Origin of the sequence: Sneathiella sp. (assembly GCF_047631475.1) — a bacterium.
Classification (GTDB): domain Bacteria; phylum Pseudomonadota; class Alphaproteobacteria; order Sneathiellales; family Sneathiellaceae; genus Sneathiella.
This window is the reverse complement of record NZ_JBLHZT010000006.1, coordinates 57,672-114,845: the sequence shown is the minus strand read 5'-3', so window position 1 is coordinate 114,845 and position 57,174 is coordinate 57,672. Positions and strand designations below refer to the sequence as shown.

Below are 57,174 nucleotides of genomic sequence, written 5' to 3'. Positions count from 1 at the left end.
GAACCACTGCGTAAGATCTACCCAATAGCACAGATCCAATCTTTTTTGGTCCTGTAAAAAAAATCAAAAAAAATTTGAACGATTAACGGCGCGCCGACGACCTACTGGTATCACATTCAATTAAGGGATACTAAATTATGAAAAATATGCTTCTTGCTTCAGTCTTCGCCGTTGCCACACTTGCTACTTTTGCCACAACGGCAACAGCCGCCAATCCAAACGGTCCAAAACCAAAATGTCCGTTTGGTCAAATTCCAGTTTTGGAAATGGGATCTTATACCTGCAAGGACCTGACAATCAAAGCACCGGGCCGGGAAACAGAAAACCAGGCTGGTTCCGCCAAATTCGCGGCTGTTAAAAAACCCGCCCGTGCCAAAGCAGACTTCGTTATTCTGTCAGCCACACGGGTTGGTGGTTCCGATACGAAATTTGGTGTTCAGATCAAAAATCAGGGAACTCAGGCGACATCAGGCGGCTTGCTGCAAGGCCTGAATATGGGACAGGGCGGCGGCGGTGCCACAGCCTATATGCCGAAATTCAAAGCCGGTGAAACAAAATTTGTGTTTGTCGATTTCAAAACATCCAAATTTGAACGAAGTGACCGGATCCTGTTCGTGGCAGATTACAAAAATAATGTGCCGGAATCGAAAGAAAACAACAACAAATACGCCATGAATTACTAATTTTTGGGGCGCTTGTAAAAGCCAATAAAAAGGGTCTGGTCCTGCCAGGCTCTTTTTCTGTGTTCCCTAGAAGGGAAGCAAAAAGATACCCATAAAACCGCTTGCGACCAAAGCCACCCGCAGGATCATATTGAGCGGGGCAATCATCCCATAAGAGATCGCGCCAAGACTGATCCCCACTTTGATAAACTGGATGCCTGCTGAAACAGGATTATCAGCAATAGCGATCAAGTCGGGGTTCGCAATCAACGCCAAGGGAATAATATACAGGCCCAAACCAAGTGCCATGGCATAGATCGATACTTTCAACCAGTTCTCACCGACCATCCCCGCAGCTATGAAAACGGCACCGCAAACCGGCGGTGTAATGGTGGACAGCAAGGCAAACCAGAATACGAAAAGATGGGCTTGCAAGGGCGCGAGACCCAGTTGTTGCAACGCAGGTCCTGCAACGGAAATGCAGATCACATAGGCTGCCGTTGTTGGCACTTCCATTCCCAGAATAAGGCACGCACCGGCGGTCAGAAGCAAGGCTGGCCATAACATCTGCCCTGACCCTGACAGGATAAGGGAAGTGATCTTGATGCCAAGTCCGGTTGCCCCCAGAACACCAATGATCAACGAGGCGCAAAGAATGATCGATGCGATCATGGAAACCTGTTTCCCTGTGTTCAGGCAGGTATCTTCCAGTCGTTTCGCCGTTTTGCGAATATCAAATTTCAGCTTTCCATCAATAAGGAGCAAGAGGAAAGCGGCCAGAATGGCGACGGACGCAGCATATTGCGGTGTAAAACCACCAATGAACATCCGCTCCAGCAGGATTAAAAAGGGAACTGCAAAGAAAGCCGTGGTGATCAGTACTTCTTTGCGGGCAGGCTGCTGATCTTCAGGCAGACCTTTTAATTCAAACCGGCGGGCAAAGGCATTAATTCCAAACCAGACCGTCATAAAATACAAAATGGCCGGGAATATTGCCGCTGCCATAATGCCGGTATAGGGAATACCGGTCAGTTCGACCATAACAAACGCGCCAGCCCCCATTAAGGGGGGCATGATCTGACCGCCGGAGGAGGCGACGGCCTCGACAGCGCCGGCCAGTGCTTTGGGATAACCAAGTCGTGTCATGGCCGGTAATGTGATGGCCCCGGTTGAGGCCACATTTGCCGAGGCAGAGCCTGAAATGGATCCGAACAGGGCCGAGGATAAGGTTGAAACTTTGGCCGCTCCGCCCTTCAACCGGCCTGCGGCGGCAGTGGCAAGGTTCATAAAGCCCTGGCCGGCTTCTCCCGAGTTAAGGACGGCACCCATTATGACGAAAACCGCAACAATTGACACCGAAACGCCCGTCAATTTACCCCAAAGGCCGCCTTCAGCAATGGTTAGATTGCCCAGAAAACTTTGAAGCGGGATACCGGGGTGGCCAAATTCTCCGGGCAGGTGCTGACCAAACAAGCCGTATAAAAGGGCAAGGGCGGCAACCAGTGGGAGTGGCCAGCCAACGGCACGACGGGCCATTTCAAGGGTGACCAGCACCAGCGTGATGGCCACGCCGGTTTGCAGGGGGCTGTTCAGGAAACCGTATTGATCAGAAAGCGCGGCTTCGTTGACAGCCACATAAAGGATTGCGGCCGACCCTGCAAACGTGATGACCAGACCCCAAAGTCGATCCAGAGTGCCGCTAGTGGTAAACAGAAAAATCCACGGGAGCGCCAACAGCATGTGCAGCGGACGGGAAAGCAGATTAGGAACAAGGCCCGAAAAAATCAGGCCAAGGTGAAAGAGAATTGAGGCAGCACCGAGCGCCACCCAGAAATAACGGCCCGGTGCTGACATATTCTAAACTCCAAACAGGGATAGTTTACTGGGTAGATGCCGGAACGTCGATACCAGCTTCTTTGTAGTATTTCAGGGCACCCGGATGAATTTTGCCGGTGATATTGGTCAGCATCTTGCCAGAAACACCGTTCCACCAGGCATTATTCTCGCCGAGTTTGGCTTTTTGTTCCCAATAGGTTTTTGTAAGGGCATAGGCGGTTGCATCATCCATATTGGTCGTCGTGTAGGCGACAACCGGCAGGGATGTTGTATTGATCTCGGTGCCAACGCCTGCATAGGTATCGGCTGGGATGGTCAGCTTCGTCCGTTTTGTCTTTTTGATCTGGTCGTCGGACAGGGACAGAACTTTTACGCCTGTGCCCGCTGCGGCTTCAATGACATTGGGCGCAGGATACGAACCGGCCGTCACGAAACCATCAATCTGCTTGTTTTTAAGGGCTGGTACTGCATTGGATAATTCCACATCGGCCAGCGTTACCTTGCCTTCAAGACCAAACAGTTTCAGATATTTAGCACCTTCGCGGGCACCGAAGGAGCCTTTGCCGATCAGAATGGTTTTTCCTTCCAGATCGGAAAATTTCTCAATGCCACTGTCGCTGCGCACAACAAAATGCATGGTCAGGGACGGGATCGGGAACAAGGCACGAATATCGGCAAATTTCGGGTTCTGTTTGTCCTTGAACATTGCTTTGCCCGCATTGGCCAGTTTGACCAGTACAGGAGGCGTGGTGAAAACATAATTTCCCGGGCGAACAGTGGCTTCCATGACGTTTTGGACAGATCCTTGGCTCTCTTCAACGGTCACGATGATGTCGCCGTTAGAGCCTGCTTTCATGCCTTCGGCAATTTGAACCGCCATCTGGTAGTAGGAAGACGAGCTCTTCGCTGATTTATAGGTGACCCGCGTTTCAGCCTGCGCCGCAGTTCCAAAGGCCATGGATCCTGCGATCACAGCGAGGGACAGAGTTTTGATCATTTGAGCACGCATTATGCTTCCTCCAACAGTACGTTTCTTAGGCTTTATCGCCTTTATAATGCGGCATCATTCCCGATTTTTAGGAAAAAGACAAGCAGTTGGTGGATATCAAACAAACATAAGAACCCCTAGTCAGCTGTCTGTTTCCTGAGCAAATCCTGATATCCAAGATCTTTCAGGCTTTGGGCCAGTGCCAAGGGCAGAGGTGTTTGCTTTTTGTTACCGATTATTTTTGAGAGGCGCGTGCCATCCAGACGATGAGGCGTAAACCAAAGATAAGACATTTTGGCAATTTCCGCCCACATTTTTATGACGATGCCGCCCAGCCTCAGAACGGGCCAGGGCACTGTTTTTTGTGTCAACGATCGCTGGGTTATTCTTTCCAATGCGCCGTGCAACTGATGGCCGGTTAGCGTATGCCCTTCAAATGTAAAACAATCGAACGCCCCCAACTTTGTATCCTGATGGACCAGGCTGACAAAGGCATCGGCCAGATCTGGAAGATAGGCCCAAGCGTGATTGATCTTAGGATCGCCCGGATATTGAAGGATGTTCTTGTGCAATTTGGCAACGACGATCAGATCAAACCAGGATCCGGTTTTTTCACCCCCAAAAAAGTCGCCGGCTCGAATGATCCGTGTTCGCACGGCCCCATTTTCCGCGTACCGCCGAAAAAGCGTTTCCATTTGTAGGCGGATGATCCCCTTTTCCGTCGTCGGATGCATCGGGGTTTGATCGTTTAATACGGCCGGCATGGCCGCGCCATATCCGTAGACATTACCTGGAAATAAATGCACTGCTTTTTCAATCGCAGCCGCTTTCATGATGTTTTCTGCCATCGGTAAGGCCTGGGTCCGCCAATCTGTGTAAAGAGGGTTGAGACCGTTAAAGATGAAATCAGCCCCTTTCGCGGCTCGGATCACATCTTGCTCATTTAATGCATCGGCCTGACGATGTTCGATCGAAGCCGCAAGCCCTTCGACATGGCCGGAACGGCTGACGGCTACAACGTTAAAGCCAGCGGATGCGAAATGTTTGGTTACTGTGAAGCCCAGTCTGCCTTGGGCACCGAATATAATGATGGTTTTCATTTGTTGTCTCCTAACAAGATGAAACCAATTTATATGTTTATTAATGAATGGTATTCAGGATGTATTGGATATTTAATATGCAAAAATGAATGATATGGACTGGAATCTCGTTCGCTCTTTTCTCTCTGTCGCCGAGACAGGAACCCTTACCCATTCTGCTGACGCGCTGAAGATCAGCCAGCCCACCCTTGGTCGGCATATCAATGAGCTGGAAAGCCAGCTGGGCGTGTCGTTATTTGTCAGAGGCAGAAGTGGCATGCGACTGACCGAGGCGGGCTACACTCTGGTTGAAGATGCCCGGCAAATGGCAGAGGGCGCGAACGCGTTTATGTTGAAAGCAGCGGGAAAGTCTGAAAGTTTGAAGGGAAGTGTTCGCATTACCGCCAGTGAGGTTGTGGCGACCTATATTCTGCCACCGATCTTGGCGGATCTGAAATGTCTGGAGCCAGAGATCGAATTGGAGATTGTGGCAAGTAACAAGGTGGACAATCTTTTATCCCGGGATGCGGATATCGCCTTGCGGATGGTTCAGCCCACCCAAAATGATGTGATCGTGCGAAAAATAACGGAGATTTCTATCGGGTGCTTTGCGGCCAGATCTTATCTGGATCATTGGGGCGTTCCAAAAAATGCGGAGGATCTACTGACCCATCAGCTTGTCGGCTATGATCGAAATGATCTTATTCTTCGGCAAATGTCCAGTATGGGATATTCAGCCGCGCGCAGCGATTTTGCAATTCGTACGGATGATCAGGTGGTGAACTGGGAATTAGTTAAGGCGGGGGCGGGGATTGGTTTCGGCGGTGTCTTTCTGGCAAGCCAGAGCCCTAACCTAGTGCGCCTGCTTCCTGATTTGGCATTGCCTGAACTTCCAATGTGGCTTGCCTCTCATCAAGAGCTTCGGACCAATATGCGGATCCGTCGGGTCTCTGACTTTTTGTATGAGGCGTTAAAGGCACTGCCGTTTTAACAGTCAACGGATTAGGGGTGCCGCCGGACATTTACCGGTAAGCCGGACACCTGTAAGGGATGTTTGGGTTTCCGATCAGCCAGAGGATATTACGGAAAAGGTGAGTTTTTCTGAGTATAATTTCAGTTTATCGGTGTAAACGAAATGCTCTGATGCGCCATGGGCAGACTCAGGATAGGATATGGAGCTGTTCTACGGCCGGGATCACAGGGGTCGCCAGTTTTTGGGAGGCTGGTCGGGATTTGCAAGAAGATAAACCAGCCAGATTATAGGCTGATGGGGACGAAGAAGAGGGGGGGGGTCGTATGACGATCGATAAAAAAGTACTGGTGACCGGAGGGGCTGGTTTTCTAGGGTCTCATCTGTGCCAGCGATTGGTTGAACAGGGCAATGATGTTCTTTGTGTCGATAATTTTTTCACCGGCCGCAAAGTCAATATCCTGTCCTTGCTCGATAAACCCAATTTTGAATTAATGCGGCATGATGTGACCTTGCCCCTGTTTGTAGAAGTAGACGAAATCTACAATCTCGCCTGTCCCGCGTCTCCGGTTCATTATCAGTTTGATCCGGTGCAAACCACGAAAACAAGTGTTCATGGCGCGATCAATATGCTTGGACTCGCAAAACGTCTGAAAGCTAGAATACTTCAGGCGTCGACCAGCGAGATTTATGGAGATCCAGAAATTCATCCGCAACCTGAAGAGTATCGCGGGCGGGTAAATACTTTTGGACCCCGGGCCTGTTATGACGAAGGAAAGCGGTGTGCGGAAACGCTGTTTTACGACTATCACACGCAACATGATCTACAGATAAAGGTCATGCGTATCTTCAATACATTTGGTCCGAACATGCATCCGGATGATGGCCGTGTTGTGTCTAACTTTATTGTAAAAGCCCTTAAAAACGAACCGATCAGCATCTATGGGGATGGCCAGCAAACCCGGTCATTTTGTTATGTGGATGATCTGATTGACGGCATGGTTCGCCTGATGGCAACGCCGGACACAGTTACCGGTCCGATCAATGTTGGCAATCCAGACGAGGTAACGATCCTTGATTTAGCCCGTCTCGTTATTGATCTGACGGGATCGAAATCCGAATTGATCTATAAGCCGTTACCACAGGATGATCCTCTGCAACGATGCCCGGATATTGGCCGTGCGAAAAAATACATGAACTGGACGCCCGAAATCGCCTTGGAAGACGGTTTGAGAAAAACAATTGCGTATTTCGACCGGCTATTAGCAGACTAATCAGTGGATGATTTCGTCGTTTTTTTGAGATGGGCCTTTTCTGCCTGATAATATTGCCACAGAATGTTTGTTCGGCGCATTTTGTAATAGACAGTTGCCCGGTGGGAAGCGCCATAGCTTTTCGTTGCGCTCAGCCCATCAAAAAATCGGCGGTCGGCTCCAGCGAGATTTTGTGCCCCTTCAATTTCCATAGACCATAAATGCAGTAAATCTGCGCAGGCCAGTTTATCAATCAAAAGGGTGTTGGGGTCGCAAAATCCGCCCTGAGTTCCCTGCATAACCCCTTTATTCGGGCCCACAGAATGCCATTTATCCAACGTAATCTTGCCGCCTGTTTCTTCATCAAGCAACCATCGGTACGAATAGGCCCATTGTTTGTCCTGGATGGCGTGCATAAGAAATTTCAGGTGGTTCTGATGCCAAAGATTATCGTCGTCCAGATAGGCTACATACTGGCTGTTTGCCAGAAAGGATAGAATTGTTCGAAGGGCCCCGCCATCTTGTGCCGTATGGACACCGCCGTGACGGGTTGCCGTGGAATATCCCGGATTAAACACCGTGAGTGTCATTCTTTCCGGGATATCTTTTTCCAGCATGTCAAGGATCGCCGGGTCACCGGTCAGGCTATCAATGCCGATCAGGATTTGAACGGTTCCGTCAAAGCTTTGCTGATAAATGGAGGCCACAGCCTCTAGCAGACTGGGTCTTATAATGGTCGGCATGACCACAGCCACATCAAACACGGCTTCAATTTCCTTACTGTTCCCTGATCGCATTGGCCCCTCGGTCATTTCAAACCCAATTGCCTTATAGTCATAATCTAGTTGGGGAATTTGGAACAGTGTAAATGGTGTTATCGGTCTTCTGGCAGTATTTTTTCGATCCGCTGAACATGGTCTGCAATTTCTTCCGCCGAGAACGAACAAGTCACCCGCTTTGTTGATGCCGGATGATGGCCCAGCCCAAGCGAATATACTGTGCGCCAGGCTTTCTTGGGCCGAATGGGGCGGGGGACAAAACCGCCACCACATTTCAAACAGACATTATGTAAAATACGGTCAACGCAGGATTTGCAATAGGTACATTCATAGCTGCAGATCATGGCCTCAAGTGAGGCAGGTGGAAGGTCTTTATTGCATAGTTCACAGTTGGGTCGAAGTTCAAGCATCATGATTTCCCTTTCTGTCTCTATTGTAGACCAACGACAAATGGCGTATAATAATACCTTACCACCTTTTACGCCAAATCATTCCCAAAGTCTGCCATGAAACCTCATCTTATCTATTTCTATGTGTTTGAAGATGCCCTGATGCTGGATATATCCGGGCCGTTACAGGTTTTGAAAAGTGCAATAAACCGCGCCGATAAAACGCCGTTTTATGATCTTCGGTTTTGTTCGGCCGCTGGCGGAACTATCAGAACGGATGTGGGCATAGGGATTGAAACCGTCCCCGTGCATGCCATACCGGATCAGCAGATTGATACGGTTTTTGTGACCGGTGGTATCAGCATTTTTAAAACCTATCAGGCCCCAGAGGAAGTTGCAGCCGTCCAGCGTCTGGCTTCATTGAGCAAACGGGTGTGCAGTGTCTGTACGGGAGCCTTTATGCTGGCGCAGGCGGGGTTACTGGAAGGCCGGAATGCAGTGACCCATTGGCGCCGCTGTTCCCGATTAAGGCGTGAGTTTCCCAATATTACGATCCGCGAGGATGCGATTTTTGTTCAGGATGGGCATGTCTGGACATCTGCAGGGGTTACAACCGGCATTGATTTGGCGCTTGCTTTGGTTGAAGCGGATTTGGGTCGTGAGGCTGCGTTGGCCATCGCTCAGGAATTGGTTGTTTTCATGAAAAGGCCGGGCGGTCAGCAACAATATAGTGCCTTATTGAAGGCGCAGATCGAAGACAGGAAAGGTGAATTTGACAGGTTGCATCAATGGGTCCTAGAAAATCTGTCGGCAAGTTTGAACGTTTTGGATCTTGCGAATATAACCGGTATGAGCAGCCGAACCTTTACGCGCCGATACAAGCAGGCGACAGGGATGGGGCCTGCGGAAGCGCTGGAAAGGTTCCGCTTGGAAGCTGCGGCGCAATTACTGATGGAAACCGACCTGCCCATGAAGCGGATCGCGGATCGGTCCGGGTTTGGCCAATATGAGCGAATGCGCCGGGCATTTTTGAAGATCTTTGGGGTTTCACCAAAGATCTATCGGGAACGATTTCAATCCTGAGGCGCTGGTAGGGCGGCCGTCTGATAGAGTTTAACCTGAATACCACCATGAGAGATACTGACAGGGTCGGGAAGGAACGGAAGGGCCGTTGCTTGTGCCAGACCTGCGTTATTTGTGACTAAACCGACCCGCCATCCCGGAAATTTTTGCGTCAGAACCTGGCCCAGAGACTGGTAGAGGGGGCGCAGTTTTTTCTGGTCTCCGATGCGGATGCCGTAGGGTGGATTAATCACCACAAGGCCAGCCGGTCCGTCAGGACAGGAAAGGGTACTGATGGGCTGTGCATCAAACGTTGTCAGCATATCTACTTTGGATCGTTTCGCATTTGCGGTGCTGAATTTAATCGCCCCTTCATCGCGATCGAAACCATAAAAATGAAGGTCAGGAAGATGCTCACGGTTTTCGGCGCGCATTTCCTGCCAAACAGCGTTCTCAAAAGTTGCCAGTTTCTCAAACGCAAAGGCGCGTGTGCGGCCCGGTTTTTTACGGGCTGCGATTTCGGCAGCCTCGATTACAAAGGTGCCCGATCCGCACATGGGATCCACGACGGGCTCTTTGCCGTTAAAGCCGCATTGCCGTAAAATGAGCGCGGCCATTGTTTCCCGTAAAGGTGCTTTATTAACGGCTTCTTTATGTCCGCGCTTGTGCAGGCCTTCGCCCGACGTATCGATACTGATGGTACAGATGTCATCAAAAATGCGGATTTTCAGGCAAATGTCAGCCTCCGCTGAAATTGTGATGCCCATTTCCTCAACCAACGCCCGTTCGATCCGTTCGGCGGCAGCTTTCTGATGATAAACGCGGGATTTTTTGGAAGTAACCTCAACTTTTACCGGATGATCTTTGAGCAAATAGTCGCCCCACGGAAACTGCCGCATGCGCTTATCCACCTGAGACAGATGAACCACCCGAAAAGATCCGATGCGGACCAGCACGCGACTGGCGCCGCGCAGTTCCAGATTGGCCCGCCAGACCTCTTTCCAATCGCCCAGCACCTGAACGCCCCCGGTGATGGAAACTGGTTTTTTGAAACCTTTTTCCATGGCTTCAAGACGCAAGGCTTCTTCCAGTCCCGGAGGGGTGACAAGAAGGATTTCCATTTTGTTTTCTGATTTCATCCTGTCTGTCTATCCTGTTGTCCGTCCAAGGTCGACAGGAAATAGTGTCTCCCGCCGTAATTGGTCAAATAGCAGGGGATTACTTTTTGATCATTCTGAAATGTTTAAACTTACTATTCTCTGCGTAACTCATTATGTTATGGCCCTTATTCAAATATTAATCAGGCAACAAGCCTGAACAGGGATAAGTGATACACCGAATGAAAGCCGCTGTTCTTTTCGAGACACAAAAACCACTTCGAATTCTGGAGGATGTAACCTTGCCACCGTTGGCCGCGGGTCAGGTCGAGGTTGAGATCGCCTTTAGTGGTGTTTGCCATAGTCAATTAATGGAAGTTCAGGGAAAACGCGGTGAAGATCGGTATCTGCCCCATTTATTAGGCCATGAAGCAACTGGTATTGTGCGGGCGATTGGATCCGGCGTCACGAAAGTTGCCCCGGGCGACGCGGTTATTCTGGGCTGGATTAAGGGGGACGGGCAGGATGTCGCCGGTGCCTTGTACGACTGGCATGGCACGACCTTGAATTCTGGCGGGATTACAACGTTTAGCGAACGGTCTGTTGTTTCAGAAAATCGGCTGACAAAGTTACCCGACGGATTGCCAATGGATCTTGGTGTGCTGTTCGGGTGCGCTGTTCCGACAGGGGCGGGTATGGCGCAAAATGAATTTGATATTCAGTCCCATCATTCTGTCGTTGTTTTTGGCATTGGTGGTATTGGGGCCATTTCGTTGATGTATGCAAACTGTCAGAAGCCGAAAACCCTGATTGCGGTGGATATCAATCCAGAGAAACGAGCAACGGCGCTGGACCTTGGGGCAACCCATGCATTGGACGGGGCGTCTGACACGCTGATTGATGATATAGTACAGCTGACAGACGGTCTGGGGGCTGATCTCTGTATTGATGCGGCGGGCCGCATTTCAACCATTGAAATCGCTTTTCAGGTTACCCGGCGCAATGGCGGGCAATGTGTTTTTGCGTCTCATCCCGAAGCCGGTCAGAAGATTTCCATTGACCCTTTCGAATTGATCAATGGTAAAAACCTGAAAGGCAGCTGGGGCGGAAAAACCCGGCCTGATCAGGATCTGCCGCGTTTCTTTGAACTGTTTAAAAAGAACGATCTGCCGCTGGAAAGTATGATCACCAAACGCTATTCGCTTGATGCGATAAATGACGCCCTCGATGATCTGGCTTCAGGCCGGGTTATGCGGCCCTTGATCGAGATAAATCCTGCGCTGGCTGAAAGATAAGACAATGACACCTAAGGAGCATACAGCCCATATTAAAGCGCTGCGGAGCGAAAATGGCCCTGATTTCAAGATCGGCATGGTCAGCGGTAATTTCAATGTGGTCCATCCCGGTCACTTGAGACTGCTTAAATTTGCAGCGGATTGCTGTGACTATCTGGTTGTTGTGGTGAACGATGATCGCCACCCCGGTGTCCTTGTCCCGGCCCAGTTAAGACTTGAAAATATTGTTGCGATCAGTTTCGTCGACTATGCGTTTCTTCTGGAAGAGGATCTGACGGCGACCATTGATGCGCTGCGTCCGGATCTGGTCATCAAGGGAAAAGAGCACCAGAACGTTCCCAATCCGGAATCTGATATATTGTCTCAATATGGCGGGAAACTGCTGTTTAGTTCCGGTGATGCGATTTTCTCCTCGATTGATTTGATCCAGGCAGAGAGTGACCCGAAGAAATCGCTCCACAATTTGAAAGCCTCGCCCAATTTTTTACAACGTCATCAGATCAGCACAGAAAATTTCTCGGCCATTTTGAATAAATTCTGTGACCTTAATGTGCTTGTTGTCGGGGACCTGATTGTTGATGAATATATCACCTGCGATGTTCTTGGACTGTCACGGGAAGATCCGACTGTTGTGGTCACGCCGGTTCTGGAACAGAAATTTATCGGGGGCGCCGGTATTGTCGCCAGTCATGCCCATGGCTTAGGGGCCAATACGACCTATATCACCGTTTGCGGGGATGACCGGGAAGCGAAAGACAGTCTTGAGAAGTTCAAGGAATATGGTGTTCAGGCCTTTATCGGTCGGGATGGCAGCCGTCCGACAACGCTCAAACAACGGTATCGCTCGTCCGGGAAGACCCTGCTGCGGGTGTCCAAACTCAAACAGCATGCGATAGATCAGACTTTGCAGGACGAGATTTTTGAAACTTTTCAGGAGCGCGTGAATTCCCTGGATCTGCTGGTTTTTTCAGATTTCAATTACGGTGTGCTGCCCCAGTCGCTGGTCGACAGAATGATTGCGCTTGGAAAAGAAAAAAATCTTCTGATGGTGGCGGATAGCCAGTCGTCCTCGCAAATCGGGGATATTTCCCGCTTTCACGATATGTTGTTGTTGAAACCCACTGAAATTGAAGCCCGGTTGGCTATTCAGGACCACGATGTCGGCTTGGTTGGTGCCGCTGAGAAGCTCGCTAACAAATGTAATCCATCGCATATTTTGCTGACCATGGGCGCTGAAGGCACCCTGATACAAACGTTGCATCCAGACAAAAGCGAATGGATGACAGATCGGTTGCCGGCTTTTTGCGATGCGCCGAAAGACCCTGCCGGGGCTGGGGATGCGATGCTCGTGACAGCGTCCATGGCGCTCGCCGCGGGTGCCAGCATCTGGGAAGCCGCCTATATCGGGTCCGTTGCATCCGGTTGTCAGGTGGCCACAGTTGGAAATCGACCCTTAAGTGTTGATACGATCCGGCACGAACTTGGTATCTGGTAGGAATTCGATGGACGCATTATTGCTTGCCGCCGGCCTTGGCACCCGTTTGAGACCCCTGACGGATGTCTTGCCAAAATGTTTGATGCCTGTGCAGGGACGGCCGTTGTTGGGGATTTGGCTGGAAATGTTGAAGCAGGGGGGCGTTGATCGGGTTTTTATTAATTTGCATTATCTGTCGCCCTTGGTGCGCGCTTATGTGGAAAACAGCCCCTATCGGCAACAGGTGACGTTTCTTGATGAGCCCGAACTTTTGGGGACAGCTGGCACATTAAACCGCTTCAGGAACGAATTTTCGGATACACTGTTACTAGCCCACGCCGATAACCTGACCCTGTTTGATGTGACCGCCTTTATCCGCGCCTTTGAACAGCGCACGCCAGATTGCGCAATGACCATGATGACGTTTGAGACAGACCAGCCTCAAAGTTGCGGAATTGTGTCGTTGGACGAGGCAGGAACAGTTGTCGCTTTTACGGAGAAGCCGCAAGCGTATATTGGGAACCTGGCAAACGGTGCCGTCTATGTGATGGATTTCTCGGTGATAAGAAAGGTGTTGGATGCTGATCCTCAGATTACGGATTTCAGCACACAGATCTTGCCGGAATTTGTCGGCCGAATGAATAGCTATCATAACGGGGTTTACCATCGGGATATTGGGACGGTAGCCGCCATTGGAAATGCCCAGTTGGAGATTGAAAGCGTGGCTATGGCCGGGCCACTTCTGGCGCAGGTTGACAGTTACTGGGCACCGACGCCCGAGCGCCGCCTGATGGCGGAGAAATTTCGCGAGACGCTTGCCCTGACTGACCTTTCCCAAGAGGTTGTCGGTCGTTTGATGCTGGGTTAAAAATGATTTGAGATGGACGCTTGAGCGCCAACATTGTATTGGTGGGCATATCCGCAAAAAAGGGGGCGTACCAGATCGTTCTGGTCGGAAGATGAATGTCTAAAAAGTTTTTTGTTCTTGGAAGTAATTCCTTTTCTGGGGCCAGCTTTTGCGCCCACCTGCTGCGCGCCGGATTTCAGGTTTATGGGGGAAGCCGATCGGCCGAACCGCATTCGGCTTTTCTGCCCTATCGATGGGAAGAAAATCAGGATAAATTTTCGTTTCATCAATTGGACCTGAATGAAAATCTGCCCGAGATTATTGATCTGATCAAACAGGAAGAAATTCCGTTTGTCGTGAATTTTGCGTCCCAAAGTATGGTAGGCGAGAGTTGGGACAATCCGGGTGACTGGTTCCGTACCAATGCCCTGTCGACTGTTTTATTGCATGAAGAATTGCGAAAACTTCCCTTTTTGGAACGTTATGTCCATATTTCGACACCGGAAGTATATGGCAATACATCCGGGTTTGTGGATGAGCAGCACCCCTTTAATCCCAGCACACCCTATGCGGTTTCCCGCGCCGCTGGCGACATGAGCCTGATGAGCTATTTTAAGGCGTATAACTTTCCTGTGGTCTTCACCCGTGCGGCCAATGTGTTTGGTCCCGGTCAGCAACTTTACCGGATTATTCCGCGAACAATTCTGTATGGTTTGACCGGACAGAAATTACAGTTGCACGGCGGGGGACATTCCGAACGCTCTTTCATTCACATTGAAGATGTGTCCGCTGCGACCGTTAAGATCGCGCTCGAAGGCAAAATCGGGGAGTGTTATCATATTTCCACACCAGAGCTGATCAGTATTCGCAATCTGGTGGAGAAAATCAGTGAACGGCTGGGGATCGAGGCCTCCGATCTGGTTGAGGTTGTCGGCGAGCGTCAGGGAAAAGATCAAACCTACAGTTTGAACGATAACAAACTGCGCGAGACCCTTGGATGGTCAGACAAAATTTCGCTTGATCAGGGAATTGACGAGACAATTGATTGGGTGAAAACCAATCTGGATACCCTGAAAGGGCAACCACAATCCTATATCCATAAACCGTAATTTATACTTATATTGATGCCGATTGAGAGTGACATGGGACAAGAAATCGACTTGCTTGCGAATTACCCGAAAACAAAACGGGATTTAACGCAACGCGGAAATGAGAAAACAGAAGCCGACCGCGCCATTGCGCGTCAATTTGGCAAAGACTTCTTTGATGGAGATCGCCGCCATGGATATGGCGGTTTTTCCTATTTTCCAAGATTCTGGCAACCGGTCATTCCGACCTTTCAGTCTCATTTCGGACTGACAAATGACTCAAGTCTTCTGGATGTCGGTTGCGCAAAGGGCTTCATGCTGCACGATCTGAAAGAGCTTATCCCCGGGATCACGGTTGCGGGTGTTGATGTGTCAGAGTATGCAATTGAAAACAGCATGGAAACAGTCCGGGATCAGGTTTCAGTTGCCGATGCGCGTGACCTTCCCTTTGGCGATAACAGTTTCGATGTGGTGATTTCGATTAATACGGTTCACAATCTTGAAAAATCGGAATGTGGGCAGGCGTTACAGGAAATCGAGCGGGTGTCGAAGGGTCAGTCCTTCATCACGGTTGATGCATACCGCACAGAGGAAGAATATGAGCGCATGCAGGCATGGAATTTGACAGCGAAGACAATCCTGCATGTGGATGAATGGAAGGCCTTCTTTAAAGAGATCGGTTATACAGGGGATTACTTTTGGTTTATTCCATAGGCGCCAAACTGGCACAGGATTTGTCGCGAGGAATGCGGCGTATCCGCAGTGTTGAAGAAACGATTGCGGCCCGTTATTCAGAGCAGGAAATGAGGTGCCCGACCCATCTTTCTTCTGGACAGGAAGGGGTGTCAGCGGCAATCGGGACGTTGCTACGGCATACGGATCTGGCTGTCAGCGGTCACCGGGCGCATGCGCATTATCTGGCCAAGGGCGGCAACCTAAATGCAATGATTGCGGAAATTTACGGACGCGTGACCGGCTGTGCCCGCGGTAAAGGCGGCTCAATGCACCTGATCGACGAGACGGTTGGGTTTATGGGATCAACAGCCATTGTCGGCGGAACGGTCCCGGTTGGTGTCGGACTGGGATATAGCCAGATGATGAAGGACGGCGATGATATCGCTTGTGTTTTTCTGGGGGATGCGGTTGTCGAAACGGGCGTGTTCTTTGAATCCCTGAGCTTTGCGGCTTTAAAGAAACTTCCGGTTCTGTTTATCTGTGAAAACAATTTCTATTCTGTTTATTCCCCCTTATCCGTTCGTCAGAACGATACCGTAGAAATCCACGAAAAAGTCGCGGGATTTGGGGTCTATACGGATAACGGTGATGGCCATAATGTGATTGAGGTTCATGAAAAAACGGCGAAAGCCATTGCCCATGTCAGGGCGGGCAATGGCCCTGCCTTTCTGGAATTTGAAACCTTCCGCTGGCGGGAACATTGCGGTCCAAATTACGATGACGATTTGGGTTATCGGCCTGAAGCAATGTTGAAAGAATGGGAATTCCGGGATGCCATTCATACGTTCGAAAAAGAAGCGATCAATAGCACCCTTTTGACCCAGGGCGAAATTGACAATATGCAGGCAGAGATTGACCGGGAAGTTGACGCGGCATTTGAGTTTGCCAAAGCATCAGAGTTTCCGCCGTTGCAAGAAGCGTCGCAGCATATTCTGGCCCCGACAATGGAAGAAAGTGTATTTCTGAAATGAGAACATTTGCCAGCGAAATAAATGCGGGATTAGATCACGCATTGGAAACAGACCCCAGTGTTCTGGTTTTTGGTCTGGGTGTTCCTGATCCAAAAGGCGTTTTTGGGACCACTCTTGGTCTGCAGGAAAAATATGGCGAAAAGCGTGTTTTCGATATGCCGACCGCCGAAAATGCCATGACCGGTATTGCCATTGGCGCGGCACTTGGTGGTTTCAAACCGGTTTTGACCCATCAACGGCTTGATTTTGCGCTTCTGAGCATGGACCAGTTAGTGAATAATGCGGCCAAATGGCATTTTATGTTTGGCGGTCAGCGGTCTGTTCCCATTACGATCCGCATGATTTTGGGTCGGGGCTGGGGACAAGGGCCCACTCACTCGCAAAATCTGCAATCCTGGTTTGCCCATATTCCGGGCTTAAAGGTGGTGATGCCAGCCCTGGCATCTGACGCAAAAGGATTGCTGTTATCCAGCATTCAAGACCCTAATCCCGTTATCTTTTTGGAACATCGCTGGCTGCATAACGCCCAAACAGATGCACCGGATACGGTTGAACCCATTCCACTGGGCAAAGCCAATCAGCTTCGTAAAGGGGATGCGGTCACCGTAGTATCCGTGTCCTACATGACCATCGAGGCCTTGCATGCTGTTGATGTGCTGAAGGATCAGGGAATTGACTGTGATTTGATTGATTTGCGCACCGTATCCCCCATTGACTGGGAAAAAATTGAAATGTCCGTCAAGAAGACCGGTAAATTACTGGTGCTGGATACAGGCTTTCAATCAAATGGTATCGCTGGTGAAATCATGGCGCGTGTAACGGAACGCTGCTGGTCCGAATTAAAGGCGGCACCGGCTCGTTTGACGGCGCCTGATTACCCGGAATCAACCAGTCCGGCCCTTACCAAAGACTATCATATTCGGGCCGAACATATTGCTGCGCAAGTCGGTAAAATGGTCGGTAAAGAGGTTTCTGTCGAACCTATCCTCAGTAAAAAAGGGCCATTTCATGATGTGCCCGGCAACTGGTTTACAGGCCCTTTCTAAAGGCTTGGCTAGGACACAATTTTGATCTTTTTGCTGATAAAAATATTAATCGGGGTGGGCTGCATCTCAGCCTTGTTCTATTACGATTTTATTGACTTTGATTTGTTGCAGAACGCCGCCACCTCTCCGGTTCTGGTGGGGGTTGCTTTTGCCTGCTTGCTGTCTACAGTTTTTATCGGGGCGTTGCGCTGGAAAGTGCTGATGGGATCTTTGCACGTTCGCATCACTTTTATCCAGTCCTTGAATTATACATTTATCGGCCAGTTTTTTAACGTGTTCCTGCCGGGTGCCTACGGAGGTGATTTTGTTCGGGGTGGCTTGGCCTATCGCCAGCATAAGGACAAAATTGGCGAGATCATGATGAGCAGCCTTGTGGACCGGTTGACCGGGCTTGCGGGATTGCTGTTTATCGCGGTCACTGTTTTGGCGTTTATTCCAAACCAGTTTCAATTCTGGATCGGCGTGATCGTTGTTTCCGGTCTTGTTGTGGGGTTTTTCGCCCCAGTTATTGCGGTGCGCTTTCAATCTTTTTTCCGCGCCATTATTACCCTTTTTCCAAGGCCCGTTGCGCGTATTCTGATGGGAATTTTCGATACTATTGTTGATTGTTTCGAAACATACGGGAAAAGCAGAGGGGACCTGATTAAGGGCATTGCCCTGTCGGTTTTTCAGTATGTGCTGATCCTTGAGGCGCTTTATCTGCTGGGCAATGCCATGGGGGTCAGCGGATTATCGCCGGTCGGTTATGTTGTTTCCAGCGTTGCCGGGTTGTTTGCCAACGCAATTCCCCTGTCTCCGGGGGGGCTGGGGATTGGTGAAGCGGCTTTTGGCCAAGTCGCTCGTTTGTTAGAAAAAGAACCCACCACCATGGCCTATAGTTCGATCTTCTTATTGATGCGGACTTTAACATTATTCACCTCGGTTTTCGGGGTTATCCCTTTTCTGCTTCATCGCGAGGCTGTTCAGGCGGTTCGCGAAGAAAAAGAACACCTGCAAAAGAACGAGGGATAATGTGTTTGAAACGGCCTTTTATCTTTTATGCGCGTCTCTGGCATCCGGTTTGATCCTGCATTGGGGCGCTGCGCGCCTGACAAAGGGCAGGCGGTTATATCTGTCAGCCTTTATTTGTCTGAATGGATGCCTTTGTCTGGTGCTTGGTATCGGTTTTCTAGGAGGGATGACTTTGTCTGCCGCCGGGGTTCTTGTTATGGCCCTGTTCACGGAAAGCTTTTTTGCGGTGTATGCGCTGATCCTGATCGGGGTAGTGAATGACTCGCCGACACTGGCGATCGTAAAAGCGTTGATGAAAGCCGGTCCAACAGGATTAAGCAAAGCAGACTTTGATGCTTTTATTGTTGCTCATCCGTTTTTTCGCTCCCGCGTTGATGCTTTGCAGGCGACAGGCGATGTTATGTTAAAAAATGAGCAATTGGCCTTAACCCCCCGGTCCAAATTTATTGTGGCCGTGATCAGCGTCTATCAAAGATTTCTAAAACTTGAACGGGAAACGGGCTGAAATGACTGACTTTTTCATCGCCCTTTTCGCCACGCTTTTTGTCAGCGTCCTTGCCGACCTTATGATAAGCCGCATCACGGGGCGGCGCCTTCGGGGGTATGCAACCAGTTTTCTGCTGACGTTGATCGGGGTGCCGCTGGTCTTTGTTTTTGTCTTAAAAACAACCGATGTTTTTGAAGTGCTTTTGGGCCTTGGCCTGGGTCTGATGTGGTGGTTTATCTATCTTAATGTTGTTCAAGCCGTGGAATCGTCCCTGCGGATCCGGATGTTGCTGGAAATCCGCAAGAACGGCGGGCAGATGGCCGCCGATGAACTGCGGGCAATTTATAACGATGAAACCCTGATCCGTTTACGAATGCAGCGGCTTGTCCAAGGCGGCGCTGTTGAACAGGATCAGGATCATTGGCATTTGCGCTCAGGCAAACTGAAAACGGCAGCGCAGTTTTTCTCTGCCCTGAAACAGGGCCTGCTGGGAAAAGGCAGTCAGTTCGATTAAGGTCTGCCCTTTTTCCGTTTATCCCCAAACCATCGCGGGCTGTTTTGAAATAAACAGGCTGCCCTCTTTGTAGGAAACGGGAATATCATCGAGGCTGGCGGCTTTTTGCCAACCCGTTTTCTGAGAGAATAAATTAACGCCCAGATCAGTGAAATAGCTGTAAATCTGTTCTGCATTTTCCGCTGTTCCCACTTCCACAACGGTTTCCAACATATCCCAATAAGCAGCGGGAATGGCCTGCAAAATAACAGTTTCGTGGCCTTCTGCGTCGATTTTGGCGAAATCCACGTCTTTGAACACGTCGGCAGCGGCCTTGATGTCGACCATGTATTTTGTAAGGTTACCGTACGGGTTGCTTTTGGCACCGGCGAGGTGACTGCCTGTTGTATTGCCTTCGACCCGAACAAATTCAGCCGTACCGTTTTCAGACGAAACCGCTGCTTTTACTGGCGTTACTTTGTCCAGAACCTCGTTAAGCGCAAGCCGGTCATTGAACCAGGTGAAGTGGATATCATCGGGCTCATAACTGGTGACTGAAATGCCCAATTTTGCCATCAAAATGGAATGCAGTCCCAGATTGGCCCCAATATCGACAGCTTTTTTAATGCGGCCCTTATTGGCAAGGTAAAAGCTGAATAGGATTAACTCATCCAACCCAAACAGATCCAGCGAGGTAATGGCGCCCATTTTCTGGAACGGCATCATCAGATTTCCAAAAGGCCCAAAGGGAACAGGTGTGGGCTCTTCTGATTGGAAATCGGAATTTTTGATGAACTCCAGACAGCAGCTGTCCAGCAATTGATATAAAGCCGTGTCCCGTGCATGTAAGGAGGGGGTGCTTTGGAGAGCTTCAAAAAGACTGTTTTCAGCGATATTCATAGGTTTTACCTGTTTTCTGGACGTCTGTGTTGACCATAGGCCTGTTATCTACATTGAAAAAGGCTTGATGACCATGTGTTCTTCGATGTCGGATTGATCCAATGCGGGTAATTGATCTTCCAGCGCCGCGCCAAATTTGAGGACGGGGAAAAGTCTTTGGTCTGGATTGATTTCCACATTCACAAAAACGGGTCCCTCATAGGCGAAAATTTCTTCAAGATCCGCTTCCAGCCGATCTTTATTGTTCAAGGTGATAGTTTTCAGTCCCATGCTGTTTGCAACGGCGGCAAAATCTGTAAAGGCAAGGCCCGACGGCTCATGAACGCCGACATAGTTGGAGCCAAGCCAGGTTTCCAGGGTCTGTTTCTGGATACCGTGCCCATGATTGTTAAACAGAAAGGTTCTGATTTTCATCTTGTGTTTCACAACGGTTGCAAGCTCAGCAAGACAGATCATCAATCCGCCATCACCGATCAGGCAAGTGACCGGTTTGTCCGGCTCTGCGGCTGCGGCGCCAATCGCTGCCGGCAACGAATATCCCATCGGGGTATTATTCCACGCGGAATGCAGGCGCTGGCCGGGTTTGAACTGAAAAGCATTGCAGGTCCAGGTCAGATTTCCGCCCGTATCGGCAAAAATAGTTTCTTCAGCCGGTACATAACCAGACAGCTTTTCAATAAAGGAATAAGCGTTCAGGCAGCCGTCTTTGTCGTCTGGGTCATAAATTTCCGGACCAAACCGGGATTGCCATTTCTCCAAGACCGCGTGCCAGTCTGGTGTCTTGCAAGGGCCTGCCGTGCCGGCAAAGGCCTGTATATGCGGAACAGCATCTGACAAGCGGGCTTGAACCCGGTGCGCTATATTAATCCCAAAGCCATCAAATTTTTCCATTTCACCCGCACTGATATCGATCATGGCGATCTCGGCTTCTCGGGCAAAGGACGGTAAAATACCGCCGGTCAGATTTTGCGAAAGGCGCGTTCCAAGGCAGAGCAAAAAGTCGGCATTTTGAACAACATAGTTTCCAAGCCGCGGCGCATACACACCAAAACTCCCCATTTTTAGGGGATGATCATGCGGCAGCAGGTCAACGGCAGCCCAACTGGTGACAACGGGTGCGCCCAATGCGGTGACCAAAGACGGTAAATCAAAACCGCAGTCCGGGGTTTTCAGACCACCGCCCAGAACAACTACGGGCCGTTTCGCGGCAAAGAACGCCTTCATGACTGATGAAATTTGCGTTTCAAGCCCTTGGGCCGCCTTTTGGGTTGAAAGATCTGGGGTGAAGCCGTGCAATTTGTCCGGATCAATATCAGCGCGTTGGAAATCATCCGGGATGTCGATCAAAACACTGCCCGGGCGCCCTTCAAAAGCCATGTAATATGCTTTTTCCAGACAAAAACGGATGTCTTCCGGCTTCTCCAGTTGAACCGCATATTTCGTGACACTGCCGAAAATCGAGACAACATCGGTTTCCTGAAATCCGCGTTGGCGAATATCTAGCTGTCCCTTCAATCGGTGCGATGCGACCTGGCCTGTCAGCATCAGCGTGGGAACACTGTCATAGAAGGAGCAGCAGGTTCCGGTCAGCAGGTTCGTCGCCCCCGGACCACTTGTTGTGATTGCAACACCCAGCCGGCCTGTCGTACGGGCATAGCCATCAGCCGAGATGGCCGCGCTTTGTTCATGCTGCGAACAGACAAAATCAATTTTGTCATTTTTTGAAACTGAATCCAAAAGATGAACGGCGGCTCCGCCAGACATCCCAAAAACCTGGCTGACGCCTTTTTCAGCCAAAAAATTTATTACATAAGTCGATAGTTTCATGAATTGGTTTTCGCTTTTGTGCTGCTTTCTACCGTTTTATGCTGATTGCCGTGACGACGCAATCGGAACATGTCCTGATCATCGCAAAGAGCATTGCTGAGGGCCTCGCCCCCATCACGCCAGTCATCATGAACCACCGAGAAGTTACGCCCTGCTGTTTGGGGGCGATCGAAACACCATTGGATCAGGGCGTAAATGTCTTCGATTTTCGTTCCCTGTTCCCCGGAGGTGACAAAGTCTTTTGTTGTCTCGAAATTGTTCCCCGCCTGTGCCCCGGCGTCGAGGGTTTGCCGGTGAATTTTGCTGGCGACCCAGCCTGTTCCAATGGCGACGCAATGCAGCTGGGGATTTTCATCGCTGATCAATTCACAAAATTTAACCAGCATGACCTTGCCCAGAGAATAGGCCGAATAATTAGGAAATGCCCGGTTTATCGCCCCGCCCACAAGAAACGCAACCTTTCCGGATGCCTCTGCCCGTTTGTACGGGGTAATCGCGTGAAGGAGGGCCAATTGTTGCAATGAATTGACGGTTATGGACTGGGTCCATTCCTGCGCGGAGACGTCGGTGAATTTCCCGATCGGGCTCAACAAACCAACGGCCGAAATGAACTCGTCCCAAATCAGGCCTTTAGATTGCATCACGGCACCAATCTGTTCGATATCCTGATCCCGGTTCAAGTCACAATGCAACAAAGTTACCCGGTCCTGTTTCTTCAGGTTGTCCAACTGGGTGGATTGCCTATATGTACCGATTACCTGATACCCGGCCTGCAAATAAAGATCGGCGAGTTTCAGGCCAATATCACTTGAAATTGCGGCGATAAAAACGGTTTTTGAAGAACTCACTCTTCTGGCCTTTCCTCTGTCATCGGGCGTCGCAACAAGGGGGGTCAAAAGGCCCTGTAATAGCGAAGTTTCATATTGCTGTTTGTAATATTTTTAACCTGTGTTACACAGTTTACGGTTTTTGACAAGTGGGTACAAAGCTGGACTTTTCGACAGTCTTTCCGTCGGACAATCATAGCTAGGAAGGTTTAGAGTTTCTAATGCGATTACTCGTTACGGGAGCATGCGGCTACAAGGGATCTGTGCTGGTGCCGAAATTGCTGGCAGCGGGCCATACAGTGCTGGCGTATGACATTCAGTGGTTCGGCCAATTCCTGCCAGCGCATGAAAATCTCACGGTCGTTCAAGGCGATGTCCGGTCCTTTGATGTGGCGCTGCTGGACGGAATTGACGCGATTATTCATCTGGCATCGGTTGCCAATGACCCTTGCGGTGATCTTGATCCGAAACTCACTTGGGAAATCAGTGCGCTTGCTACAATGCAGTTGGCAGATAACGCAGCACGCGCCGGGATCAAACGCTTTATTTATGCGTCTTCTGGTAGCGTTTACGGTGTAAAAGAAGAAGAGCAGGTTACTGAGGATCTGGAGCTGCTTCCGATCTCTGAATATAACAAAACCAAAATGGTGGCCGAGCGGGTGATGCTCAGCTATGCCGATCAGATGTGCGTCCAGATTGTGCGCCCGGCGACTGTTTGTGGTGTTTCCCCGCGCATGCGTCTGGATGTGTCGGTAAATATGCTGACCATGCAGGCCATAAAAAACGGCAAGATTACCGTTTTTGGCGGCGAACAGGTACGGCCCAATATCCACATTGATGATATTGCCCGTCTGTATATGTTCCTGCTCGATAATCCACAGGTGACGGGCGTGTATAATGCCGGTTTTGAAAATCTGAAAATTATTGAAATTGCAGAACGGATTGCCGAGAAAATTCCGTGTGAAATCGAAGTAACACCGTCTAACGACCCACGCTCTTACCGGGTGAATTCAGACCGTATTCTGGCGGCCGGATTTAAACCGGAAAAATCAGTTGATGATGCCATTACAGAAGTAATTGCTGCCTACCAGCGACGCGATCTGATGGATGAGGATCGCTGGTATAATCTGCGTTGGATGGAAAATATGAACAAAAGCGCCTAACAGGTTAAGGTTACTGTAGACATTATGAAACTTTCCTTTCTGGACTATAGCGAACGCCTGAACAAAACTTTGGCCAGTGCGGATGAGCCAACCATCGAGGCCCTGTGTGAAAGCCTTCTCAGAGCCTGGAAGGATGGAAAGCAGTTCTTTTTGTGCGGAAATGGGGGCAGCGCCGGGAATGCCGTTCATATTGCCAATGACATGATCTATGGCATAGACCGTAAAACAGGCAAGGGCATGAGAGCCCATGCGCTACCCGCCAACACGTCAATTTTGACCTGCCTTGCCAATGACGAAGGGTATGACGAGATTTTTGCAAAACAGCTGTCGGTTTATGCCAGTCCAGGCGATGTGTTGCTTGTGTTATCCGGCAGCGGGAATTCGGCGAATATCCTGCGTGCGATCGATTATGCGAATGATCATGGCATCGAAACCTTTGCTATTCTGGGTTATGATGGGGGTGCGGCTAAAGAACGAGCCGCCCATTCCGTGCATTTTGCGATCGATGATATGCAGATATCGGAAGATACGCAGTTGGTGGTCATGCATTATGCTATGCAGTGGCTTGCTGACAAAGCAACGTCTGTAAACGCCTAAATGATGCGACTGAACAAAAAACCGGTGCTTTCATGATCAGCTTCATTGTACCAGCTTTTAACGAAGGCGAGGCCATTCGGCTGACTGTTGAGACCATTCGTTCGGTTGCCGCCACGTATGATCTGGTGGGCTATGAAATAATTCCGATCGATGATGGCAGCGAAGATAATTCAAAAGAAATCATGGAGCAGCTGGCACAGGAAGACAGCAGAATTCGTCCTGTGTACCATCCTGAAAATAAAGGTTTAGGCCGCTCGATTGTGGATGGGATTCACAAGGCGGTTAATCCGCAGTTTATTGTTGTGCCGGGGGATAACGACATCAGCACGGAGTCGCTCAGCCTAATGCTGCATTTTAAAGATGAGGCCGAGATTATTCTGACGGTTCCCCTGAATAAGGAAGCCCGCCCCATTGGGCGTCAGGTCATCTCGATGATTTACCAGATGATGCACAACATATTCTTTGGGACCTCCGTCGGGTATCTGAACGGCCCGGGCATCTGGCCAACGGAAAAGGTCAAGGCACTCGACTTGATGTCAAACCGGTTTTCCATAATTTCCGAAATGAACGTAAAGCTTTTGACGAAAGGGTTCGAGTTTGCCGAAGTCCCTATGTATCTGCAGGCAGATGAGCCAACCCGTGCGACCGTGACCTTGCGCAATATGCTGGAAGTGATCAAAGTGTTCATGATGCTGGTTGTTGAATTGAATTTGAAGCCGGGGAGGCCCGAGAAGAAGCCGCTTAACCGTGTGAAAATTCACTTCGGACGATAAGAAAAGCAAAAAGGAACGGACGCATGACACCCTCATTCCTTCGGGATTACAGAACGTCAAACTTCTATCTGATTATTGTCCAGCCTGTTTTTTATACAGCCCTTCGCCTTGCCCAGCTTGTTGACGAACGGCGCATCTATCTGATTCTTACTGCATTGGTGGCCTGTAGCCTGTTAGGGGGATTGGGAACGTTGTTTTCCGCCGCTCCGCCTCAATATGCGCCAGAGCATTCTTCGTTATACGGCTTTGATAACACCGGTTTTCAGCGCACCGTTTATCTGCTTTTTACGGTTTCTCTGTTTGTTCTGTCTCTCTGGCTTGGGTTGACCCGGAGAAAACTCAGTTTTCCTTATTTTCAGTCCTTTCGAAACCGCCATCCTTTGTTGTTAATGACGGTGGCAACGGGACTGGTGCTGTTTTTTGCACTCCCCCTGTTTTTCAATTTTCTGGGCAGTATTTTTGAAAAGCGCAGTTTTTTGATGGCCCTCGGGTCTCTTGCAATTGTTTATGGATTATTGCGCGGCATCGATGGTGCCAAAGGGATTGCCATCATCAGTCTGTTGACGTTGGGTGTCTTCGGATATTTCTTCGTGCTGCCCTTTTACGCTTATTTTGCAGTGGCGGATCAGACCCTGTGGGGACTGGATCATCACTGGACCGGTGTTATTGGCCACGGTATTCTGTCGGCGACCTTCGGAGATGTTTTTCAGGCTTCATTGCCGGAATATGGTATCTATCTGAACCGTCTGATTGAATGGGCGACAGCAAACCCGGAATTTGACAGTTTTGCTGGTACTGTTACGGTTTTGCAGATTATTCACGTGGTCTTCGCGGCTCTTGTTTTCGGGATCCTGGTTCAGCGGTTTGGACGATCGAATATGCCTTTGGCGATGATCGCTTTCCTGATCATTCTGGTTATTCTGGCACCGTTAATGGCCGCCTCAGGCACGTCGATTGAAGCGCCGAACCAATCCCCGATCCGGTTCCTTTTCCTGCTCATCGGATTGATTTTTGCGCCGGCCCTTGCAGGGCGGCCCTTGTTTTTTTGGTGGGGGGCGGCGGCGGTTCTGTCTGCCATTGCCGTTAGCTATAATCTGGAAACCGGACTGGTCTTAACATTGGGTCTTGGTTTTGCTTTATTCGTCCGCACCCTGCAACGCGGCCTTTTGGTTACGCTGTCGGCGGGTGTTCTCTTTGCAGCGTTCTTTTTGGGATGTGTTTATCTGTTATTAGTTTCTGGCAGTGGGTCAGGTGACAGAGATATCACCGGTCTTGGGGATTTAATGGGCTTGTTCGCCGAGGGATATGGCGGCAAGAAATTTTCCTGGTATTTGCCTTTCTTCGTCATTGCCGGGCACGTGTTTTATTTGTTCGTCGGATATATTATCCATATCCGCGAGAAAAGAACCTATACCAGTTTTGATATGCAAAGCCTGACGCTGATCGGCTTGATTGTTGCGTTCCTGCCCTATGTTGTGAACAGATTTGACGCTCAGAATTTGTGGGTTCCTATTCTTCTCTATCTGTTGCTGGTGCTACCGGCGTTGGTCTCCCGGTCTTTTGCGGCGCGTTTTGGAATAATTACGCTCATTCTTGTGACGATTGCCCCTTCCATGTTGGAGCAAACAAGTCGTTTCGTAAAAAAATCCAAATATCATTGGACGTATAAACAAGAAGACGTTTGTCTGGATGGCGTTGCGGCATCAGAACCATTATGTCGTTTTGTCGGGCAAAAAGCCGACGAATTGCGGAAGGCGGTCACGTCTGAGCAGATCAAATGGTTGAGCGGAACCCCGCTTCTTCTGTCCCGTTTGTCGAGCATACCGCCGTCATTTTCAAACGCCGATCCATTTGCCTACGCGAGAACGGCTTCAACACATTCCGCGATTGTTGAGGAAGTCCTGAAGGCCGCCCCGATGCGTATTTTAGTCGATCGCTCGGTGCCCCTTGATCCAACCGGTATTCCCACGCAGGTTACTGACTGGCAACAAAGACTGCTTGCGGATGCAGGTTACCAAATTGTCGGGCAATCAGATTATTGGCGCTACGCTGAAAAAAAATAGTCTTCGCCCCTCATTTACCGGGATCGCATATCCGTGCGTTTACCCTTTGGCAGTCTGATCGTCTGTCAGATCGGGTCTTGTCCCATTTTGGGCCAGCCGAACGCTACTCTCATGCAATATTGCCCGGCTACGGTGGGGGATTGACCGAATAAATCGTTTAAACGGACACTAAAAGAAACGGGCCTTAACGCACATCCTGCTTTTCTCGAACAGATAACCGGGCGGCCTGGATTGCACATTCGCGGTCCCCGGAAGGTTCTGGAGAAAGAGGACACGAGGTATCTTTCAGGTTTTTGGCATCAATGAAAATACCACCTGTTCTATTGGTCATTTCTAATTAAGGATTTTGGCATGGGCAAGGGTTTTGGATTGCTGTGTTCTTCATTTGATAAATTCCGTTTTTCTGAACAACCTGTCTTTTTCCGTCCTGATGGGCATAGGGGAAACAGACCTGCGGTTTTTTGAATTATAGGGGATGGTCAGGTTTTTTTTGGCAAATTTGCGGAGTAGACCGTGATCAACCCACCCTTCTTTGATCGTCAGGCTGCTCCAGTCATTTCCCGAGCTAGTTGTTTATAAGTAATCAACTTATTCGAAAATTCGATTTCAAGGCCCCGAAATCACCAAAAAAGCCAGAAAAAGGTACAGTTTTTACGGATATACGAAATCGATTCTAAAATAAGAAAAAAATATTGACTTCGAAAATGTCAGCCTTCTATATTCGGTTTTAAGAAAGAGGTTCGGTAATGCGAACCCGATAATAAAAAATATACGGGGGTGCGACGAACGGATTATTCGGGCGTTGCTGATCTAGGTGAGTGGAGTGTAGCGCTACACTCACCCTTTTTTCCTCGATAAAAATTGACATTTCGACCTTCGATCTCAGGAAGGTCTCTTCGATAAATGGACACAGGAAATGAACTTAGAAAAAGTCCTGAATTATCAAATTAAAAGCAATGAAATCTCGTTCTCTTCCAAAGACAGCGCTTTGTACGCACTGGGCGTTAATCTGGGGCAAAATCCAACCGATGAACAGGATTTGACTTACCTATATGAAGACGGGATGGAAGCGTTGCCCACCTTGGGCATGGTTCTGGCCCATCCCGGTTTTTGGTTGCAGGACCCCGACTTGAACATTGACTGGGTCAAAATACTGCATGCAGAACAATATTTGTCCCTGTCCAAGCCATTACCTGCCAATGGCGATATCAAGGCCAGTTACAAGGTTCTGGGCGTGAAGGATAAAGGCCCGGAAAAAGGCTGTATTCTGTATTATGAGAAAATTCTAAAAAATGCCAGAAGTGACGAGGAATATTGTCGAGTGATCTCTGGTGTTTTCTGCCGGGGAGATGGTGGGTGCGGCGATGCGGGGACGACGCCGCCGGATCTCCAACCCGTTCCCTCCCGGCCTGCGGATGCCTCCCATGTTCGCCAGATTGATCCCCGGGCCGCGCTGATTTATCGCTTAAGTGGGGATTATAACCCCATCCATATCTCGCCGCCGATTGCCGCCAAGGCCGGATATGACCGACCGATTTTGCATGGTTTATGCACAATGGGATTAGCCGGCTACGTCTTGCTGAACGAATGTGCAGGCGGCGATCCACAAAATTTCGCCGGCATGTCCTGTCGGTTTAGCAAGCCGGTTTTTCCAGGCGACACGGTGCGCACCGACATCTGGAAAGAAGGTCAGGAATTTCAGTTTCGGGTGGTGGTGGAAGACCGGGATGAAGTGGTGCTGGACCGCGGCCGTTTGACACTTAAACGCGCCTCTTGACCAATGATACGAGAAGAAAAGAAGATGACTGATCATTTACTCTTTACCAAGCATGAGGGTGTCGCCGAATTGGTGATGAACCGCCCAAAGGTTCGTAATGCCATGTCACTGGATATGCGTCAGGCAATGTTCGACGCCATTGGTGAAATCGAGCAGGACCCGGAAATTCGCTGTGTTGTTCTGAAGGGGGCCGGTGGGCATTTCATGGCAGGCGGTGATGTTAAAGGCTTTGCTGATTTTAAGGAGATGACGGCCAAAGAACGAGCCATTTATTTCGAGCATCGTGTCGCCGCGTTGCAACCAATGTTGCTGGCCCTGCAGCGGATGCCAAAACCGGTGATTGCCAGTGTGGAAGGTGGCGCTGTTGGCGCCGGGATGTCTTTTATGATGGCCTGTGATCTGGCGATTGCGGCGGACAATGCGTTCTTCAAATTTTCATATGCTGCTATCGGCGCCAGCCCGGATGGATCGGGCTCATATTATCTTCCACGGCTGGTGGGTTTGCGAAAAGCCATGGAAATATCGCTTATGCCTGAAATCATTAAAGCAGAGGCGGCAAAGGATCTGGGATTGGTGAACTGGGTTGTGCCGACTAAGGACCTACTGGAACAAACAAAAACCCTTGCGCAGAGGCTGGCAAACGGGCCGACCACTGGGTATGGATGCATAAAAGAACTGATGTATGCCTCTCATGCCAACAGCTTGCCCATGCAGCTATCATTGGAGGCCAAAAACTGGGGTCGGTGCGCCGCGACGCAGGACTGGCTGGAAGGGATTACCTCGTTCACCGAAAAACGACAGCCTCAGTATAAGGGCTACTGACGGCCGGTGTGGCAGAAGGTTGGTAAAAAAACGTGTTCAGTTGTTTCAATCTTGTGGAAGTTGACTGCGATTTAACGCTAGAAGGAACAGATTACGTATATCTGAACACCTTACGGAGGATGTGTTTGTGAACACAAGAACCAAATCTGAAGGACCGATGGTCTTACCTCGTGCTTTTGCGCTATTGCGGTTACTGGCGGAAGAAACACGGGGTCTTAACCTGTCCGATATTTCAGGTCGGCTGGACGTCCCGAAAAGCTCGCTGTCATCAACCTTGAAAGCTCTTACCGAACAGATGTTTCTGGAACGCGAAGGCGCTCTTTATACGTTGGGTCCGGAAGCCTATACCTTGTCTGCAAAAATTCTGGCGGGACGGTCGATCCGTCAGGTGGCACAGCCTTATTTGAAGAAAACCATGGAAGCCTGCGAAGAGACAGTTTTGCTGGCGGTTCTGGATTCTGACATGCGCCATGCAACCTATATTGATTGCATTGAATCGCCAAAAGCCGTGCGCTTTGCAGTGACCGTTGGCACCCGCCGTCCCCTGTATGCAAATGCTTGCGGCCGATTATTCCTGGCACATCAAAGTAAAGAATTTCGCGACGAATACTTCAAAGACGTCAAATTGGTCCCCGTGACCGAGAAAACAATCACCAAGCCCGACGATATGGAGGCGTTGCTGACCAAAATCCGGACAGATGGAATTTCGATTACTCTTGGGGACTACTCTCATGATGCGGGTGGGTTTGCGGCCCCCATTTTCAATTCAGATGGTGATTTAGTCGCCGCACTGACCATTGAAGTACCGATTTCACGCGCCTTGCGCGAGACAGACCGGTTTAAAGAGGCGGCCATTACATCGGCGAACGCCATTTCACGATTACTTGGACATACGGAGGAGGGCTGAGCCGGGGAGATATCGCATGTAAAACACTTTCCCTGTTGATTTGTTTGTCAACGGCGGAAAGCCATTCGGGGGGCAGCGAATTTGCAGCTGTTGGCCGGATATCCGACAAAACAAATCAATAAAAACAGGGGTGAGGAAATGAAAATTTATCAAATGGGAGTGAAGCTTCTTGCAGCAGGTGTCCTTTTTGCCGGACTGGCAGCGCCAGCGGCCGCAAAACAGGTACTAACTTATACCGATGGCAGTTCAAACCGGGGTGCGCGCGCCGAAGCGGTCATCTGGTTTGCCGATGAGTTAAGCAAACGTACAAACGGCGAGTTGACGATGGAGATGCATTGGGGCGGTAGTTTGCTAAAAGCAAAGGCCGCTGCAAAAGGCGTTGGTGCGGGTGCCGCTGATATGGGTTTTTTGATCGGCTTGTATAATCCAAAATTACAGCATGCCTATACATTAGGGGATTATCCAACCGACTATTCTGATCCTTGGGTCCTGACCCGGGCCATGCAGGAATTGGTGTTGACGAATAAGGATATGAAAAAAGAGTTCGATGCACTGAACTTGAAGCATATCGTTAATATGACATCCACGGAGATCCAGCTTGTCTGTAAGGATACTGTTGTAAAAAACTTGGAAGATATCAAAGGCAAAAAAGTCCGCGGTATTGGCGTTTATGGTAAGGTGTTCAAGGACTTGGGCGCGTCTCCTGTCCGTGTGTCCGTATACAAGGCGTATCAGGCCCTTGACACAGGGTTAATCGACTGCACGCAGACATATTCTTATGCAATTGAATCCTTCAAAATGTATGAAGTTGCGAAAGAAGTGACTGTCCTGAATTGGGGTGCGTTGATGGCTTTGTCGGTTTCCATGAATAAAAATACATGGGAAGACCTTTCCGATGAGCATAAAAAAATCATTGAAAAATTGTCGATTGATATGATCGATCATTATACGAAAACCATTTCCAGTGAGAACGCCAAGGCATTGAGTAATCTGAAGAACGGCATCGATGGGATCAAGTCGAATGTTAACGTCCTGCCGGATGCAGAACGGAACAAGTTGATTGCTGCCAGCGCCTCTTATTTGGAAGATTGGAAAGCCAAATCCAAAGACCTTGGAATTGACGGCGAACAACTAATCCGTGATTACCAAACTCTTCTGCGTAAATATGACGAAGAACGGAAAACACGGGGATATCCATGGGAGCGGTAAATGAGCCCCAGTCCATACCTGGCCCCAAGTTTTTAGGCCGTTTGGAGAGTGTTTTTGTAACACTCTCCGTTATGGCTATTTTAACAATGGGCTTGTTGATTACTGTATCCGTTGTGTCCCGGGCCTTGTTTGGTTGGTCCGTTCCGGATTCTACAATTATTGTGCGGGAATTGATGATTGGGGCTGTGGTGTTGCCTCTTGCTTATGTAACCGCAACACGCTCCCACATTATGGTGGAAGTGCTGACTTCCTTCTTTCCAGATCGGGTTCAACCCTGGCTGAATTTCTTCAGTGTCCTTATCGGGTTGGCCGCTTTGAGCCCAATTCTGTATGGCGGAGTGGTTGAACTGATGGGAACGATTGAAGATGAAGCGTATTTCTTTGGCGACTTAGAGCTACCCGAATGGCCCGGCCGGGCTGTGTTTGCGGCGGGATATGCGTTGTTCATTCTCCGGTTGATTGTTTTGGTTGGTACTGATTTCTGGAGTGCGTTCACGGGGCAACCTCTGGAAGACACGCCAGTTACGAAAGAAGGTGTGTGATGGATGCTTCTTTAATCGGGATGATTGGTTTTCCCATTGCCTTGGTTCTGATCGCCCTTCGGGTTCCGATCGGCTTTGCCATGGCGGGACTGGCCATTTCCTGCACGTTTTTGTATTTTGGATTTAAGGGCGGAGACGAGTTCACCTTTGCCCGCGCACTTTATCCCACACTGGCGTTGATTTCGTCCAATGTGTTTGAATTTTTGCATTCCTATCCGTTGAGTATGGTGCCGCTCTTCATTGCCTTAGGGCATATCGCGTATCATTCCGAGATCACAACTGAGATCTATTACGCCGTTCGCGTCTGGTTGTCCCGCCTTCCCGGTGGATTGGCCATGGCGTCAGTGATCGGATGTGGCGGTTTCTCTGCAATTACCGGGTCAAGTCTGGCTTGTGCATCCGCCATGGGCCGTATTTGTATCCCTGAAATGTTGCGCTTTGGGTATGGCAAAACGTTGGCCACCTCAACCATCGCGGTAGGCGGAACCCTCGGATCGCTGATACCGCCTAGCGTTTTGTTTATCATGTACGGCCTTTTTACAGAAACATCGGTGAGCAAACTTTTCCTGGCGGGTGTTATTCCGGGGCTTCTGTCTTTGCTGGGTTTTATGCTGGTCATTTATATCTGGTGCTGGTTCAAGCCTGAAGAAGGGCCTGTTTCTGACGAAACATATTCGTTGCGTGACAGGTTGCGGGCAACGGCGAAGGCATGGCCTGCGCTAATGCTGTTCCTGACCATCATCGGCGGCATCTATAGCGGGATATTTACGGCGACTGAAGCGGCGGCGGTCTGCATGGTTTTTGCCATTATTTACGGCGTGGTAAGCCGTAAACTGACTTGGCAGAAGTTTATTGTCGCAATGAAGGATACGGCTATTCAAAGTGCGTCCATTTTCTTTATTGCTGTCAGTGCAAAAATGTTCGTGGCTTTTGTGTCCTTAACCGGTCTGACCCGTGAGGTTTTGAGCCTGATCGAATATTTCCAGATGGCCGATTGGGGCATTCTGTTGCTGATTGTGGTGCTGTATCTGGTGATGGGCATGTTCCTTGACCCCCTCGGTATTATGCTTTTGACCTTGCCTTTTGTCGTTCCATTGGTTGAGGGAATGGGTCTGGATCTGATCTGGTTCGGTGTTGTTGTCATCAAACTGCTTGAGATTGGTCTGATTACCCCGCCTGTTGGTCTTAATGTTTTTGTGATTAGCAGTGTGGTTGGAAAGCTTTTACCGGTGCATTCGATTTTCAGGGGCGTTGTGAATTTTCTGGTGGTTGATTTGCTGGTCTTTGGCTTGATCGTGATATTCCCGATATTGTCGCTGTTCCTGCCAAATTCCAAATGGTGAATCACAAAAGGCCCGGCGTAAATCGTCGGGCCTTTTTTCTTCGCATATTCGAACCAGAACCCCTGCGGAAGCAACGCTTCCCGTGGTTTTTTTCTGTTATCCGAACAGGCTTGTAAAAGTTGCGGTATTTCGCATTTTTTGTTTGAATATTGGAATAGTTGTCTGATATTCGTACAAATAGATAATAGCTCAATAAATAAATCATAACTAAGAACAGGAGTTAAAAATGGAAAATCCGATGAACCTTGAAGGTCACAATGTGATCGTGACAGGAGCCGCGCAAGGGATCGGTGAAGCCGTTTCACGGCTGGTTGTTGGCCTGGGCGGTAAAGCCATCATGGTGGACATGCAGCGTGATAAACTGGAAGCGCTATCTGAGGATCTGGGACAGGATAAAACAGACGTTCATGTTGGATCAGTGGCAGATCCAGCCTTCGTCCAATCCATGGTGAATGACGCTGTCAGCAAAAATGGTGCAGTTCATGGTCTGGTAAATAATGCCGGGATTGTTCGGGCGGCGATGGCTGTCAAAATGCCGGTCCAGACTTGGCAGGAAGTCATCGATGTGAACCTGTCAGGAGCGTTTTACTGCCTTCAGGCTGTTGGCCGTCATATGATGGAGCGGGCGGCAGATGGGGACACGGCGCCTGCGTCGATTGTCAATATTTCATCTGATGCCGGACGGCGCGGAACAATGGGACAGATTAACTATGGCGCGGCGAAATCCGGCGTTCTTGGCCTGACCATGAGCGCAGCCCGTGAATGGGCGGCAAAACAGGTTCGGGTTAATTCCATCTGTTTTGGCGTTGTTGAAACCGAAATGACGGAAACCATTCGCTCCGACAAATTTCGTGATGGCGTGATGTCACAAGTGCCAATGAAACGTTTTTCAGATCCTGAAGAAGTGTCGCGTCCGGTGTGTTTTCTGTTGTCGCCAGCGGCCAGCTACATCACCGGCCAGCATCTGTCTGTTAATGGCGGCTACACAATCGGCGTTTAACCCGCAGAACTGAATTTAATCATAAGGATACGTGTAATGAGTGTTGTATTAACGCCTGAACAGGAACAGATCAGGGAAAGTGTTTTACGGTTGTGCCTCAAGTTCGATGATGACTATTGGCTGGCGCGGGATACGGACGGAAAGTTTCCAGAAGAGTTTTGCCGAGCCATTGTCGATGAAGGGTTCATGGGCATTGCCATGCCGGAAGAATATGGCGGAAGCGGGCTGGGGATTGCGGATGCGGCCGTTCTGGCGCAGGCGATCACGGAATCAGGGGCCGCCAACGCAGGCTTTGCGGCGTTGATTATTGGTATTTTTGGTTTGAACCCGGTGGTTGTTTTCGGCACGGACGAGCAAAAGAAAAAGTGGCTGCCGCCGATCATCAAGCGCGAGGATGTCGCCTGTTTTGCGGTGACCGAACCGAACACTGGATTGGATACCACCCGTTTGAAAACCCGCGCAACGTTGCAGGGCGACCACTATATTGTCAATGGCGAGAAAATCTGGACGTCGACGGCCCTTCGGGCCAACAAAATGTTGCTGATTGCCCGGACAAAACCGGAATCTGAGACAAAGCGGCCCATCGATGGTCTGTCTTTATTTTATACAGACCTGAATCGGGATTATGTTGATGTTCGCCCCATCGAAAAAATGGGCCGTAAATGCGTGGATTCAAATGAAATGTTCATTGACGATCTGCCAATTCCAAAATCCGACCTGATCGGTGAAGAAGGCAAAGGATTTCGGTATCTGCTGCATGGTTTGAATGCAGAACGTATTCTGATTGCGGCATCCATGGTTGGACTTGGCCGCGCGGCACTGAATAAAGGCGCGAAATATGCGCGGGAGCGGGTTGTGTTTGGACGCCCGATTGGTCAGAACCAGTCTATCCAGCACCCTCTTGCAGAATCCTGGGCAGAACTGGAAGCGGCGAACCTGATGGCCTTCACCGCGGCGCGCATGTACGACAATAAAGAAGAATGCGGATTACAGGCGAACGCGGCTAAATATTTGGCGGCGGAAGCAGCGTTTAAATCCTGCACGAATGCGGTCATGACCCATGGTGGTATGGGGTATGCCAAGGAATTCCACGTGGAACGGTATTTGCGGGAATGTCTTATTCACAGGCTCGCGCCGATCAGTCCTCAGATGATTTTGAACTATTTGGCAGAAAATGCGCTGGATCTCCCAAGATCCTACTAAACCTTGAGACCCTCATAATAATGAAAAGAAGAGAGGTATTTCATGAGTAGAAATGTCAAAGCCTATATCGCGGGGGTGTATGAGCACCCCACGCGTAAAGCAGTGGATAAGACCCTTGTGCAACTTCATGCTGAAGTTGCCATCGGTGCCCTGAAGGATGCCGGATTGAGCATGCAGGATGTGGATGGGTATTTCTGTGATGGCAGCGTTCCGGGCCTTGGGGGGATGATCATGGCCGAATATATGGGGCTTGATCTTTCCTATACGGATACAACAGAAACCGGGGGCTCGTCCTATTTGGTGCATGTGGGGCATGCTATGCGGGCGATTGCCGCGGGTAAGTGTAACGTTGCGCTGATCACACTTGCAGGCCGTCCGCGTGCGGAAGGTTTGACTGCATTGGCAGCCAGAGACGGCGGGAATGACGCGCCGGAACGGGGTTTTGAATTGCCGTATGGTCCCGCAGTTACAAATCTGTATGCCATGTCCGCCATGCGTCATATGTATGAATATGGCACGACGAGTGAACAACTTGCGTGGATCAAGGTCGCTGCTTCCCATCATGCTCAGCATAATGAAAATGCCATGTTGCGGGATGTGGTGACGGTTGAAGATGTCGTAAACTCGCCGTTGGTCGCGGATCCGTTGCACCGTCTGGATTGTTGTGTGATCAGTGATGGCGGCGGCGCGCTTGTTGTAGTGTCGCCAGAAATAGCGAAATCACTCGGTCATCGGTCAGTCAAAATTCTGGGGCAGGGAGAGGCGATCAAGCATCTGAATGCGGGTCAGATCGATTTAACCTATACGGGGGCGGTCAAGTCCGGTCCCAGTGCCTTTGAAGAAGCAGGCGTGACACCGGCGGACATCGATTATGTGTCCATCTATGACAGCTTTACCATCACGGTTCTGGAAACCCTTGAGGATCTTGGCTTTTGTGCAAAGGGAGAGGGCGGCAAGTTTGTCGCTGATGGGGCGTTGATTTCGGGGGTTGGCAGATTACCGTTCAACACGGATGGCGGCGGATTGTGTAACAACCATCCGGGCAACCGAGGCGGCATGACCAAAGTGATTGAAGCCGTTCGCCAATTGCGGGGTGAAGCCCATCCGAAGGTTCAGGTGCCAGATTGTACTTTGGCGCTGGCCCATGGCACGGGCGGGCAGATTTCACAGCGGGCCGGGAGTGCAACCTTGATTATGGGAAGGAATGACGCATGATGATTTCAGATCGGGTTTATTCTGACCCAAGCATGAACATGGAAAATGAAGCCTATTGGGCCGCCGCAAAAGAAGGGCGTCTTGTTTTGAAGCGGTGCCGGGAATGCAAAAAGTTTCATTTTTTCCCGCGCGCCATTTGTCCGCATTGTCAAAGCAGTGATACAGAATGGGTGAACGCAAAAGGCCGGGGCAGGATTTACAGCTATTCGGTTATGCGCCGTGCGAAAACACCCTATGTGATCGCCTATGTGACCCTTGAAGAAGGGGTCAGCATGCTCACCAATATCGTGGAGTGTGATGCGGATAAGCTTTCTGTTAATCAGGCGGTCGAAGTGACCTTCCATACCACTGAAAGCGGGCATGCGTTACCTGTTTTCCGGCCAATCTAAGGAGACTGCCATGAAACCGCTTGACGGTGTGAAGGTCATTGACCTTTCCAATATGCTAATGGCTCCTTATGCAACGCAGATACTGGGGGATCTGGGCGCGGACGTGATAAAAGTCGAACCACCAACGGGGGATCCCGTTCGCGGTATCACGCCGTATCGGCATCAGGGAATGGGGGCGATTTATCTGAATTGCAATCGCAGTAAACGCAGTGTGGTTCTGGACCTGAAAACACAGGATGGGTATGACATTCTGATAGAAATGCTCAAAGACGCGGATGTCCTGGTCTATAACCGCCGGCCTCAGGTCATGGCGCGGTTAAACCTGTCCTATGAAACCGTGAAGAAAATTAATCCACGTCTGATCTATGCGGGATTATTTGGCTATGGTCAGGGAGGGGCTTACGAGAAAAAGCCAGCCTTTGATGATTTGATCCAAGGAGCCGTTTCCATTCCCTGGTTGCAGCATATGGCTGATGGTCGCGAACCGACTTACGCCCCAACGGCGATTGTTGATCGGGGCGTTGGCTTGTGGGCCGTAGGCCAGATCAACGCCGCCCTGTTTCATCAATTGAAAACAGGGCGCGGGCAACAGATTGATTTACCCATGTTTGAGATGATGACAAGTTTTGTCCTGTCAGACCATCTCGCTGGAAAAACCTTCGAGCCACCAATCGGTGAAGTTGGTTACAAGCGAATGATGTCGCCTGACAGGCGGCCCTATCAGACGCTGGATGGATATGTCTGCGTGATGGTCTATACGGATCGACACTGGGCTTCTTTTTATAAAGCGCTGGGCCGGGAAGACGATCTGATTAAAGATCCAAGGCTGAAAAACATGTCGACCCGCACCGAGAATATTTCGGCCATTCTGAAAGAATTGGCGGATCTATTGAAAACCCGGACAACAGCGGACTGGCTGGCTTTATTTGATCAGGCGGATATTCCAGCCATGCCGCTTCATACCCCAGATAGTCTTTTGCAGGACCCGCATTTGAAAGAGGTTGATTTCTTTTATAATGTCGAGCATCCGACCGAAGGCCAGCTTCTGGATATGCGGGTGCCGGCTCATTGGTCTGAAACTCAGCCCGCCCCCACCCGCCATGCGCCGCAGCTTGGAGAGCATAGTCGGGAGGTTTTAAGTGAGTTAGGATATTCACTGGAGCGTATTAAAACTTTCGAGAAAGCGGGTGTTACAAACACGCTCTAACATGCTCAAAAACGAACAATAAGAACAAAAATCAAAAACAGAGAGGATTACAATGTCAGGTTTATATTATGAAGAATTTTCCGTTGGTCAGGAATTTCATCATGCGTTGACCCGCACCGTGACCGAGATGGACAATATCATGTTTTGCGCGATGACGCATAATCCACAACCGTTGCATCTGGATGAGGAATATTCCAAACAAACCATGTATGGACAGCGCATTGTCAACAGCCTGTTCACGCTGGGCCTTGTGATCGGTGTGACAGTGGCAGATACAACCTTGGGAACGACCCTTGGTAATTTGGGGATGGGCGATATCCGGTTTAAAAATCCTGTGTTTCACGGAGACACCATTCGCGTCGTTACCCGGATCAAGGACAAGCGCGAAAGCAAGTCCCGCCCGAACGAGGGCATCGTGACATTTGAGCATATTGGCTACAATCAGCGTGATGAAGAAATCACTTATGTTGTGCGCACCGGTTTGATGAAAAAGAGGCCCGCAGAATGATACGATCATGGCTTTTTGTCCCCGGGGACAGTGAAAAGAAAATGACAAAAGGTCGGGGAAACCCGGCCGATGCCCTAATTCTGGATCTGGAAGACTCCGTGTCCGATGATCGTCAGGAAATCGCGCGGGATCTGACAGCCTCTTTTTTGAAACAGGAAACGGACCGAAAGCAGCAACTCTGGGTTCGGATTAATCCGCTTGATCATGCGTTTTCATTGGAAGATCTTGCATCGGTGATGCCGGGGGCACCGGACGGCATTGTTTTGCCGAAAGTAAATTCTGCGGCTGACCTCAACCTTCTTGCCTCATACCTGAAAATTTTGGAAGTGCGGGAAGGGCTGCCTGTTGGCAGCACAAAAATCTTGTCTGTTGCGACCGAAACCGCGGCCTCTTTGTTGACCTTCCATACCTATTTGGAAAATGTGACGGATCGGCTTGTGGCCTTGACCTGGGGCGGCGAAGACCTGTCCGCTGCATTGGGCGCCAGTGATAATCGGCATCCGGTGACCGGCGAATACGATGACGTGTTCCTGTATGCTAAATCCATGTGTCTCGCCACCGCCAGAGCGATCGATGCGCAGCCCGTGGGCGTTGTGTATGTCAATTTCCGGGATTTAGCGGGGCTGGAAGCGGAATGTTTGCGCGATCGGCGGTCTGGTTTTATTGGTAAGGCCGCGATCCATCCGGATCAAACCGCCATTATCAATGATGCCTTTACTCCGACGGATGAAGAAATCGAGCATGCCCAAAATGTGATCCGGGTATTTGAAGAAAATCCGGGTTTAGGAACGGTTGGCTTGAACGGTAAAATGCTCGACATGCCGCATTTGAAACAGGCCCGGAATGTTCTGGATCTGGTGCAGAAAATCTTGGCGAAAACGCAGTCTTAATAGGGTAGGTGTGACATGGCAGGATCCTTGGATGGCATTCGCATAATTGATCTGACAACTGTTGTTCTGGGACCTTGGGCAACCCAGATGCTGGGTGATATGGGGGCAGATGTAATAAAGATTGAAACCCCTTCTGGTGATACGACGCGGCATACGGGTCCCCGTAAAACGCCGACAATGGGCCCCTTGTTCCTGTCGGCAAATCGAAATAAGCGCAGTGTTGTTCTTGATTTAACCTCCCCTGAGGACCGGCAGGCCCTGTTCAAGATTGTCGAAACAGCCGATGTTCTTGTTCATAATTTCAGGCCCAAGGTGATGGAAAAACTGAAGTTGGACTATTCGGAGTTTCGTGACCGATTTCCCAACCTGATTTACTGTGCAACTTATGGGTTTCGTAAAGACGGACCCAAGGCTAACGATCCGGCTTATGACGATATTATCCAGGCCGCTAGCGGGCTTGCAGATCTTCAGACCATAACCTCGGATCAACCCCGCTATGTCCCAACGGTCATGGCCGACAAGACAACTGCCTTTAATGTGGTGTCGGCAATTCTGGCGGCCCTTTTTGCGCGGGAAAGAGGCGCGGGCGGACAAGAGATTGAAGTGCCGATGTTTGAAAGTCTGGTGGATTTTGTGATGGTCGAGCATCTGTTCGGTGCAGTCTTTGATCCACCGATTGATCAGATGGGATACGCCCGGCTACTGAATACCATGCGCAAACCTTATGCGACAAAAGACGGATATCTGGCGGTTTTGCCTTACACGGATGATAACTGGCGCGCCATGTTCAAGATCGCCGGACGAGAAGATTTGCAAGCTGATCCCCGATTTTCCAATCTGGCATCCCGGGTCCAGCATTCCGAGGAAATCTATGGATTTTTAGAAGAAATTGTCGCGACCCGATCCAGTGATGAATGGGTGACCTTGCTGCGGCAGGCAAATATTCCTGTTCAGCCGGTGTTGACCAAAGAGGCGTTGTTGGAGGATGAACAGTTGAAGGCCTCGGATTTCTGGAAATTCAAGGATCATCCCACAGAAGGTCGCATTCGAATGACGGATCCGCCGATCCGCTTTTCAGGGACGCCGTCGACGATCCGGCGCCTCCCCCCCTTATTGGGGGAGCATACGGAAGAAATTTTGCGCGAAGTGGGCTTTGAGCGCGAGGGAAGTGAAGAGCCCACGCACTCATAAACCGGCCAGGCGGGCTAACAATTATGAAGAGGAGGGGACAGATGCCGGACTATCAGGCGATATCGGTGCAACAGGATGAGAGTGTTCTGATTTTGTCGTTAAACAAACCAGACAGTTTAAATGCATTGACCTTCCAGATGATGGATGAGGTGCGGGATGTTCTGGCGATGATCGAAAATTCGCCAGACATTCGGGCACTGGTGATCACAGGATCGGGCCGCGGTTTTTGTTCAGGGCAGGATTTGAAAGATCGTCCCAAAGGGGATGATATTATTGACCAGATTATGGACTGTTACTTTAAAGCGTTTCAGGCCATTCGCACCTGTCGGGTTCCTGTTATTATGGCGGTTAACGGGGTCGCAGCAGGCGGCGGTTTTTCACTGGCTTTAACCGGCGACATTATTCTTGCCGCGCGCACGGCCCGTTTTATCCAGATTTTCAGCCGGATTGGCCTCAGCCCCGATTTAGGATCGACATATTTGTTGCCCAAGGTGATCGGGCGGTATCGGGCGCTTCAATACATGATGACAAATGATCCGATCTCGGCGGATCAGGCGGAAGACTGGGGATTGATTTCCGCACAGTTTGAACCGGAAGATCTTATGAAGGAAGCCCGTTTGCTTGCCCATCGATTGGCCGCCGGGCCTACACGGGCCCTTGTCGCGGCCCGGTCATTGGTGGACGATCAGCAAGGCGTTGAATATGAAGCACGGTTCCGTGCAGAGCTCGCGGTCAATATGGATTTAAAAACCGGATTTGATGCCAGAGAAGGGGGGCAGGCCTTCATCGGAAAAAGGCCAGCACAGTTTCGCGGGTTTTAAGCGACGGGTGAGCCAGATTATCCCGGACCTTAAGAAGCAACAGACTGTAGGTTTTCATAAATTTGTTGTGACGAAGACTGGCACAGGGTCAGTGGGATTTTGATCCTGGCACAGGTTCCGTTATTTTTGCTGCTTTCTATTTCCAGTTTACCGCCGCGGGCTTCTATCAGGGATTTGCAGATATAAAGACCCAGGCCGGTTCCTGAGGTTTTGTTCTTTGCCGTATAGTCTGCATTTTGAAGAATGAACGGCTCTCCAATGCGCTGGAGGACTTCTTCTGGAATACCGGGGCCATTATCCTGTATGGATAAAATGATTTCTTTCTTGTCGGTGACATTCCAGTGAATGTTGATCCGGCCATTTTCGGTTGGTACAAAGCGCAGGGCATTTGAAATCAGGTTGTTCAGAATTTGCGTCAGGATAGTTTTGTCGGAATAAATGCAGTGCGGAAAACCAGGACCTTTTTCAACAGTAATTTTAGTCTGTTTGTTATCGTTCACATGTTCGAAACGTTTGGCAATTCGCGCAGAGTGTTCCACGACGTCATACCTTTCCAGAGAAAATTGATATCCCGTTGCTTCGTATCTAGAGATATCGAGAACATCATTGACCATACTCAGAAGACTTTCACCGCTTTGGTAAATGTCGTCCACATAGCTTTCATAATGTTTGTTATCGATGGGGCCCCAGATCCGTTTGCGCATCATGTCAGAAAACCCGATGATGGCGTTTAGGGGCGTTCTGAGTTCGTGGCTCATGGAAGCCAGAAACATTAATTTCGCCTGATTTGCCTCTTTTGCGCGAAGATTGGCATGCCGCAATTGTTGCTGGCTAAGCTGGTCTTCGGTTATGTCGGTTCGCATGGACACAAAGCGTGCGATCTTACCATCATTGTCCAGAACGGGAACGATTGTTGATTTCACCCAGTATATGCTTCCGTTTTTGGTTCGGTTGCATATATCGCCTTTCCAGATGTCACCGCGTGAAATGGTGCGCCACATTTCTTTAAAAAATTCAGGCGGGTGCACATTTGAATTCAGGATCCGGTGATCCTGACCTACCAGTTCTTGTTTGGTATAGCCCGATATCTCGCAAAAAAGCGGGTTGATTTCAGTAATGATGCCGTTTGCATCGGTTTCACTGAAGATGGAATGGGCGTCGATTACCGCCTGCTTGCTGGTCAGTTCCCTTTCAACTTCCAGCCGTCGATAGTTGTCCAAAAACAGAAGGCCCAGAAAGGCAACGCTAGGGGGATACACAATCAGAATAGCGATCGAAAGATCTGCAATGATGTTTTCGAAGCTTTCTGCATGCAGCAACGGAAAGAGGCTGATTAATCCCAGATGGACAACAAGACCCAGCCCGAGAAGCATCCAGACAGTCACTTTTTCGGTTTTTCCGTGCACATATACCCGTAACGCGCATCCGCACCCGGTCGCGATTATGATGGAAAGGATTCCAACCATTGCGCCGTCGCCGCCAAGCCATAGTCGGTATCCACCGGCCATAACCATGGCAATGGTACCGCCGATATAGCCACCAAATAAACCACTGAGAGCAAGGATGATTGTCCGCCCATCAAAAAAAATACCTGGAGCGACTTCGAAAGGCACCATCATACCAATAATGCTGATTGAGCCGAATAGTAGACCAAGGGCAGGCAGGATCAGATTTGATCGGTCCTGTAATTCTCTGATGACATATTTATGGATGAGTGCAAGGGTTAATAACAGCGTTACTTCTTTGACAAGGCCTACGATCAACAGTCTACTCCATACTACCTAGAAGGCACTTTAAGAAGGAATAGGCTACCAAAAAGTGCTTCACAAAACGATAACGAACTTATAAGCTGTTGCACCCTTGCACAGCCTATAGAAAATACACATCTGATATACTACCATGATATACGCCTATGGTCTTATAAAAACTGAAAATATAAAATTTAATAAATAATAAGGACTAATTCTATTCGTGCAGGTTTCAAATTATTCTTTTTTTAATTATTTGTACGCTAGAAAGCCTAATCGAGAACCCAAATACCTGCGTAACACGTACATCACCGAGGCTTCCATGCACACCACTCCTGTTGATACGGAGATCAAATTCTCCCCCGATGAAATCATTGTGTCCAAGACGGACCTGAAAGGTCGGATAACCTATGCAAATGATGTTTTCTGCCGGGTCGCGGAAATGAAAACAGCAGATGTGATCGGTAAGCCGCACAATATTATCCGCCACCCGGATATGCCCAGAGGCGTGTTCAAGCTTCTATGGGAAACGCTGCATCAGGAAAAAGAAATTTTCGCCTATGTGAAAAATATGTCTGCTACTGGGAAATATTACTGGGTTATTGCGCATGTCACGCCATCCTGGAATACAGAAGGGGCCATCATTGGGTATCATTCCAACAGACGGGCACCGGACACGGCTATGGTTCGGGAAATTTCGAAGTTATATGCGGACGTCCTTGCAGAAGAGAACAAGCATACGAACCCGAAAACGGCAGCGGATGCGGGATATGAATTTCTGAATACCAAAGTTCAGGCAGCGGCAGAAAATTATGATGAATTTGTCTGGAAGATGGTGGCCTAAATGTTTGGATTATTTGGCGGAAAAGAAAAGACTGACGAAAAAACGGCTGAGGCTTCTTCTAACGACCTTTTGAAAGCCGAACTGGAGGCGTATAAAGCAGCGTTTGCATCCTTGCAGGAGGTTACTGAACGGGTGCAGCGCGGGGATATGGAAGCCAGAATTACGGACTGGGATTGCCATGGAGACCTGTCGCCAACCCTGGCTGGTTTTAATCAGACCCTTGATCTCACAGATTCTTTTATTCGGGAATCAACGGCGTCCCTTTCTGCGGCGACAGCAGGGATTTATTATCGCAGATTTCTGGATACGGGCATGCGGGGTCGCTTTGGCGATGGCGCCCGACAGATGAATTCCACGATTGAAACCATGCAGCAAATGAACGCTGATAAAATTCGTCAACGGAATGAGCTGAGTAACTCGTTTGAGCAAAGTATAGGTGAAGTTGTTCAGATCTTAAGCGCGACCGTTTCTCAGGTCGCAAGTACGTCTTTGCAACTAAAAGAATATGCAACGGAAAATCAAAACCTTGCCTCAACCGTGGCCGCCGCGGCAGAAGAAGCAACAGTGAATGTGCAGACTGTGAGCGCCGCGTCTGAACAACTTTCCGCCTCGGTGCAGGAAATTGCCCGGCAAGTGGCAGCTTCTTCTACCAGAACCTCCTCTGCGTCAGAAGATGCAACCTTAACCTCGGAAACCATTCAACAATTGAAGGGGGCGTCTGAAAATATTGGCATGACGGTTGGCCTGATCAAAGACATAGCAGATCAAACAAACCTGTTGGCCCTGAACGCCACGATTGAAGCGGCAAGGGCCGGTGAAGCGGGCAAAGGATTTGCCGTTGTGGCGTCCGAGGTAAAAAGCCTTGCTCAGCAGACCACCAATGCAACGGGTGAAGTTGATCAGCAGGTTCAATCCATTCAGGGCAGTACAGAAAGTACGGTTTTGGCCGTCCAGAAAATTGCAGATTCTATCCTGCAACTGAATGAAATCACGTCGTCGATCGCGTCTGCTACTGAAGAGCAAACCTCGGCAACCCTTGAAATCAGCCGAAATATTCAGGAAGCCTCCCAAGGGACAAATGAAGTCGCGGTTAATATCAGTAAAGTTTATGACTCTGCGACGAGTACATTAAAATCCGCCGATGAACTGGATGCGGCCGCCTCTCAATTGAATGCGACGGTCCTGTCTTTACAAAAACAATCTGCTGAATTTTTGCAGGTGATCAAAGCAGCATAAGATGCGCTCAGCATTCCTGAAGAATAAAAAAGGCCCGTACTCATCAGTTCGGGCCTTTTTTGGTGAATTGCGTGGTCAGGCTATTGATAATTCATGCCGTAAGTGTTGTTTGTTTCATTGCTTTCCGTGATCTTTTTAAAATAATCGGCTGTGAAAAGAAGACGATCACCCCGTGTATAATTTTCAGGCGGGATGGTAATCATGACCAGTTTTGTTTGTCCTGCGGCCATGGGAGGAATAATCGCATCTGCCCCCCAAGACTGGTTATTGGCAAGAAAATGCTGACCAAACAAAACGCCTTGTGGTGCTGGGCCAGCTCCCATATTCCGGATTTTCACCTGAAAGGTATTTTGAGAGCCAGGCTTCCGTTTCGCGCCCATGATTTTAAAATCAGGCAATACGACTTTTGCTTTTACCCGTTTTGGTGCAGTCATTGACCGAGAAGGGGCTGAATTGCTTTTTATCTTCGCATCTTCGCAATGGTAAGCGCCATTTTCCAGAACGGGCAATTGACCAAGGGGACATTTTGGTTTCGGCCCGTTTGGGTTGTTAGCCATTGCGCTGGACGCGACGGTGGAAATAACGAGCGCGGTTAATAGAGTAGAAAGCGTAGATATTTTCATAACAGGTTCCTTTTCCAGAGTGTAATACCTGTTTGTCGTCGGTCCATGCGTTGCGGTTCAAAAATAAAAATACTTTTTCGACTAGCAGGCGATGACATTTTGGTACGCCTCATGGAGGACCGATGTCAATTATTTGGCAGGCCCACACGGTTGCGTCCTTCTGGGGTTTTGATCGAAAAATCACGTCCTGCGAATTCAGCACCGCCCGGCCCGCATAAAAATGCGACAGCCTCCGCCGCCCATTCGGCAGGGATGTGATGAGACGGGTCAAGGCGGCTGACGGCATTGATCTGTGCTGCTCGGATTTTTTCCATCATGCCCGTGGCGACTGTACCCGGCGAAAGCCCGACTATCCGAATATTCTGATCTGCGGTTTCCAGATGGGCAATCTCGGTCAGTTTTTGGGCGGCTGCTTTTGTAGAACAGTAATGGCTCCACCCGGTTAAGGCACTGTTTGCCGCCCCCGAACTTAGATTTACAATAATACCGCCTCCTAACGCCCGCATGACCGGAATTGCCGAACGTAATGAAAAATAGATGCCTTTCAGGTTGATATCCACAGCGGCAGACCACAACTCGGGATCGCTGTCAGCCAAATAACTTAAGGGTTCAATGACACCTGCATTATTAACAACGATATCGAGACGTCCGGTTTCTTGCTGACAATATTGAACAGCGGAGCAAACCGACTCATACTCACTGACGTCACATCTCTTGAAATGGGCTATTCCGCCTTTTGTACGAATATCCTCTGCTGCCTGCATCCCGTCGTTTTGGCTGCGCGCTGTCAGGATGACTTCGGCGCCGTATTCCGCCAGTTTAAAGGCTGTGGCTAATCCGATCCCGCGGCTCGCGCCGAAGATCAAAGCTGTTTTTCCAGTGAAATCCTGCGGGCGTATTTGTGTCATGAGGCTGTTTCCTGTGCATTGGTTGAAGAAAGCAACAGGTAGCAATTGGTCGCGGCGGAATAAAGGAGGCGATCTGCATTAGATTAATGCAAAAGAAACATTAATAGGTAACACCTTGACTGTCTGTCAGGTGCCAATACCGATTTTGCTGCGCAGGAAATCGAGCATTGCCCGTACTTTAGCGGGCACATAGTGCCGACTAGGATAAAGCGCCCAGACGGCCGTTGAAAAATTGGTTGCTGTCACAGAATAATGCGGAAAAAGATCAATCAGGGTTCCCTTTTCCAGATCGTCCCGGACAAGCCAGTCGGCCAGAAGCCCGGCACCCAGACTTTCCAGAACCGCCGTTCTGACACTGAGGGCTGATTGAACGGTCATATCGCCCTGTATGGGAACTCGGCTTACCCTATCGGGATTGTCTGTACGGCGAAATAAAAGGTCTTTTCTGTAGAACGGAAGGGCATGAGTAATGCAGTTCACGGTTCTCATCGCATCAGGCGTTTCCAGTTTGCCGATTGATGTTGAAAAACCGGGCGTGGCACATAAAAGGTAACGGGTCTGCATTAGTCGGCTTGTAATATGATCTGCATGGTCCGACGGTTGCAACCGAATGGCCAAGTCGATCCCTTCTGAAATAAGATCGACGACGGCATCGGTAAAAATGAGATCCAGCTTAATATGCGGATATTGTTTTTTGAACGTGGCCATCAAGGGCATGAGAACAACCTCACCGAAAGCGACAGAGGCAGTGAGCCGCAGGGTCCCGCTTGGACCATTGTCCGAGGGGCGTAGTTCTTCTTTCGTTTGTTCCAGTTCTTCCAGAAGGGTGGTGGCTCTTTTAAGGAAATGACTGCCTGCTTCGGTTAGCGACATGCTACGGGTTGTGCGATGGAGAAGGCGAATATCCAGGTCGTTTTCAAGCTGGCTGATTGTCCGCGAGATTGAAGATGGATTTACATCCCGATCTGCTGCCACCGCAGCAAAGTTTAATTTTCGGGCGACTTCCAGAAAGATTTGCAGGCTGTCAAAATTCATTCATGCAAAATATGCAAGTATTTAACAGGGCGCAATCTTTATTCTAATCAGACGACGCCAGAGCCTGTGACAGCGCAAGGCCGGTTCCAAATGTTTCTGTGAGCCCAAGTCCGCCATCAATGGTCAGCACCTGCCCGGTGATATAGGAGGCATCGTCAGAACAAAGAAACGAAACCGTTTTCCCAATATCAGACGCCGATGCAACCCGGCGAAGGGGAACAGTTTGCTCGACAATGCGCACATTTTCCGGAAAGTCTGTCAATTTAACGCCTTCGCTTCGATTGACCAGTCCCGGAGCGACCGCATTAACCCGAATGTTATCGGGTCCAAGTTTAACCGCCAGATACCGTGTAAGCTGTTCCAATCCGGCCTTTGAGACATGATAGGCCCAACTGGTTTGTTGATGGGCGATCCGCAGCGCGGTTACAGAGGATACATTCAGGATTGCCCCATGCCCGGATTTTTTAAGCAGTGGTGTCGCGTAATCCGCAAGATGAACGGCCGCTTCCAGAACCAGTTTGCTGTGATCATTCCAGTCTGTTCCTGCCAGTTTTCCAATATATTCTTTTTTGCGGGCCACGGCAGCGTTGTTGACGAGAATATCAAGGCCACCCAAAGAGGCTTCAACCTGCTGGATGGCTTTTTTACATCCTTCCGGTGCCATGATATCAGCCTCGATCGCAATGACCGGTGCGTCTTTCGTCGAGAGTTTTTGAGCCACCTGCTCGGCTTTGTCTTTTTGGATATCAACAATGGCAACGCTGGCGCCGTTTTGATGCAGGATTTCAACGATGCCCTGTCCAATTCCCTGGGCACCCCCGGTCACCAATGCAATTTGGCCTGTATGACGCATGATTAGCTTCCTATTGTTGATCCATTATCGCGGAAGGCCCGGGCGGATCTCGACCCAGTTTATATTGGCCCGTTTCGGGGTATTCAGGATATTCCCGATAACCAGTGCGATGTCTTCAGGCTGGATTTGCCAGTCCTGTTTTTGGACATCGGCAAATTCGGTCGCCACTGTCCCGGGCGCCACAAGGCTGACGCTGATGCCATGTTGACCCAAGTCCAGAAACAACGCTTCTGTAAAGCCCTGTATCCCTGATTTTGTTGCACTATAGGCGGTGCCGCCAGCAAACGCATACCGTCCTGAACGGCTGCCCAGATTGATGATATGGGCATTGTTTGATTTCATGAGTTCTGGCAGGGCCGCCTTGCTGCAATTGAACACGCCCGTCAGATTGGTATCAATCATGGCCTGCCAATCCTCGATCGACAGATCGATGATGGACGCAATTTTCCCAACGCCGGCATTATTGATCAGAACATCAATCTGTCCCATGGCCGATGCGGCCTGCGCCATCATTTTCGTGACATCTTCATAGCGGCGAATATCGCAGACGGCCCCATGCAAAACGGCCCCCTTCAAAGCGGCCGTCGCATGCTTATCCTGTAGCGTTTGCAATGCGTTTTCAAGGTTGGCGGCCGTGCGTGCACAGATAAAAACAGAATGCCCTTCAGCCAACAGATGGTCTGCTGTTGCAAAGCCGATCCCGGTAGAACCGCCTGTCACGACACAGTTTAATGAAGACAGATTCTGATCAGCCATGTTGGTCCTTACGCTGCTGCAACAGGCTTTCTAAACAATCGGTGAATATGAGGATAACGCATCAGCAATTTTCCTAACCCATCGAAACTATCGCCAAATTCATCTGCATAATTTTCAATAAGCTCGCGCTGAACCGAGTTGTGCGTCAGCGAATAAATCTGCGCACTGTTGATGGAAAGCTGTTCCGGCAGGATCTGAAAAGAGTTCTTCTCTGCTTTCTCCATGTCAAAGGAGAAGCTTTCATTATAGTCTGCTTTTTCGGAAAGCAGGGCCTGTTTTCTGATCCGGCTAAACCGCTGAAGTTCTTTCAAATAAGCGCTTGCGAGGTCATCCAGTTTGCCAAGATCAGCAAGCCAGTCTTCGAGGACCGAAAAAATGACCGTGTTCATTTGATCAAACAGAACAAAGAACGCCGTTGCTTTACCGGTCGACATTTCGTTCGTGCCTCGTTCATCAACCAGCATACGGTCAATATCCCGCCGCACATTATCTCCCAGCTCTTCTGCGCTGTCCCAGAGACGATCTGATGTGCCGACCCTGAAGTCATCATACATCTTCGTGATATCGTCAGAGAATTCCCGCCGGCGGTCAAAGAAACGCATGATGAAGTCGAACCAGGAAAGCCCATAGGCTTTGCAAAGCCCCTGAACCTCCGCAAAAACCTTCCCGTTATGCAGGATCTCGATGGTTAGATCCATTTCACGGCAGGTCACATAATCGTCGAACGGTAATGTGGAATTGGAGACCAGAATTTCTTCAGATTCCACTGAGACAATTTCTTCGCCGGCGAGTGCGTAACGCCCGAAGGAGCGCGGCATGATCCGGTGTTTGGTCCGCATGTCATACTTAACCCGGTTGTCAGGGGTGTTGAGGACGGTTTGCGGCAACATGATAAGTTGATACATCCGGATGTTATCGAAATCCATTTCGACCGTGTCGCGCAAAGATTGTTTATGGGCCGCGATTGAATCGCCGGGCAGGCCAAGAATAAGCTCGGAATAGGTGCCCGTGGCGTTGGTATTCGCCATTTTGCCCGCTTCTGATAATTTATCGACGGATATGTTGGACCGCGCGACATTTGCAAGTACCGTCGCATCGGTGGACTGCAAGGACGCGGCCATACTGACGGCCCCGTTCAGGCTTTTAACAATGTCGACCACGCGTTCTTTCTGGTTTTTGCCGGTCGAAACATGGACATATTTCGGATAGTTATATTTTTCCTGGCACTGCGCGATAATGCGTGCTTTTTCATAATCCTGTTTGAACATACCAAAATTGGCATCTGAAATGTACAAATCCCGCGGGCCGCGAACCCGTTCGGATATATAGGTCATTTCGGCTTCCAACTGGCCTTCCCGCTGGCTTACCAGATTATAGTATTTTGTGCCTTCCGTGCAAAAGGCGCAGGAGAAAGGGCAGCCCCGTGTTGTGTGGATCATGGGGCCCAGATTTTCATCAAAGAACTTATCCATTAATCCCATCAGATAGGGAGAGGGAACATCTTCCAGGTTCAATCGGGGCAATAGGGGGCCTTGAATAATCTCATCGCCAATGGCGTAATGGATATTCCCAATTTCTTGCCGTTGAGTCTTAATTTTGGCCACATCAAAGTCAGCCGCGACAAGGGCATCCAGAAGAAGGCAAAAGGCTTCTTCTCCCTCGCGGGCGACATGGAAATCGATATCCGGATTGCGCTTCCAGAAAGCGGCAATCTCTTCATCTGTCAGGCCATAATTTGGCCCGCCAAAAACAATCACAGTTTCAGGCCAGAGCTTTTTGATGGTTTTGGCATATTGCCGCGCCAGGTCATAATTCCAGGAATAATTGGCAAAACCCACAATATCGGGCACCTCAGTTTCAAGGGCCTGACTTAAATCTTCCGGATATTTGAACAGTTCCAGCGAGACTTCATCGGGCTTTTTATCCAGTAAATACGCACCGACGAGCCCAATGGACAGGGGAAAAACATTTGACGATAGGACAAGGCCGTTATGAGTGAGGTCAGCAAGGTATATTTTGGCTTTTGGCATCAATCAAATTCATCCAGTTTAAAGGGCGGAAACAGGCATTTTGCCAGCGTTTTAACCCGATTAATTCCCCTCGATTTTGAGGGCAAACATGACGGATGTCAAAGTCTGTGTCAATGAACGACATATCTGCACCGGAAATGACATTTTTCTGACCTGAAAAAACAGGGCTCATATGGCTTTCTTTGAGCGTACTGACCCATCATTTGCGGGCGGCAAACCACCCTTGGGATGATATCTTTTACTGGTCGAAAAAACAGAGATGTCACGTAAACCCCACGAATTCTTCGAAGGCGCTCATCGGGCTAACGACATCAGTTATTTGCCAGAACCCTTTTACGAATAAACCGATTGGAAAATGATTATCGCGGTCACATTCTGGCCACCACGCAAATTACGCACTGTTCAAAATGATCCACATTGATTTTCAAAGAAAAAATATGGCGCACCCGACACGATTCGAACGTGTGGCCTCTGCCTTCGGAGGTGCAAGACTCCTTAATAAAAACAATGAGTTACGAGAGTGCTGCACAATTAGGGCAGAGTTTCCTGTTTAAAAGGCAATGAAAACACTGGGGAAGTCAAAGCGTCTCCTGCGAATGTCATATAGGAGTCCAAAAAGAGACAAAAAATACCCCATATGATAGAATATAAATGAAGTTTTTTGACAATTGGGTAGGTAATTTACAAGGATTACTGTGCTCCCTGCATTTTGATGTACTCTTTAGTGCAGGGAGTGGCGGTAACCAATTAATCAAAAATTATGGTAATAACAATTCCAGAAGACGGCGTGAACAATATGCTAGCAGAGGCACCCAAAGATCAAACCGAAAACTTATTCACCTATCATGCTCCGACAGAGGAACAGATAGATAAGTACACAATGTTGCGAGCAGCAGCGATGGATTTTGCAAGACAGATACATAATAATTGTCCTGAAAACCCTGACTGAACAGTAACTATCAGATATGTTAGAGAAGCTGCTATGACGGCAAACGCAGCAATCGCTACAGGCGGCGGTTTCTACCGATAACAACAACACCTATCCAGTTGTCAGAGTGCGTCATCCGAAGTTTCATCTGGAATGATTGTTGCTAGCTCGTCCTCAACATCTAACCCATGCGATGCAGCGAGCCGAGCGATATGTATTCCGAACACACCGCGCATTTCGCCTACCGCTCCGTTGAACACCCAACTAGCCCAATGACCTTGGTGAGCGCCGTGCGCCACGATCTCGTTATTTTCACCAACGGTATTTAGGAATTTCCGGCATGAAGAGCGAAGTGCTCTTATTGTGTCGGTAAGATCACTTTTTGTGCTCAAGCCTGATAATTGCTCTGTAAGGAAGCTGCGTATTTTTAGTACCGACCGAACGCAGTATTCCGGCGATTCCATTTCAGAAGGCACGTACAACACTCTTCGGTCTTCCAGGAAAGTAATAATCCTGCGTGCAACAGCTATTTCCGGCTCCGGTGGGTTCCACGAAATGCCGAAGATTGGAGAGCTGAGCCCAGTCACTCTCGATGCCACTTCTTTGAATTTCATCTTTTTTACCCTCTCTAAGCGAGACAAATACGAGACAAAAATCACACTAGCAGCACGCACAACGTTTATAAACCATTGATTTTATAAGGAGAAATATGGCGCACCCGACACGATTCGAACGTGTGACCTCTGCCTTCGGAGGGCAGCGCTCTATCCAGCTGAGCTACGGGTGCTTAAGGAGAGGTATGCTATAAAGGATCATTGTTAAAAGTGCAATGGGAAAGTGAGGAAGGAGCGTGCGGTCGCATGGGTGCTTTTTGCATCAGGTCTGTCGAGACTGTTCTTCTTAAAAATAGTCTGTCTCAGTCTCGCAGAAAATGATAGTTGTGGGAAAAAAAGATCCCTACCACGTCTGATAAGTCCTTCTCATGCCCTATTTCATTTCTCGATTATCACACTTGCTTTCTATCCTAACAGTCAGCAGTGTGATGCTTTTCCTCATGCTTGCCACGGCGTCTCAGGCGCAGGCCTTCCAGATTTTCGTTAATGTTTTTGACACCAAAACAATTACTTTGGATGTGAATTCTACTGATAGCATCGACAGTGTGAGAGGTAAAATTCAGGCTAAAGAAGGATATACCCCAGACCAGCAAAGATTGACCTTCGGCGGAACAACCCTCATCGACGGCCAAACATTGCAAGATTACGGTATTGCAAAGGAAGACACCCTCCGTCTGGATTTGATCGCAACAGACGCAGGGCAAGAGGCGAAACAAGATAAACAGGAACAATCTGTTACCCAGGCGGCTTCCAATACCCAGATCGCCTTTAATGTTAAATCGGTCCGATATCGGTTTCAGAAATTCAATGCAGGGGGCGGGTTTACAAGATCCGTGGCCCCTGGCGTTCCGACCACACCGGCCAATTCAGGCATGAATAGCCCGTTTCAAGCGGTCGATTTCAACGATCCGTTCAGGTCTGAAAGTCGCGCACTTTCACCCGTGGACTTTGCCCGTATGATGTCCTTTGATACATCCGAAATTGCGCTCGCGCTGGAGGGCACGGACAGGGGCGCAGGTGATCCGTTCAACCGGTCAGGCCAGAGGGGTCGATTGCTCTCTTCGCAACCGTTGACCCTTTGGGGGCAGGGAGGCTATCTCTCGCTGGAGAATGATCGGAGTAGTGCAACTGAGGACAATCGGTTAAACGGTCACGTATGGGGCTATAATTTGGGGGTGGACTATCGTTTGAGCGATGCCTGGCTCACGGGCGTTGCTGTGGGCTATACAATAACTGACGTGGAAACTGAATTTAACAACGGCATCTATCAGGAAGACACGTTTTCTGTGTTGCCCTATTTAATGTACAAGCCGTCGGAAAATTTCTCAGTGTCTTCGGTTCTCGGATATAGCATCGGGCAGGTTGAGCGCACCAAAGACACCTCAGATACGGGTGATGCGGATAGTGAAAGCTGGTTTGCCAATATTCGCGGGTCCTACCAGCGCCGCTTTGACGGAGCGCCGCTTACTATCAAGGGGAAGCTTGAGTTTGAGGTTGGCCGGAAAACGGTCGATGCCTTTACCTATAGTGATAATACAGCCAACGAAAAATCGGTCTCAGACACCCAACGGGTGTCCCCAGGTGTTGAAATCGCCTATGGCTTTGCGCTGGATAGCCTCCGGGTTGAGCCATTTGGCGGTCTGGAATATATTTATGATTTTGGCGATGCCATTAATGGCGATGTGGACGCATATACCCTGTCGGCAGGGGTGCGCCTGAACGCTACCGATCAGGGGCTGGCTGGATCTGTGATCGCGGAAAAAACGCTCGGTCGGGATGACTATGATGAATATTCAATTTCCGGGCTGATTTCCTACGGTATTCCGATAGGGGGTTGGCGCGGTGAGAAACAGGGCATGGCTTCACCTTTCGTAAAGTTCGACTTTTCGGTCGAAGAAGGCGCCTATGTGAATACGGGGCTGGCGTTTAAAAATGCGTCTGGAAACCTGTCAGCCAAGCTGAATATGGGTCGGTCTTCCCAAAGCACATTTGCTGGCGTAGGTTTAAGCCTGACTTTTTGATGATCTTGCAGACAGCCTGCGTCTTTGGTTTTTTGGCCGCAGGTTAAGGCGCCCGGTCCTTGACCGGTTTTTTATGACCGGGAAAGCGGCCGTTTGGGCTTCTTATTTACTGGCTGGCCCGCACGTTACGGCGGGGCCCTTTAATGATGCATTGCTTTTCGTTTGGCGGCGAGGGTTTCCCTCGCGGCTTTGCGGTCTTTCAGCGTTTGAAAATCCCGGCTGAAATCCATTTTTTCTTCTTTATGCATGGACCGCTCTTTTTGTCGGCGTGCCCAAAACCGCTCTTTTCTCTCTTTTAGTCGGATCATGTCATTGCCCATGCTCATCCTCTTACCCTCCTGATGATTGGGATCCTTTCCTTTCTATAAAATAGGGCATTTTGCATAAAAATCAAAAAAGCCAGCGTTTCACCGCTGGCTTTTGGAAGGGTCTTAAGGCTGTCTTTGCTAAAGAGCTACCCGCGCCCCGTTTTTAACAACAAACCGGTGGTTTTCAGGGTTCGCAGCCATCTGGATATCCTCTGCCGGGTTTCCATTGACCACCAAAAGATCCGCTTTGAAGCCTGCTTTAATCTGCCCGCGATCTGTAAATTGCATCAGCTCATGAGCAACGGAGGTAGAGGCTTTTAACGAGTCCATATTGGTCATGCCGCACTCGACCATATAAGCCAGTTCCTGCGTGTTTTTACCATGCAGGTTAAACGGTGTTCCCGCGTCGGTACCCATGGCAATTTTTCCGCCAGCTTCATAATACATTTTGAAGCTTTCCCGGTGTTTGTCATAAACGCGCAGCGCTTTTTCGACAACGTAATCGGCAATGCCGTTTTCTTTGTTGACGATAAT

General features: G+C 49.5%; 56 protein-coding genes and 2 tRNA genes (2 of these 58 running past the window's edge). 36 read left to right on the top strand and 22 right to left on the bottom strand.

The window, feature by feature from the left end; all coding sequences use genetic code 11:
• Positions 1-33, bottom strand: the beginning of a protein-coding gene (locus ACJAYR_RS04230) for a YqaA family protein (protein WP_415235456.1). Its footprint begins 444 nt before the window's first position; the window shows 33 of its 477 coding nt (coding positions 1-33); the start codon lies at positions 31-33; its stop codon lies beyond the left edge, outside the window.
• 104 nt (positions 34-137) lie between these two features.
• Between ACJAYR_RS04230 and ACJAYR_RS04225 the strand changes: the two genes are divergently transcribed.
• A complete protein-coding gene (locus ACJAYR_RS04225) occupies positions 138-683 on the top strand; it encodes a CARDB domain-containing protein (protein ID WP_415235431.1) in 546 nt (181 codons plus the stop codon).
• Positions 684-749: 66 nt separating this feature from the next.
• Here the strand turns inward: ACJAYR_RS04225 and ACJAYR_RS04220 are convergent, their stop codons facing one another.
• The 3 genes from ACJAYR_RS04220 to ACJAYR_RS04210 form a co-directional block, all read right to left on the bottom strand.
• Positions 750-2,516 carry a TRAP transporter permease gene (locus ACJAYR_RS04220; RefSeq protein WP_415235430.1) on the bottom strand — a complete coding sequence of 589 codons (1,767 nt, stop codon included), beginning with the start codon at positions 2,514-2,516 and terminating at the stop codon, positions 750-752.
• Positions 2,517-2,541: 25 nt separating this feature from the next.
• The gene (locus tag ACJAYR_RS04215; RefSeq protein ID WP_415235455.1) at positions 2,542-3,495 is read right to left on the bottom strand and encodes a TAXI family TRAP transporter solute-binding subunit; all 954 of its coding nucleotides are present in this window, start codon (positions 3,493-3,495) and stop codon (positions 2,542-2,544) included.
• Positions 3,496-3,623: 128 nt separating this feature from the next.
• Entirely contained in the window at positions 3,624-4,586 is a 963-nt protein-coding gene (locus tag ACJAYR_RS04210) for an NAD-dependent epimerase/dehydratase family protein (protein ID WP_415235429.1), read from the bottom strand.
• Between the two features lie 94 nt (positions 4,587-4,680).
• Between ACJAYR_RS04210 and ACJAYR_RS04205 the strand changes: the two genes are divergently transcribed.
• Both ACJAYR_RS04205 and ACJAYR_RS04200 read left to right on the top strand, forming a co-directional pair.
• Positions 4,681-5,556: a LysR family transcriptional regulator gene (locus tag ACJAYR_RS04205; RefSeq protein ID WP_415235428.1), complete on the top strand. Its 876-nt coding sequence runs from the start codon at positions 4,681-4,683 to the stop codon at positions 5,554-5,556.
• 305 nt (positions 5,557-5,861) lie between these two features.
• Positions 5,862-6,809 carry a UDP-glucuronic acid decarboxylase family protein gene (locus ACJAYR_RS04200; protein WP_415235427.1) on the top strand — a complete coding sequence of 316 codons (948 nt, stop codon included), beginning with the start codon at positions 5,862-5,864 and terminating at the stop codon, positions 6,807-6,809.
• On the opposite strand, the gene ACJAYR_RS04195 is transcribed toward ACJAYR_RS04200, so the two are convergent.
• Entirely contained in the window at positions 6,806-7,600 is a 795-nt protein-coding gene (locus tag ACJAYR_RS04195; RefSeq protein ID WP_415235426.1) for a glycosyltransferase family 2 protein, read from the bottom strand. The genes ACJAYR_RS04200 and ACJAYR_RS04195 overlap by 4 nt on opposite strands.
• A gap of 62 nt (positions 7,601-7,662) precedes the next feature.
• A complete protein-coding gene (locus ACJAYR_RS04190; protein WP_415235454.1) occupies positions 7,663-7,977 on the bottom strand; it encodes a DUF1272 domain-containing protein in 315 nt (104 codons plus the stop codon).
• 96 nt (positions 7,978-8,073) lie between these two features.
• On the opposite strand from ACJAYR_RS04190, the gene ACJAYR_RS04185 reads away from it, so the two are divergent.
• Positions 8,074-9,039 carry a GlxA family transcriptional regulator gene (locus tag ACJAYR_RS04185; protein WP_415235425.1) on the top strand — a complete coding sequence of 322 codons (966 nt, stop codon included), beginning with the start codon at positions 8,074-8,076 and terminating at the stop codon, positions 9,037-9,039.
• Here ACJAYR_RS04185 and ACJAYR_RS04180 read toward each other — a convergent pair.
• A complete protein-coding gene (locus tag ACJAYR_RS04180; protein ID WP_415235424.1) occupies positions 9,030-10,157 on the bottom strand; it encodes a THUMP domain-containing class I SAM-dependent RNA methyltransferase in 1,128 nt (375 codons plus the stop codon). The genes ACJAYR_RS04185 and ACJAYR_RS04180 overlap by 10 nt on opposite strands.
• A gap of 200 nt (positions 10,158-10,357) precedes the next feature.
• On the opposite strand from ACJAYR_RS04180, the gene ACJAYR_RS04175 reads away from it, so the two are divergent.
• From ACJAYR_RS04175 to ACJAYR_RS04130, 10 genes are all read left to right on the top strand, one after another.
• Positions 10,358-11,410 carry a zinc-binding dehydrogenase gene (locus ACJAYR_RS04175; protein ID WP_415235423.1) on the top strand — a complete coding sequence of 351 codons (1,053 nt, stop codon included), beginning with the start codon at positions 10,358-10,360 and terminating at the stop codon, positions 11,408-11,410.
• A 4-nt stretch (positions 11,411-11,414) separates the two neighbouring features.
• A complete protein-coding gene (locus ACJAYR_RS04170; RefSeq protein WP_415235422.1) occupies positions 11,415-12,905 on the top strand; it encodes a PfkB family carbohydrate kinase in 1,491 nt (496 codons plus the stop codon).
• 7 nt (positions 12,906-12,912) lie between these two features.
• On the top strand, positions 12,913-13,752 hold the full coding sequence (locus ACJAYR_RS04165) for a nucleotidyltransferase family protein (protein ID WP_415235421.1): 840 nt from the start codon (positions 12,913-12,915) through the stop codon (positions 13,750-13,752).
• A 95-nt stretch (positions 13,753-13,847) separates the two neighbouring features.
• Positions 13,848-14,840, top strand: coding sequence for a GDP-mannose 4,6-dehydratase (locus ACJAYR_RS04160; RefSeq protein ID WP_415235420.1), 993 nt, complete (start codon positions 13,848-13,850; stop codon positions 14,838-14,840).
• Between the two features lie 33 nt (positions 14,841-14,873).
• Entirely contained in the window at positions 14,874-15,533 is a 660-nt protein-coding gene (locus ACJAYR_RS04155; protein WP_415235419.1) for a class I SAM-dependent methyltransferase, read from the top strand.
• Entirely contained in the window at positions 15,518-16,525 is a 1,008-nt protein-coding gene (locus ACJAYR_RS04150) for a thiamine pyrophosphate-dependent dehydrogenase E1 component subunit alpha (protein WP_415235418.1), read from the top strand. The genes ACJAYR_RS04155 and ACJAYR_RS04150 overlap by 16 nt, the downstream gene beginning before the upstream one ends.
• Positions 16,522-17,571: an alpha-ketoacid dehydrogenase subunit beta gene (locus ACJAYR_RS04145; protein WP_415235417.1), complete on the top strand. Its 1,050-nt coding sequence runs from the start codon at positions 16,522-16,524 to the stop codon at positions 17,569-17,571. The genes ACJAYR_RS04150 and ACJAYR_RS04145 overlap by 4 nt, the downstream gene beginning before the upstream one ends.
• Positions 17,572-17,592: 21 nt before the next feature.
• A complete protein-coding gene (locus tag ACJAYR_RS04140; protein WP_415235416.1) occupies positions 17,593-18,582 on the top strand; it encodes a lysylphosphatidylglycerol synthase transmembrane domain-containing protein in 990 nt (329 codons plus the stop codon).
• Between the two features lies 1 nt (position 18,583).
• Complete coding sequence (locus tag ACJAYR_RS04135) at positions 18,584-19,087, top strand: hypothetical protein (protein WP_415235415.1); 504 nt, start codon at positions 18,584-18,586, stop codon at positions 19,085-19,087.
• A gap of 1 nt (position 19,088) precedes the next feature.
• A complete protein-coding gene (locus tag ACJAYR_RS04130; protein ID WP_415235414.1) occupies positions 19,089-19,583 on the top strand; it encodes a hypothetical protein in 495 nt (164 codons plus the stop codon).
• 18 nt (positions 19,584-19,601) lie between these two features.
• Here the strand turns inward: ACJAYR_RS04130 and ACJAYR_RS04125 are convergent, their stop codons facing one another.
• The 3 genes from ACJAYR_RS04125 to ACJAYR_RS04115 are packed head-to-tail and all read right to left on the bottom strand — an operon-like array spanning position 19,602 to position 23,137.
• The gene (locus ACJAYR_RS04125; RefSeq protein ID WP_415235413.1) at positions 19,602-20,462 is read right to left on the bottom strand and encodes an FkbM family methyltransferase; all 861 of its coding nucleotides are present in this window, start codon (positions 20,460-20,462) and stop codon (positions 19,602-19,604) included.
• Positions 20,463-20,510: 48 nt separating this feature from the next.
• Positions 20,511-22,289 carry a thiamine pyrophosphate-binding protein gene (locus ACJAYR_RS04120; RefSeq protein WP_415235412.1) on the bottom strand — a complete coding sequence of 593 codons (1,779 nt, stop codon included), beginning with the start codon at positions 22,287-22,289 and terminating at the stop codon, positions 20,511-20,513.
• The gene (locus tag ACJAYR_RS04115; protein ID WP_415235411.1) at positions 22,286-23,137 is read right to left on the bottom strand and encodes an SDR family NAD(P)-dependent oxidoreductase; all 852 of its coding nucleotides are present in this window, start codon (positions 23,135-23,137) and stop codon (positions 22,286-22,288) included. Before ACJAYR_RS04115 ends, ACJAYR_RS04120 begins: the two co-directional genes overlap by 4 nt.
• Before the next feature lie 200 nt (positions 23,138-23,337).
• On the opposite strand from ACJAYR_RS04115, the gene ACJAYR_RS04110 reads away from it, so the two are divergent.
• From ACJAYR_RS04110 to ACJAYR_RS04020, 19 genes are all read left to right on the top strand, one after another.
• Positions 23,338-24,279 (top strand): NAD-dependent epimerase/dehydratase family protein, encoded by a 942-nt coding sequence (locus ACJAYR_RS04110; protein WP_415235410.1) that lies wholly within the window; start codon positions 23,338-23,340, stop codon positions 24,277-24,279.
• A gap of 24 nt (positions 24,280-24,303) precedes the next feature.
• Entirely contained in the window at positions 24,304-24,876 is a 573-nt protein-coding gene (locus ACJAYR_RS04105) for an SIS domain-containing protein (RefSeq protein WP_415235409.1), read from the top strand.
• Positions 24,877-24,908: 32 nt separating this feature from the next.
• Entirely contained in the window at positions 24,909-25,649 is a 741-nt protein-coding gene (locus ACJAYR_RS04100; RefSeq protein ID WP_415235408.1) for a glycosyltransferase family 2 protein, read from the top strand.
• 23 nt (positions 25,650-25,672) lie between these two features.
• Positions 25,673-27,712: a hypothetical protein gene (locus ACJAYR_RS04095; protein WP_415235407.1), complete on the top strand. Its 2,040-nt coding sequence runs from the start codon at positions 25,673-25,675 to the stop codon at positions 27,710-27,712.
• Between the two features lie 916 nt (positions 27,713-28,628).
• Positions 28,629-29,489 (top strand): MaoC/PaaZ C-terminal domain-containing protein, encoded by an 861-nt coding sequence (locus ACJAYR_RS04090; RefSeq protein WP_415235406.1) that lies wholly within the window; start codon positions 28,629-28,631, stop codon positions 29,487-29,489.
• A gap of 24 nt (positions 29,490-29,513) precedes the next feature.
• Positions 29,514-30,311 (top strand): enoyl-CoA hydratase/isomerase family protein, encoded by a 798-nt coding sequence (locus ACJAYR_RS04085; RefSeq protein ID WP_415235405.1) that lies wholly within the window; start codon positions 29,514-29,516, stop codon positions 30,309-30,311.
• Positions 30,312-30,438: 127 nt separating this feature from the next.
• Positions 30,439-31,218 carry an IclR family transcriptional regulator gene (locus ACJAYR_RS04080; RefSeq protein WP_415235404.1) on the top strand — a complete coding sequence of 260 codons (780 nt, stop codon included), beginning with the start codon at positions 30,439-30,441 and terminating at the stop codon, positions 31,216-31,218.
• A 138-nt stretch (positions 31,219-31,356) separates the two neighbouring features.
• Complete coding sequence (locus ACJAYR_RS04075; protein WP_415235403.1) at positions 31,357-32,427, top strand: C4-dicarboxylate TRAP transporter substrate-binding protein; 1,071 nt, start codon at positions 31,357-31,359, stop codon at positions 32,425-32,427.
• The gene (locus ACJAYR_RS04070) at positions 32,415-32,969 is read left to right on the top strand and encodes a TRAP transporter small permease (RefSeq protein ID WP_415235402.1); all 555 of its coding nucleotides are present in this window, start codon (positions 32,415-32,417) and stop codon (positions 32,967-32,969) included. The genes ACJAYR_RS04075 and ACJAYR_RS04070 overlap by 13 nt, the downstream gene beginning before the upstream one ends.
• Positions 32,969-34,312, top strand: a complete 1,344-nt coding sequence (locus ACJAYR_RS04065; protein WP_415235401.1) for a TRAP transporter large permease — start codon at positions 32,969-32,971, stop codon at positions 34,310-34,312. Before ACJAYR_RS04070 ends, ACJAYR_RS04065 begins: the two co-directional genes overlap by 1 nt.
• A 226-nt stretch (positions 34,313-34,538) precedes the next feature.
• Positions 34,539-35,312, top strand: a complete 774-nt coding sequence (locus ACJAYR_RS04060; protein ID WP_415235400.1) for an SDR family NAD(P)-dependent oxidoreductase — start codon at positions 34,539-34,541, stop codon at positions 35,310-35,312.
• Positions 35,313-35,348: 36 nt separating this feature from the next.
• A complete protein-coding gene (locus tag ACJAYR_RS04055; protein WP_415235399.1) occupies positions 35,349-36,515 on the top strand; it encodes an acyl-CoA dehydrogenase family protein in 1,167 nt (388 codons plus the stop codon).
• 42 nt (positions 36,516-36,557) lie between these two features.
• Positions 36,558-37,730: a thiolase domain-containing protein gene (locus ACJAYR_RS04050; RefSeq protein ID WP_415235398.1), complete on the top strand. Its 1,173-nt coding sequence runs from the start codon at positions 36,558-36,560 to the stop codon at positions 37,728-37,730.
• The gene (locus ACJAYR_RS04045) at positions 37,727-38,119 is read left to right on the top strand and encodes a Zn-ribbon domain-containing OB-fold protein (RefSeq protein WP_415235397.1); all 393 of its coding nucleotides are present in this window, start codon (positions 37,727-37,729) and stop codon (positions 38,117-38,119) included. Before ACJAYR_RS04050 ends, ACJAYR_RS04045 begins: the two co-directional genes overlap by 4 nt.
• A 10-nt stretch (positions 38,120-38,129) precedes the next feature.
• A complete protein-coding gene (locus tag ACJAYR_RS04040; protein ID WP_415235396.1) occupies positions 38,130-39,326 on the top strand; it encodes a CaiB/BaiF CoA transferase family protein in 1,197 nt (398 codons plus the stop codon).
• A 52-nt stretch (positions 39,327-39,378) separates the two neighbouring features.
• The gene (locus tag ACJAYR_RS04035; protein WP_169543618.1) at positions 39,379-39,834 is read left to right on the top strand and encodes a MaoC family dehydratase; all 456 of its coding nucleotides are present in this window, start codon (positions 39,379-39,381) and stop codon (positions 39,832-39,834) included.
• Entirely contained in the window at positions 39,831-40,724 is an 894-nt protein-coding gene (locus ACJAYR_RS04030) for an HpcH/HpaI aldolase/citrate lyase family protein (RefSeq protein ID WP_415235395.1), read from the top strand. The genes ACJAYR_RS04035 and ACJAYR_RS04030 overlap by 4 nt, the downstream gene beginning before the upstream one ends.
• A gap of 15 nt (positions 40,725-40,739) precedes the next feature.
• Positions 40,740-41,915, top strand: coding sequence for a CaiB/BaiF CoA transferase family protein (locus ACJAYR_RS04025; RefSeq protein WP_415235394.1), 1,176 nt, complete (start codon positions 40,740-40,742; stop codon positions 41,913-41,915).
• A 41-nt stretch (positions 41,916-41,956) separates the two neighbouring features.
• Positions 41,957-42,736, top strand: a complete 780-nt coding sequence (locus ACJAYR_RS04020) for an enoyl-CoA hydratase/isomerase family protein (protein WP_415235393.1) — start codon at positions 41,957-41,959, stop codon at positions 42,734-42,736.
• 29 nt (positions 42,737-42,765) lie between these two features.
• Here the strand turns inward: ACJAYR_RS04020 and ACJAYR_RS04015 are convergent, their stop codons facing one another.
• Positions 42,766-44,499, bottom strand: a complete 1,734-nt coding sequence (locus ACJAYR_RS04015; RefSeq protein ID WP_415235392.1) for an ATP-binding protein — start codon at positions 44,497-44,499, stop codon at positions 42,766-42,768.
• Positions 44,500-44,806: 307 nt separating this feature from the next.
• On the opposite strand from ACJAYR_RS04015, the gene ACJAYR_RS04010 reads away from it, so the two are divergent.
• Together ACJAYR_RS04010 and ACJAYR_RS04005 are read left to right on the top strand one after the other, a co-directional pair.
• Positions 44,807-45,328 carry a PAS domain-containing protein gene (locus ACJAYR_RS04010; RefSeq protein ID WP_415235391.1) on the top strand — a complete coding sequence of 174 codons (522 nt, stop codon included), beginning with the start codon at positions 44,807-44,809 and terminating at the stop codon, positions 45,326-45,328.
• Positions 45,329-46,564 carry a methyl-accepting chemotaxis protein gene (locus ACJAYR_RS04005; RefSeq protein ID WP_415235390.1) on the top strand — a complete coding sequence of 412 codons (1,236 nt, stop codon included), beginning with the start codon at positions 45,329-45,331 and terminating at the stop codon, positions 46,562-46,564.
• 80 nt (positions 46,565-46,644) lie between these two features.
• Here ACJAYR_RS04005 and ACJAYR_RS04000 read toward each other — a convergent pair whose 3' ends face one another.
• The 9 genes from ACJAYR_RS04000 to ACJAYR_RS03960 all read right to left on the bottom strand — a co-directional run bounded on the left by ACJAYR_RS04000 (position 46,645) and on the right by ACJAYR_RS03960 (position 54,484).
• On the bottom strand, positions 46,645-47,187 hold the full coding sequence (locus ACJAYR_RS04000; RefSeq protein WP_415235389.1) for a CARDB domain-containing protein: 543 nt from the start codon (positions 47,185-47,187) through the stop codon (positions 46,645-46,647).
• A gap of 125 nt (positions 47,188-47,312) precedes the next feature.
• Positions 47,313-48,095 carry an SDR family oxidoreductase gene (locus tag ACJAYR_RS03995; RefSeq protein ID WP_415235388.1) on the bottom strand — a complete coding sequence of 261 codons (783 nt, stop codon included), beginning with the start codon at positions 48,093-48,095 and terminating at the stop codon, positions 47,313-47,315.
• A gap of 126 nt (positions 48,096-48,221) precedes the next feature.
• Positions 48,222-49,130, bottom strand: a complete 909-nt coding sequence (locus tag ACJAYR_RS03990) for a LysR family transcriptional regulator (RefSeq protein WP_415235387.1) — start codon at positions 49,128-49,130, stop codon at positions 48,222-48,224.
• A gap of 43 nt (positions 49,131-49,173) precedes the next feature.
• Entirely contained in the window at positions 49,174-49,983 is an 810-nt protein-coding gene (locus ACJAYR_RS03985; RefSeq protein ID WP_415235386.1) for an SDR family NAD(P)-dependent oxidoreductase, read from the bottom strand.
• 24 nt (positions 49,984-50,007) lie between these two features.
• Complete coding sequence (locus tag ACJAYR_RS03980) at positions 50,008-50,739, bottom strand: SDR family NAD(P)-dependent oxidoreductase (RefSeq protein ID WP_415235385.1); 732 nt, start codon at positions 50,737-50,739, stop codon at positions 50,008-50,010.
• 8 nt (positions 50,740-50,747) lie between these two features.
• On the bottom strand, positions 50,748-52,769 hold the full coding sequence (locus ACJAYR_RS03975) for a B12-binding domain-containing radical SAM protein (protein ID WP_415235384.1): 2,022 nt from the start codon (positions 52,767-52,769) through the stop codon (positions 50,748-50,750).
• A gap of 438 nt (positions 52,770-53,207) precedes the next feature.
• Positions 53,208-53,293: transfer RNA gene (locus ACJAYR_RS03970), tRNA-Arg, on the bottom strand.
• Positions 53,294-53,819: 526 nt separating this feature from the next.
• A complete protein-coding gene (locus tag ACJAYR_RS03965) occupies positions 53,820-54,311 on the bottom strand; it encodes a DUF6650 family protein (protein ID WP_415235383.1) in 492 nt (163 codons plus the stop codon).
• Positions 54,312-54,407: 96 nt separating this feature from the next.
• Positions 54,408-54,484: transfer RNA gene (locus ACJAYR_RS03960), tRNA-Arg, on the bottom strand.
• 255 nt (positions 54,485-54,739) lie between these two features.
• Here ACJAYR_RS03960 and ACJAYR_RS03955 point away from each other — a divergent pair.
• Positions 54,740-56,332, top strand: coding sequence for an autotransporter domain-containing protein (locus ACJAYR_RS03955; protein WP_415235453.1), 1,593 nt, complete (start codon positions 54,740-54,742; stop codon positions 56,330-56,332).
• 140 nt (positions 56,333-56,472) lie between these two features.
• On the opposite strand, the gene ACJAYR_RS03950 is transcribed toward ACJAYR_RS03955, so the two are convergent.
• Both ACJAYR_RS03950 and ACJAYR_RS03945 read right to left on the bottom strand, forming a co-directional pair.
• Complete coding sequence (locus tag ACJAYR_RS03950; RefSeq protein ID WP_415235382.1) at positions 56,473-56,658, bottom strand: hypothetical protein; 186 nt, start codon at positions 56,656-56,658, stop codon at positions 56,473-56,475.
• Positions 56,659-56,778: 120 nt separating this feature from the next.
• Positions 56,779-57,174: the end of an amidohydrolase family protein gene (locus ACJAYR_RS03945; RefSeq protein ID WP_415235381.1), read on the bottom strand. It continues 792 nt past the right edge of the window; only the last 396 of its 1,188 coding nucleotides appear in the window; the start codon falls outside the window, past its right edge; the stop codon is at positions 56,779-56,781.

Excerpts from the sequence above, each read along its gene's own strand:
- ACJAYR_RS04225 (WP_415235431.1), top strand. The coding sequence starts at position 138 with ATGAAAAATATGCTTCTTGCTTCAGTCTTCGCCGTTGCCACACTTGCT.
- ACJAYR_RS04220 (WP_415235430.1), bottom strand. The coding sequence starts at position 2,516 with ATGTCAGCACCGGGCCGTTATTTCTGGGTGGCGCTCGGTGCTGCCTCA.
- ACJAYR_RS04215 (WP_415235455.1), bottom strand. The coding sequence starts at position 3,495 with ATGATCAAAACTCTGTCCCTCGCTGTGATCGCAGGATCCATGGCCTTT.
- ACJAYR_RS04210 (WP_415235429.1), bottom strand. The coding sequence starts at position 4,586 with ATGAAAACCATCATTATATTCGGTGCCCAAGGCAGACTGGGCTTCACA.
- ACJAYR_RS04205 (WP_415235428.1), top strand. The coding sequence starts at position 4,681 with ATGGACTGGAATCTCGTTCGCTCTTTTCTCTCTGTCGCCGAGACAGGA.
- ACJAYR_RS04200 (WP_415235427.1), top strand. The coding sequence starts at position 5,862 with ATGACGATCGATAAAAAAGTACTGGTGACCGGAGGGGCTGGTTTTCTA.
- ACJAYR_RS04195 (WP_415235426.1), bottom strand. The coding sequence starts at position 7,600 with ATGACCGAGGGGCCAATGCGATCAGGGAACAGTAAGGAAATTGAAGCC.
- ACJAYR_RS04190 (WP_415235454.1), bottom strand. The coding sequence starts at position 7,977 with ATGCTTGAACTTCGACCCAACTGTGAACTATGCAATAAAGACCTTCCA.
- ACJAYR_RS04185 (WP_415235425.1), top strand. The coding sequence starts at position 8,074 with ATGAAACCTCATCTTATCTATTTCTATGTGTTTGAAGATGCCCTGATG.
- ACJAYR_RS04180 (WP_415235424.1), bottom strand. The coding sequence starts at position 10,157 with ATGAAATCAGAAAACAAAATGGAAATCCTTCTTGTCACCCCTCCGGGA.
- ACJAYR_RS04175 (WP_415235423.1), top strand. The coding sequence starts at position 10,358 with ATGAAAGCCGCTGTTCTTTTCGAGACACAAAAACCACTTCGAATTCTG.
- ACJAYR_RS04170 (WP_415235422.1), top strand. The coding sequence starts at position 11,415 with ATGACACCTAAGGAGCATACAGCCCATATTAAAGCGCTGCGGAGCGAA.
- ACJAYR_RS04165 (WP_415235421.1), top strand. The coding sequence starts at position 12,913 with ATGGACGCATTATTGCTTGCCGCCGGCCTTGGCACCCGTTTGAGACCC.
- ACJAYR_RS04160 (WP_415235420.1), top strand. The coding sequence starts at position 13,848 with ATGTCTAAAAAGTTTTTTGTTCTTGGAAGTAATTCCTTTTCTGGGGCC.
- ACJAYR_RS04155 (WP_415235419.1), top strand. The coding sequence starts at position 14,874 with ATGGGACAAGAAATCGACTTGCTTGCGAATTACCCGAAAACAAAACGG.
- ACJAYR_RS04145 (WP_415235417.1), top strand. The coding sequence starts at position 16,522 with ATGAGAACATTTGCCAGCGAAATAAATGCGGGATTAGATCACGCATTG.
- ACJAYR_RS04130 (WP_415235414.1), top strand. The coding sequence starts at position 19,089 with ATGACTGACTTTTTCATCGCCCTTTTCGCCACGCTTTTTGTCAGCGTC.
- ACJAYR_RS04125 (WP_415235413.1), bottom strand. The coding sequence starts at position 20,462 with ATGAATATCGCTGAAAACAGTCTTTTTGAAGCTCTCCAAAGCACCCCC.
- ACJAYR_RS04120 (WP_415235412.1), bottom strand. The coding sequence starts at position 22,289 with ATGAAACTATCGACTTATGTAATAAATTTTTTGGCTGAAAAAGGCGTC.
- ACJAYR_RS04110 (WP_415235410.1), top strand. The coding sequence starts at position 23,338 with ATGCGATTACTCGTTACGGGAGCATGCGGCTACAAGGGATCTGTGCTG.
- ACJAYR_RS04105 (WP_415235409.1), top strand. The coding sequence starts at position 24,304 with ATGAAACTTTCCTTTCTGGACTATAGCGAACGCCTGAACAAAACTTTG.
- ACJAYR_RS04100 (WP_415235408.1), top strand. The coding sequence starts at position 24,909 with ATGATCAGCTTCATTGTACCAGCTTTTAACGAAGGCGAGGCCATTCGG.
- ACJAYR_RS04095 (WP_415235407.1), top strand. The coding sequence starts at position 25,673 with ATGACACCCTCATTCCTTCGGGATTACAGAACGTCAAACTTCTATCTG.
- ACJAYR_RS04090 (WP_415235406.1), top strand. The coding sequence starts at position 28,629 with ATGAACTTAGAAAAAGTCCTGAATTATCAAATTAAAAGCAATGAAATC.
- ACJAYR_RS04085 (WP_415235405.1), top strand. The coding sequence starts at position 29,514 with ATGACTGATCATTTACTCTTTACCAAGCATGAGGGTGTCGCCGAATTG.
- ACJAYR_RS04075 (WP_415235403.1), top strand. The coding sequence starts at position 31,357 with ATGAAAATTTATCAAATGGGAGTGAAGCTTCTTGCAGCAGGTGTCCTT.
- ACJAYR_RS04070 (WP_415235402.1), top strand. The coding sequence starts at position 32,415 with ATGGGAGCGGTAAATGAGCCCCAGTCCATACCTGGCCCCAAGTTTTTA.
- ACJAYR_RS04065 (WP_415235401.1), top strand. The coding sequence starts at position 32,969 with ATGGATGCTTCTTTAATCGGGATGATTGGTTTTCCCATTGCCTTGGTT.
- ACJAYR_RS04060 (WP_415235400.1), top strand. The coding sequence starts at position 34,539 with ATGGAAAATCCGATGAACCTTGAAGGTCACAATGTGATCGTGACAGGA.
- ACJAYR_RS04055 (WP_415235399.1), top strand. The coding sequence starts at position 35,349 with ATGAGTGTTGTATTAACGCCTGAACAGGAACAGATCAGGGAAAGTGTT.
- ACJAYR_RS04050 (WP_415235398.1), top strand. The coding sequence starts at position 36,558 with ATGAGTAGAAATGTCAAAGCCTATATCGCGGGGGTGTATGAGCACCCC.
- ACJAYR_RS04045 (WP_415235397.1), top strand. The coding sequence starts at position 37,727 with ATGATGATTTCAGATCGGGTTTATTCTGACCCAAGCATGAACATGGAA.
- ACJAYR_RS04040 (WP_415235396.1), top strand. The coding sequence starts at position 38,130 with ATGAAACCGCTTGACGGTGTGAAGGTCATTGACCTTTCCAATATGCTA.
- ACJAYR_RS04035 (WP_169543618.1), top strand. The coding sequence starts at position 39,379 with ATGTCAGGTTTATATTATGAAGAATTTTCCGTTGGTCAGGAATTTCAT.
- ACJAYR_RS04030 (WP_415235395.1), top strand. The coding sequence starts at position 39,831 with ATGATACGATCATGGCTTTTTGTCCCCGGGGACAGTGAAAAGAAAATG.
- ACJAYR_RS04025 (WP_415235394.1), top strand. The coding sequence starts at position 40,740 with ATGGCAGGATCCTTGGATGGCATTCGCATAATTGATCTGACAACTGTT.
- ACJAYR_RS04020 (WP_415235393.1), top strand. The coding sequence starts at position 41,957 with ATGCCGGACTATCAGGCGATATCGGTGCAACAGGATGAGAGTGTTCTG.
- ACJAYR_RS04010 (WP_415235391.1), top strand. The coding sequence starts at position 44,807 with ATGCACACCACTCCTGTTGATACGGAGATCAAATTCTCCCCCGATGAA.
- ACJAYR_RS04005 (WP_415235390.1), top strand. The coding sequence starts at position 45,329 with ATGTTTGGATTATTTGGCGGAAAAGAAAAGACTGACGAAAAAACGGCT.
- ACJAYR_RS04000 (WP_415235389.1), bottom strand. The coding sequence starts at position 47,187 with ATGAAAATATCTACGCTTTCTACTCTATTAACCGCGCTCGTTATTTCC.
- ACJAYR_RS03995 (WP_415235388.1), bottom strand. The coding sequence starts at position 48,095 with ATGACACAAATACGCCCGCAGGATTTCACTGGAAAAACAGCTTTGATC.
- ACJAYR_RS03990 (WP_415235387.1), bottom strand. The coding sequence starts at position 49,130 with ATGAATTTTGACAGCCTGCAAATCTTTCTGGAAGTCGCCCGAAAATTA.
- ACJAYR_RS03985 (WP_415235386.1), bottom strand. The coding sequence starts at position 49,983 with ATGCGTCATACAGGCCAAATTGCATTGGTGACCGGGGGTGCCCAGGGA.
- ACJAYR_RS03980 (WP_415235385.1), bottom strand. The coding sequence starts at position 50,739 with ATGGCTGATCAGAATCTGTCTTCATTAAACTGTGTCGTGACAGGCGGT.
- ACJAYR_RS03975 (WP_415235384.1), bottom strand. The coding sequence starts at position 52,769 with ATGCCAAAAGCCAAAATATACCTTGCTGACCTCACTCATAACGGCCTT.
- ACJAYR_RS03965 (WP_415235383.1), bottom strand. The coding sequence starts at position 54,311 with ATGAAATTCAAAGAAGTGGCATCGAGAGTGACTGGGCTCAGCTCTCCA.
- ACJAYR_RS03955 (WP_415235453.1), top strand. The coding sequence starts at position 54,740 with ATGCTTTTCCTCATGCTTGCCACGGCGTCTCAGGCGCAGGCCTTCCAG.
- ACJAYR_RS03950 (WP_415235382.1), bottom strand. The coding sequence starts at position 56,658 with ATGAGCATGGGCAATGACATGATCCGACTAAAAGAGAGAAAAGAGCGG.